The 55,323-nt window shown below is 68.0% G+C and carries 57 protein-coding genes and 1 pseudogene (2 of these 58 cut by a window edge); 19 read left to right on the top strand and 39 right to left on the bottom strand.

The features are described from left to right. On the top strand, nt 1-164 hold the final stretch of the coding sequence (locus AB0E78_RS02820; RefSeq protein ID WP_361828488.1) for a DUF998 domain-containing protein. Its footprint begins 466 nt before the window's first position; the window shows 164 of its 630 coding nt (coding positions 467-630); the start codon falls outside the window, past its left edge; it ends in the stop codon at nt 162-164. Next, nucleotides 161-985, top strand: coding sequence for an alpha/beta hydrolase (locus AB0E78_RS02815; RefSeq protein ID WP_361827332.1), 825 nt, complete (start codon nt 161-163; stop codon nt 983-985). The genes AB0E78_RS02820 and AB0E78_RS02815 overlap by 4 nt, the downstream gene beginning before the upstream one ends. 36 nt (nt 986-1,021) lie before the next feature. Here AB0E78_RS02815 and AB0E78_RS02810 read toward each other — a convergent pair whose 3' ends face one another. The 4 genes from AB0E78_RS02810 to AB0E78_RS02795 all read right to left on the bottom strand — a co-directional run bounded on the left by AB0E78_RS02810 (nt 1,022) and on the right by AB0E78_RS02795 (nt 5,800). Continuing rightward, nucleotides 1,022-2,077 (bottom strand): LacI family DNA-binding transcriptional regulator, encoded by a 1,056-nt coding sequence (locus AB0E78_RS02810; RefSeq protein ID WP_361827329.1) that lies wholly within the window; start codon nt 2,075-2,077, stop codon nt 1,022-1,024. Between the two features lie 160 nt (nt 2,078-2,237). Next, nucleotides 2,238-3,875: an extracellular solute-binding protein gene (locus tag AB0E78_RS02805; RefSeq protein WP_361827326.1), complete on the bottom strand. Its 1,638-nt coding sequence runs from the start codon at nt 3,873-3,875 to the stop codon at nt 2,238-2,240. An 81-nt stretch (nt 3,876-3,956) separates the two neighbouring features. After that, the gene (locus AB0E78_RS02800; RefSeq protein WP_361828486.1) at nt 3,957-4,820 is read right to left on the bottom strand and encodes a carbohydrate ABC transporter permease; all 864 of its coding nucleotides are present in this window, start codon (nt 4,818-4,820) and stop codon (nt 3,957-3,959) included. A 125-nt stretch (nt 4,821-4,945) separates the two neighbouring features. Beyond that, nucleotides 4,946-5,800, bottom strand: a complete 855-nt coding sequence (locus AB0E78_RS02795) for an ABC transporter permease subunit (RefSeq protein WP_190081452.1) — start codon at nt 5,798-5,800, stop codon at nt 4,946-4,948. A gap of 347 nt (nt 5,801-6,147) precedes the next feature. On the opposite strand from AB0E78_RS02795, the gene AB0E78_RS02790 reads away from it, so the two are divergent. Next, complete coding sequence (locus AB0E78_RS02790; protein WP_361828484.1) at nt 6,148-7,119, top strand: hydroxyacid dehydrogenase; 972 nt, start codon at nt 6,148-6,150, stop codon at nt 7,117-7,119. 206 nt (nt 7,120-7,325) lie between these two features. On the opposite strand, the gene AB0E78_RS02785 is transcribed toward AB0E78_RS02790, so the two are convergent. After that, a complete protein-coding gene (locus AB0E78_RS02785) occupies nt 7,326-7,949 on the bottom strand; it encodes a DUF305 domain-containing protein (protein ID WP_361827323.1) in 624 nt (207 codons plus the stop codon). Continuing rightward, nucleotides 7,946-8,608, bottom strand: a complete 663-nt coding sequence (locus tag AB0E78_RS02780) for a DUF3105 domain-containing protein (protein WP_361827321.1) — start codon at nt 8,606-8,608, stop codon at nt 7,946-7,948. The genes AB0E78_RS02785 and AB0E78_RS02780 overlap by 4 nt, the downstream gene beginning before the upstream one ends. A gap of 317 nt (nt 8,609-8,925) precedes the next feature. Between AB0E78_RS02780 and AB0E78_RS02775 the strand changes: the two genes are divergently transcribed. Further along, nucleotides 8,926-10,287: a glutamine synthetase family protein gene (locus AB0E78_RS02775; protein ID WP_160504710.1), complete on the top strand. Its 1,362-nt coding sequence runs from the start codon at nt 8,926-8,928 to the stop codon at nt 10,285-10,287. Between the two features lie 323 nt (nt 10,288-10,610). On the opposite strand, the gene AB0E78_RS02770 is transcribed toward AB0E78_RS02775, so the two are convergent. Next, nucleotides 10,611-10,955, bottom strand: coding sequence for a hypothetical protein (locus AB0E78_RS02770; RefSeq protein WP_361827318.1), 345 nt, complete (start codon nt 10,953-10,955; stop codon nt 10,611-10,613). Nucleotides 10,956-11,159: 204 nt separating this feature from the next. Here AB0E78_RS02770 and AB0E78_RS02765 point away from each other — a divergent pair, with 204 nt between their 5' ends. Further along, nucleotides 11,160-15,056, top strand: coding sequence for a hypothetical protein (locus tag AB0E78_RS02765; protein ID WP_361827315.1), 3,897 nt, complete (start codon nt 11,160-11,162; stop codon nt 15,054-15,056). A 257-nt stretch (nt 15,057-15,313) separates the two neighbouring features. On the opposite strand, the gene AB0E78_RS02760 is transcribed toward AB0E78_RS02765, so the two are convergent. The 23 genes from AB0E78_RS02760 to AB0E78_RS02650 all read right to left on the bottom strand — a co-directional run bounded on the left by AB0E78_RS02760 (nt 15,314) and on the right by AB0E78_RS02650 (nt 33,424). Further along, nucleotides 15,314-16,573 carry a site-specific integrase gene (locus AB0E78_RS02760; protein WP_361827312.1) on the bottom strand — a complete coding sequence of 420 codons (1,260 nt, stop codon included), beginning with the start codon at nt 16,571-16,573 and terminating at the stop codon, nt 15,314-15,316. A gap of 86 nt (nt 16,574-16,659) precedes the next feature. Further along, a complete protein-coding gene (locus AB0E78_RS02755) occupies nt 16,660-16,905 on the bottom strand; it encodes a helix-turn-helix domain-containing protein (RefSeq protein WP_361827309.1) in 246 nt (81 codons plus the stop codon). A gap of 468 nt (nt 16,906-17,373) precedes the next feature. Further along, entirely contained in the window at nt 17,374-18,849 is a 1,476-nt protein-coding gene (locus AB0E78_RS02750) for an ATP-binding protein (RefSeq protein WP_361828482.1), read from the bottom strand. Between the two features lie 2 nt (nt 18,850-18,851). Continuing rightward, nucleotides 18,852-19,724, bottom strand: coding sequence for a DNA primase (locus tag AB0E78_RS02745; RefSeq protein ID WP_361827306.1), 873 nt, complete (start codon nt 19,722-19,724; stop codon nt 18,852-18,854). A gap of 88 nt (nt 19,725-19,812) precedes the next feature. Continuing rightward, entirely contained in the window at nt 19,813-21,543 is a 1,731-nt protein-coding gene (locus AB0E78_RS02740; protein ID WP_361827304.1) for a DNA cytosine methyltransferase, read from the bottom strand. Continuing rightward, a complete protein-coding gene (locus tag AB0E78_RS02735; RefSeq protein ID WP_361827302.1) occupies nt 21,543-21,665 on the bottom strand; it encodes a hypothetical protein in 123 nt (40 codons plus the stop codon). The genes AB0E78_RS02740 and AB0E78_RS02735 overlap by 1 nt, the downstream gene beginning before the upstream one ends. Before the next feature lie 84 nt (nt 21,666-21,749). Next, a complete protein-coding gene (ssb, locus tag AB0E78_RS02730) occupies nt 21,750-22,208 on the bottom strand; it encodes a single-stranded DNA-binding protein (RefSeq protein WP_361827299.1) in 459 nt (152 codons plus the stop codon). Nucleotides 22,209-22,222: 14 nt separating this feature from the next. Then, entirely contained in the window at nt 22,223-22,558 is a 336-nt protein-coding gene (locus AB0E78_RS02725; RefSeq protein ID WP_361827296.1) for a hypothetical protein, read from the bottom strand. Continuing rightward, on the bottom strand, nt 22,555-22,887 hold the full coding sequence (locus AB0E78_RS02720) for a MazG-like family protein (RefSeq protein ID WP_361827293.1): 333 nt from the start codon (nt 22,885-22,887) through the stop codon (nt 22,555-22,557). Before AB0E78_RS02720 ends, AB0E78_RS02725 begins: the two co-directional genes overlap by 4 nt. 24 nt (nt 22,888-22,911) lie before the next feature. Then, nucleotides 22,912-23,139, bottom strand: a complete 228-nt coding sequence (locus AB0E78_RS02715) for a hypothetical protein (RefSeq protein ID WP_361827290.1) — start codon at nt 23,137-23,139, stop codon at nt 22,912-22,914. A gap of 163 nt (nt 23,140-23,302) precedes the next feature. Next, on the bottom strand, nt 23,303-23,449 hold the full coding sequence (locus tag AB0E78_RS02710; RefSeq protein WP_361827287.1) for a hypothetical protein: 147 nt from the start codon (nt 23,447-23,449) through the stop codon (nt 23,303-23,305). Between the two features lie 90 nt (nt 23,450-23,539). Beyond that, complete coding sequence (locus AB0E78_RS02705) at nt 23,540-24,805, bottom strand: hypothetical protein (protein ID WP_361827284.1); 1,266 nt, start codon at nt 24,803-24,805, stop codon at nt 23,540-23,542. Beyond that, nucleotides 24,799-26,142, bottom strand: a complete 1,344-nt coding sequence (locus AB0E78_RS02700) for a hypothetical protein (RefSeq protein ID WP_361827281.1) — start codon at nt 26,140-26,142, stop codon at nt 24,799-24,801. The genes AB0E78_RS02705 and AB0E78_RS02700 overlap by 7 nt, the downstream gene beginning before the upstream one ends. Next, complete coding sequence (locus tag AB0E78_RS02695) at nt 26,066-27,340, bottom strand: hypothetical protein (protein WP_361827278.1); 1,275 nt, start codon at nt 27,338-27,340, stop codon at nt 26,066-26,068. Before AB0E78_RS02695 ends, AB0E78_RS02700 begins: the two co-directional genes overlap by 77 nt. A gap of 3 nt (nt 27,341-27,343) precedes the next feature. Beyond that, on the bottom strand, nt 27,344-27,718 hold the full coding sequence (locus tag AB0E78_RS02690) for a hypothetical protein (RefSeq protein ID WP_361827275.1): 375 nt from the start codon (nt 27,716-27,718) through the stop codon (nt 27,344-27,346). 2 nt (nt 27,719-27,720) lie between these two features. Beyond that, nucleotides 27,721-27,945, bottom strand: coding sequence for a hypothetical protein (locus tag AB0E78_RS02685; protein WP_361827272.1), 225 nt, complete (start codon nt 27,943-27,945; stop codon nt 27,721-27,723). Continuing rightward, on the bottom strand, nt 27,945-28,958 hold the full coding sequence (locus tag AB0E78_RS02680) for a bifunctional lytic transglycosylase/C40 family peptidase (protein WP_361827269.1): 1,014 nt from the start codon (nt 28,956-28,958) through the stop codon (nt 27,945-27,947). Before AB0E78_RS02680 ends, AB0E78_RS02685 begins: the two co-directional genes overlap by 1 nt. A 116-nt stretch (nt 28,959-29,074) precedes the next feature. Next, nucleotides 29,075-30,910, bottom strand: a complete 1,836-nt coding sequence (locus AB0E78_RS02675) for a type IV secretory system conjugative DNA transfer family protein (protein WP_361827266.1) — start codon at nt 30,908-30,910, stop codon at nt 29,075-29,077. Between the two features lie 235 nt (nt 30,911-31,145). Next, nucleotides 31,146-31,388 (bottom strand): hypothetical protein, encoded by a 243-nt coding sequence (locus AB0E78_RS02670; RefSeq protein ID WP_361827263.1) that lies wholly within the window; start codon nt 31,386-31,388, stop codon nt 31,146-31,148. Nucleotides 31,389-31,430: 42 nt separating this feature from the next. Next, nucleotides 31,431-32,552 carry a hypothetical protein gene (locus AB0E78_RS02665; protein WP_361827260.1) on the bottom strand — a complete coding sequence of 374 codons (1,122 nt, stop codon included), beginning with the start codon at nt 32,550-32,552 and terminating at the stop codon, nt 31,431-31,433. Nucleotides 32,553-32,565: 13 nt separating this feature from the next. Next, complete coding sequence (locus tag AB0E78_RS02660; protein WP_361827257.1) at nt 32,566-32,757, bottom strand: hypothetical protein; 192 nt, start codon at nt 32,755-32,757, stop codon at nt 32,566-32,568. Further along, a complete protein-coding gene (locus AB0E78_RS02655; RefSeq protein ID WP_361827254.1) occupies nt 32,757-33,095 on the bottom strand; it encodes a hypothetical protein in 339 nt (112 codons plus the stop codon). The genes AB0E78_RS02660 and AB0E78_RS02655 overlap by 1 nt, the downstream gene beginning before the upstream one ends. Then, entirely contained in the window at nt 33,092-33,424 is a 333-nt protein-coding gene (locus tag AB0E78_RS02650) for a hypothetical protein (protein ID WP_361827252.1), read from the bottom strand. The genes AB0E78_RS02655 and AB0E78_RS02650 overlap by 4 nt, the downstream gene beginning before the upstream one ends. A 975-nt stretch (nt 33,425-34,399) precedes the next feature. Between AB0E78_RS02650 and AB0E78_RS02645 the strand changes: the two genes are divergently transcribed. From AB0E78_RS02645 to AB0E78_RS02635, 3 genes are all read left to right on the top strand, one after another. Further along, nucleotides 34,400-34,774: a winged helix-turn-helix domain-containing protein gene (locus tag AB0E78_RS02645; RefSeq protein WP_361827249.1), complete on the top strand. Its 375-nt coding sequence runs from the start codon at nt 34,400-34,402 to the stop codon at nt 34,772-34,774. Between the two features lie 241 nt (nt 34,775-35,015). Further along, entirely contained in the window at nt 35,016-36,230 is a 1,215-nt protein-coding gene (locus AB0E78_RS02640; protein ID WP_361827246.1) for a helix-turn-helix transcriptional regulator, read from the top strand. A 52-nt stretch (nt 36,231-36,282) separates the two neighbouring features. After that, the gene (locus tag AB0E78_RS02635) at nt 36,283-36,732 is read left to right on the top strand and encodes an NUDIX hydrolase (protein WP_361828480.1); all 450 of its coding nucleotides are present in this window, start codon (nt 36,283-36,285) and stop codon (nt 36,730-36,732) included. A gap of 42 nt (nt 36,733-36,774) precedes the next feature. On the opposite strand, the gene AB0E78_RS02630 is transcribed toward AB0E78_RS02635, so the two are convergent. Both AB0E78_RS02630 and AB0E78_RS02625 read right to left on the bottom strand, forming a co-directional pair. Beyond that, nucleotides 36,775-37,080, bottom strand: coding sequence for a hypothetical protein (locus tag AB0E78_RS02630; RefSeq protein ID WP_361827243.1), 306 nt, complete (start codon nt 37,078-37,080; stop codon nt 36,775-36,777). Further along, nucleotides 37,077-37,280, bottom strand: coding sequence for a toxin-antitoxin system HicB family antitoxin (locus tag AB0E78_RS02625; protein ID WP_361827240.1), 204 nt, complete (start codon nt 37,278-37,280; stop codon nt 37,077-37,079). Before AB0E78_RS02625 ends, AB0E78_RS02630 begins: the two co-directional genes overlap by 4 nt. A gap of 552 nt (nt 37,281-37,832) precedes the next feature. Here AB0E78_RS02625 and AB0E78_RS02620 point away from each other — a divergent pair. From AB0E78_RS02620 to AB0E78_RS02610, 3 genes and pseudogenes are all read left to right on the top strand, one after another. Further along, a complete protein-coding gene (locus tag AB0E78_RS02620) occupies nt 37,833-38,270 on the top strand; it encodes a hypothetical protein (RefSeq protein ID WP_361827237.1) in 438 nt (145 codons plus the stop codon). A 127-nt stretch (nt 38,271-38,397) separates the two neighbouring features. Then, nucleotides 38,398-38,751 carry a DUF6233 domain-containing protein gene (locus AB0E78_RS02615; RefSeq protein ID WP_361827234.1) on the top strand — a complete coding sequence of 118 codons (354 nt, stop codon included), beginning with the start codon at nt 38,398-38,400 and terminating at the stop codon, nt 38,749-38,751. 379 nt (nt 38,752-39,130) lie between these two features. Next, nucleotides 39,131-39,343 (top strand): annotated as a pseudogene (locus AB0E78_RS02610) (hypothetical protein). A gap of 292 nt (nt 39,344-39,635) precedes the next feature. Here AB0E78_RS02610 and AB0E78_RS02605 read toward each other — a convergent pair. Further along, nucleotides 39,636-40,793, bottom strand: coding sequence for a hypothetical protein (locus AB0E78_RS02605; protein WP_361827232.1), 1,158 nt, complete (start codon nt 40,791-40,793; stop codon nt 39,636-39,638). A 197-nt stretch (nt 40,794-40,990) separates the two neighbouring features. Between AB0E78_RS02605 and AB0E78_RS02600 the strand changes: the two genes are divergently transcribed. Then, the gene (locus AB0E78_RS02600; RefSeq protein ID WP_361827229.1) at nt 40,991-41,167 is read left to right on the top strand and encodes a glutamine synthetase; all 177 of its coding nucleotides are present in this window, start codon (nt 40,991-40,993) and stop codon (nt 41,165-41,167) included. A gap of 61 nt (nt 41,168-41,228) precedes the next feature. On the opposite strand, the gene AB0E78_RS02595 is transcribed toward AB0E78_RS02600, so the two are convergent. After that, nucleotides 41,229-41,663, bottom strand: a complete 435-nt coding sequence (locus tag AB0E78_RS02595) for a VOC family protein (RefSeq protein WP_361827226.1) — start codon at nt 41,661-41,663, stop codon at nt 41,229-41,231. A gap of 64 nt (nt 41,664-41,727) precedes the next feature. Next, a complete protein-coding gene (locus AB0E78_RS02590) occupies nt 41,728-42,240 on the bottom strand; it encodes a pyridoxamine 5'-phosphate oxidase family protein (RefSeq protein WP_361827223.1) in 513 nt (170 codons plus the stop codon). A gap of 119 nt (nt 42,241-42,359) precedes the next feature. Between AB0E78_RS02590 and AB0E78_RS02585 the strand changes: the two genes are divergently transcribed. Together AB0E78_RS02585 and AB0E78_RS02580 are read left to right on the top strand one after the other, a co-directional pair. Next, on the top strand, nt 42,360-45,371 hold the full coding sequence (locus AB0E78_RS02585) for a bifunctional [glutamine synthetase] adenylyltransferase/[glutamine synthetase]-adenylyl-L-tyrosine phosphorylase (protein WP_361827221.1): 3,012 nt from the start codon (nt 42,360-42,362) through the stop codon (nt 45,369-45,371). A gap of 87 nt (nt 45,372-45,458) precedes the next feature. Next, nucleotides 45,459-45,674, top strand: a complete 216-nt coding sequence (locus tag AB0E78_RS02580) for a hypothetical protein (protein ID WP_361827218.1) — start codon at nt 45,459-45,461, stop codon at nt 45,672-45,674. A gap of 37 nt (nt 45,675-45,711) precedes the next feature. Here AB0E78_RS02580 and AB0E78_RS02575 read toward each other — a convergent pair whose 3' ends face one another. The 3 genes from AB0E78_RS02575 to AB0E78_RS02565 form a co-directional block, all read right to left on the bottom strand. Continuing rightward, nucleotides 45,712-46,608 (bottom strand): phosphatase PAP2 family protein, encoded by an 897-nt coding sequence (locus AB0E78_RS02575; RefSeq protein WP_361827215.1) that lies wholly within the window; start codon nt 46,606-46,608, stop codon nt 45,712-45,714. Between the two features lie 75 nt (nt 46,609-46,683). Then, nucleotides 46,684-47,718 (bottom strand): LacI family DNA-binding transcriptional regulator, encoded by a 1,035-nt coding sequence (locus AB0E78_RS02570; protein WP_361827212.1) that lies wholly within the window; start codon nt 47,716-47,718, stop codon nt 46,684-46,686. A gap of 25 nt (nt 47,719-47,743) precedes the next feature. Then, nucleotides 47,744-49,393, bottom strand: a complete 1,650-nt coding sequence (locus tag AB0E78_RS02565) for a glycoside hydrolase family 13 protein (protein WP_361828478.1) — start codon at nt 49,391-49,393, stop codon at nt 47,744-47,746. A 269-nt stretch (nt 49,394-49,662) separates the two neighbouring features. Between AB0E78_RS02565 and AB0E78_RS02560 the strand changes: the two genes are divergently transcribed. The 5 genes from AB0E78_RS02560 (at nt 49,663) to AB0E78_RS02540 (ending at nt 54,684) form a co-directional block, all read left to right on the top strand. Beyond that, on the top strand, nt 49,663-51,309 hold the full coding sequence (locus AB0E78_RS02560; protein ID WP_361827209.1) for a fused response regulator/phosphatase: 1,647 nt from the start codon (nt 49,663-49,665) through the stop codon (nt 51,307-51,309). A 90-nt stretch (nt 51,310-51,399) separates the two neighbouring features. Beyond that, nucleotides 51,400-52,326, top strand: coding sequence for a metal-dependent hydrolase (locus AB0E78_RS02555; RefSeq protein WP_361827206.1), 927 nt, complete (start codon nt 51,400-51,402; stop codon nt 52,324-52,326). Nucleotide 52,327: 1 nt separating this feature from the next. Next, a complete protein-coding gene (locus AB0E78_RS02550) occupies nt 52,328-53,398 on the top strand; it encodes a PDR/VanB family oxidoreductase (RefSeq protein WP_361827204.1) in 1,071 nt (356 codons plus the stop codon). A 66-nt stretch (nt 53,399-53,464) separates the two neighbouring features. Then, nucleotides 53,465-54,169, top strand: coding sequence for a TetR/AcrR family transcriptional regulator (locus AB0E78_RS02545; protein ID WP_361827202.1), 705 nt, complete (start codon nt 53,465-53,467; stop codon nt 54,167-54,169). Next, the gene (locus AB0E78_RS02540) at nt 54,166-54,684 is read left to right on the top strand and encodes an N-acetyltransferase (RefSeq protein WP_361827199.1); all 519 of its coding nucleotides are present in this window, start codon (nt 54,166-54,168) and stop codon (nt 54,682-54,684) included. The genes AB0E78_RS02545 and AB0E78_RS02540 overlap by 4 nt, the downstream gene beginning before the upstream one ends. A gap of 4 nt (nt 54,685-54,688) precedes the next feature. Here AB0E78_RS02540 and AB0E78_RS02535 read toward each other — a convergent pair whose 3' ends face one another. Further along, nucleotides 54,689-55,323 carry the 3' portion of a hypothetical protein gene (locus tag AB0E78_RS02535; protein ID WP_361827197.1) on the bottom strand. Its footprint extends 1,273 nt past the window's final position, so the window shows 635 of its 1,908 coding nt (coding positions 1,274-1,908); the start codon falls outside the window, past its right edge — the gene reads right to left on this strand; the stop codon is at nt 54,689-54,691.

The raw sequence follows: 55,323 nt of genomic DNA, 5'->3' as shown, positions 1-55,323 counted from the left end.
TCCTGCTCCTCGAACTGGCCGCCACCGTCTGGACCTTGGCCTCCATCGCTGCCTTCGACGCGGGGTACGGCACGTGGGCGCTGGGGATGGGGCAGCGGCTCCAAGTACTGCTGATCGCGGTCTGGCTGGGGTTCCTCGCGAGGACGGTGGTGCGGCGCGGATGAGTTTCGTACGGATCGGGGGAGTTCCGCACCACGTGCGGGTGACGGGGAGCGGGCCGGTGTGCGTGCTGAGCGCGGGGCTCGGGCTCGCGTGGTTCGACTGGGACGCGGTGGTGGAGATCCTTGCCCCGTCGCGGACCGTCGTCCGCTTCGACCGGCCGGGGTCGGGGCTGAGCGGGCACGCGCGCGTGCCGCCCACGCTTGCGGGCGAGGCCGAGCGGATCCTGCGGATCCTCGACGCGCTCGGCCTCGCGGGACCGGCCACCGTGGTCGGGCACTCCCTCGCGGGCTTCCACTGCGAGGCGTTCGCCCGCCTCCATCCGAAGCGCACGTCGGGCCTGGTCCTCCTCGACTCCAGCGTCGAGGAACAGCCGAAGGTGCGGGTCCCGCGCCGGGTGCGGGTGGGGGCGGCCCGGGTGGGCGGGACGGTACTGGGCGGGGCGGGGCTGCCACGGGCGGTGGGGCCCGCGGTGCGGAGGGCGGCGGTGCGGGGTGACGTGGCGTCGGCGGGGCTGGTGCGGCGGGTCTACGGGGTGAGCCGTGTGTGGCAGGGAGCTCTGCTCGAGTACGCGACGTACGTGGACGCGGCGCGCGAACTCACCGCCCTTCGCCGTGCCTCCCCCCTCCCGCCCCGACTCCGGGCGACGGTCCTCGCGGCGTACGCGGACGGCGCGGGCGGCTGGCTCGCCCGCCAGCGTTCGCTCGCCACCTCCCTCAACGCAACCTTCCACGTGGCAACCCCCTCGGGCCACCTCGTCATGCGGGACGCCCCGGGGGACGTGGCGGATGCGGTACTGACCACGGGGCCCAGCGGCACCCCGTGAACCGCCGCGGGCACGCGGCAGCAACGGCCCAGCCCCCTACGCCCCGCCTCCCCGCAGCCCCCGTACGCTCTCCCGGATCACGATGTGGGTGCCCAGGAGGTGGCGTTCCTGGCCCGCTCGGGGGGAGCCCGCCAGGGCGAGGCGGACCGCCGTGCGGCCCATTTCTTCCGCGGGGATGTGCACGGTCGTGAGGCCGGGGCTGATGTCCGCCGCCACGGGGTCGTCGTTGTAGCCGACCACGGAGACGTCCTCCGGGACCCGCAGCCCGTACTCCCGCAGCGCGATCATCGTGGCCGCCGCCACCCTGTCGTCGCCCGCGAACACCGCCGTGAAGTCCGGCTTTCCGTCCGCCTTCTTAAGAAGGTCCATGATCGCTTCATAACCGTGGTTCTGTCCGAAGCCGATGCCGTGCAGGATCGCCTCCTCGCGCGGCACCCCGTGGTCGGCAAGCGCGCGTAGGTACCCGGCGACCCGGGCGTCGCCCGTGGTGTGGCCGGGCTGGTAGCCGATCAGAGCGATCTTGCGGTGGCCCGCGCCAAGCAGGTGGCTCGTGATCGCGTGCGCCCCCGCCTCGTTGTCGTACTCGACGACCAGCGCGGGGACGTCCGGCGCCGGCGCGGGACGCCCGCACAGGATCAGCCGGGAGCCCGCCGCGGCCAGCGCCTCCGCGTACCGCGCCATCCGCTCGCGGTACTCGTCGTCCTCGATGACCCCGCCCACGAGCACCACCGCCTCGGCGGCCTGCTCGCGCATCATCTGCACCAGGGCCAGCTCGCGGCCCGGATCACTGCCCGTCGACGCGACCAGCGTGAGCCTGCCCCGCTGGGCGGCCTCCATCTCCACGCCCTGCGCGACATGGGCGAAGAAGGAGCTCACCACGTCGAAGGTGAGCACCGCGATCGTCTTGCGGCCCGCGCCCGCCAACGCGCGCGCGTGCGCGTTGGCCACGTAGTCGAGGTCCTTGACGGCCCGCAGCACCTTCGCGCGCGACGCCGTCGACGTCGGGTAGTTGCCCGCGAGGACCCGCGAGACGGTCGCGACCGAGACGCCCGCCCGCGCCGCCACATCGCGGATGGTGACCCGCTCACCCACTGTGTCTCCTCATGTAGCAGTACCCGGTTCATGTAGCAGCACCCGGTCAGGGGCGCGTGCCCGGATCCAGTAGCCGTGCCCGGGTCAAGTAGCAGTATCCGGGGCGGTGTTGCCCCCACGGCAGCCCGCCCCGGACCCATCATCCCGCGCCCGCGCCGGATCAGTGCGCGGCTTCGTACTCCTTCGCGAACTCCTCGCGGGCCTTCTCGCCGCCCTGCGTCTGCCACTTCTTGTAGACGGCGTCCCAGTCGGACAGCTTCTTGCGGCCCGAGACGATCGCCGTGACACCGTCCTCGATGACCTGCTGCATGGACGCGCCCTGCCGGTTGTACGTGTCCGACATCAGGCCCCAGTGGTCGTCACGGACGAGGTTCGGCACGACCGCCTTCTCCCATGTGTGCAGCCGCTTGGTCAGATCGGGGTAGCCCGGGAAGTACAGCGGCTGCGGCGCGTCCATCAGGTAGGCGAAGGGGAGGTTCGTCCGGTTCTCCACCAGGCCGAGCGAGGTGGGGATCGGGTCGCCGTTCTTGTCGTACTCGAAGTGCGTGCCTTCGACCCCGGAGTGCATCAGCTCGTACTCCTTGGAGCCGAACGGCGACGCCAGCCAGTCCAGGACCCGCAGCATCAGCTTGATGCGGTCCTTGGAGGCCTTCTTGATGACGGTGTAGCCGAAACAGCCGCGGTTCTGCTGGTAGACGGGCGTCGCGCCGTCGACCACGTACGGCACGGCCGCGTCCAGCGTGAACTCGTCCTTGATGCCTTGCGCGTTGGAGATGACCGCGCCCCAGCCGTCCGTCATCGAGCGGACCGTGCCGTTGTAGAACTGCGTCTTGAGGTCGACCTGGGAGATCGAGGTGGCGTCGGAGTTGTACGAGCCCGCCTTGCGCATCTTCGCCATGTACTCGAGCGCGGCCTTGAACTCGTCGGTCCCGAACATGTCGGTGACCTTGCCGTTCTTGATCTGCCACTGGTTCGGGGCGCCGTGCCACATCGCGTGGTAGAGGTAGCCGAAGAAGCCGACCGACGAGGCGCCGAGCGCGGACTTCTTGTCCCGCGAGGCCTCCCTGGCCATCGTCTGGAAGTCGGCCGCCGCCATGCCCGGCTTGTAGCCCGCCTTGTCGAAGGCCTCGCGGTTGATGAACATCGCGCCCTGCACCTTGGCGCGCTCGACCGGCAGGCCGTAGATGCCGCCGGAGACGCGGCCCATGCCCTCCCACGCGTACGTGGGGATGTTGGCGAGGTTCGGGTAGTCGTTCACCGCGTCGCCGGACAGGTACTCCGAGAGGTCCGCGCACCGCGACTTCACGAACTGCGACTCGCGCGGCAGGACGTACCCGCCACCGAAGTTGATCATGTCGGGCAGGTCGTCGCCGGACATCAGCGTGGACATCTTGGAGCGGAAGTCCGCGTCCGGCACGACCGAGAACTCGACCTCGACACCGAGCGCCTCGTTCATCGCCTGCCAGTACTTGTTCGATCCGGCCGGCTTCGGCGGGGTGCCGTAGGTGATGGTCATGACCTTGATCTTCTGCTTGCCGTCGCCCGGCTTCTCGGCCGTCGCCGTGACCAGCTTCCCGGGGTACTTGGTGAAGCCGGGCTGTACCCCCGCCGTGGTGGGGGCGAGGTCGGGCTTCGGGCCCTTGGCGGGCGTGTACGTCGGCCACGGTGTGGCCTTCTTGTTGGCGTTGCTGACCGAACCGCCGCCGCTCGAATCCGTGGAGCACGCGGTGAGCAGGGAGGGGGCCGCGACCGCGGCCCCGCCGACGGCTATGGAGCGCAGCAGCGTACGGCGCGACATCGAGGAACCGGACACAGTGACAACCTTTCGAAACCCGGGTTATTGGCTCAGCGGAATGGGCTCAGCACCTGAGGAACTGGCTCAGCTCTTGATGGCGCCCGTGAGCACGCCCTTGGTGAAGTACTTCTGCAGGAAGGGGTAGACGATCAGGATCGGCACGGTGGCGATCACCAGGACGGCCATCTGCATCGTCTGCGGGGCCGACACGTTCGACGCGTCGCTCAGCCCGGTGTCCGCGATCTGCGAGCCGCCCATGACGTACGTACGGAGGACCTGCTGGAGCGGCCAGTGGTCGGACTCCAGATAGATCGAGGCATGGAACCAGGCGTTCCAGTAGCTCACCGCGTAGAAGAGGCCGACGACCGCGAGGGCCGCCTTGGAGAGCGGCAGCACGACCCGCCACAGGATCTGCCAGTCGTTCGCGCCGTCGAGCCGCGCCGCCTCGTACAGCTCTTCGGGAACGCCCTGGAAGAAGCCGCGCAGGACGACCAGGTTGAAGACGTTGATGAGGACGGGGACGATCAGCGCGCTGTAACTCTCGAGCATTCCCATGCCCTTGACCAGCAGGAACGCGGGGATCATGCCGGGTGGGAAGAGGAAGGTGAACAGGACGATCAGCAGGATCGGCTTCCCGCCGTACACCTTGGGGCGGCTCAGCGCGTACGCCAGGAACGTCGTGCACGCCAGTGAGGCGAGCGTGCCGATGATCGTGACGGCGGCGCTCACGCCGAGCGCCTTGGTGACGATGCCGCCCTCGAAGACCTGCTCGTAGGCGCGCAGGGTCGGGTGCGTGGGCCACAGGACCCAGCCGCCGTTGTCGATGACCTCGCGGTTGGAGGCGAACGACGTCGAGACGATGACCAGGAACGGCACGAAGACCATGACCAGGATGGTGACGATCGCCAGGGCCTTGGCCACCTGGGTGACCGGCTTCGGCTTCTCCATCCAGGAGGGGCGTACGGGGCGCATCGGCTTCCCGGGGCGTGTGGGGCGCAAGGATCGCGTGGGGCGTTCGGGGCGTTCGGGGCGTTCGGGGTTCTTGGGCCGTGCCGCGACAGCGGATTTCGTGCTCACTTGTAGACCCCCTGCTCGCCGAGGCGATGGGCGACCTTGTTGGCCGCGAAGACGAGAATCGCGCCGACCACGCCCTTGAACAGGCCCGCCGCCGCGGCGTAACCGGTGTCGCCGCCGACGATGCCCTGCCAGAAGACGAAGGTGTCGAGCACCTCGCCGGCCTCCGGCCCGACCGACTGCCGTTGCAGCAGCATCTGTTCGAAGCCGACGGAGAGGATGTCGCCGAGCCGCATGATCAGCAGCAGGATGACGACCGGCCGGATCGACGGCAGCGTCACGTGCCAGAAGCGGCGCCAGGGGCCCGCCCCGTCGATGGCGGCGGCCTCGTACTGCTGCTCGTCCACCTGCATCAGCGCGGCGAGGAAGATGATCGTGCCCCAGCCGGCGTCCTTCCAGACGACCTGCGCGACGACGAGCGCCGGGTAGGCGTCCGGGTTGCCGATGATGTCGACGGAGTGCAGACCCGCCTGCCCAAGGACGGAGTTGAGGAGGCCGGTGTCGGCGAGCACCTGCTGGAACAGCGCCACGACGATGACCCACGACAGGAAGTGCGGCAGATAGACCACCGACTGCACGAAGCGCCGTGTCAGGTCCGAGGTCAGGCTGTGCAGGAGCAGGGCGAGCCCGAGCGGGACCGGGAAGAAGAAGACCAGCTGGAGCACCGCGAGGAAGAGCGTGTTCCAGGTCGCGTGCCAGAAGTCCGGGTCGCCGAACATTCGGTCGAAGTTCTCGAAGCCGACCCAGGGGCTGGCCCAGAGGCCGTCGAAGGGCACGTATTCCTTGAAGGCGACGGCGTTCCCGATGAACGCGCCGTAGTGGAACACCAGGAAGTACGCGACTCCCGGGACCATGAGCAGCAGCAGGACTCGCGAGGAGTGAAACCGTTTCCATCGCTCATCACGCTTGAGTTTGTTGCCTTTTGGCCGGTTACTGCGCTCGCCGGGCGGCTTCACCGCCTCGGTTTCCGTCCGGTCCTTCGTCACCGCTGGCACGGCAGCCCCTCCGTCGTCGGAACAAGGTGACCGGAATCTAAAGCGGTTACTACCGCCGGTCAACCCCCTTGGCCCCGCGATCTCTTGACCACCGTCCCGACTTCGGCCTAGCCTCCAGGCGCTGTTGGGTAACCGGTTACTACGAGGGATGGTCACGCGTGGCAGACCAGGCAGAGTTGAAGGGTCCACCGATCGCCGCACTCGCGATGAGCGCGGATGTGGCGGACCGGGTGTTCGCCCCCGCCATCCGCGAACGGCTCGCCCGCAGCGTGGACTTGGTGCCCGGTCTGCTCGCCGGGCCGCTCACCGCCCCCGACGCACGGGCCGTGCTCGCCGACACGGAGATCCTGGTCACCGGCTGGAACTGCCCGCCCATCACGGCGGAGGTCCTCGCCCACGCCCCTCGGCTACGGCTCCTCGTGCATGCCGCCGGATCGGTGAAACCCGTGGTGACGGACGCGCTGTGGGACCGGGGCGTGACGGTCTCCTCGGCGGCCGACGCCAACGCGGGGCCCGTCGTGGCCTACACGCTCGCCGCGATCACCTTCGCGGCGAAGGGCGCGCTGTCGGCCGCGGCGGGCTACGCCGCGGGGTGGCCGCCCTTCACCGAGCGGAAGGGCGGTGACGCCCGCACCATCGGCATCATCGGCGCGTCCCGCATCGGCCGCGGGGTCATCGCCGCGCTGCGCGCGTCCGACGTGGGCTGGCGCGTGCTGCTCACCGATCCGTACGTCACGGTGGAGGAGGCGGCCGGGCTCGGCGTGGAGCTGGTCGACCTCTCGGAACTGTGCCGACGCAGCTCGATCGTCAGCGTCCACGCGCCCCAACTCCCCGAGACGCGGGGCATGGTGAGCGAGGAGATGCTGAAACTGATCCCCGACGGGGGCACCGTCATCAACACGGCGCGCGGCTCACTGGTCGACACGGAGGCGCTGGCCAGGGAGTGCGGGGCGGGGCGCCTGGACGCGTTCCTGGACGTGACGGACCCGGAGCCGCTGCCCGCCGGACATCCGCTGCTCGTACTCCCGAACGTACTGGTCACCCCGCATGTCGCGGGGGCACAGGGGAGCGAGGTGCGCCGGCTCGGGGAGTTCGCGGTGGGGGAGGTGGAGAGAGTCCTGGCGGGGGCGCCTTTGCGGGGGAGACTGCTGCGGGAGGAGCTGGCGCGGCTGGCGTAGGGTCCGGTCCGGCCGGAGGCGATCAGTCAGCCCGTCCGGCGTTCGGGGACGAACTCGGCGGAGCCGGTGATGCGCGGTGCCGGAGCCCGGCGGGGCTCTGCGGGGCTCTGCGGGGTCCTGCGGGGTCCTGCGGAGGGGGGCAAGCCCCCGGCCGGGGCGGCAGCAAGCCCAAGCCCAAGCCCCACCCCCGGCCGACTGCCGCAACGTCACGGCTTTGCGCCCCGCGCCTTCAGCAGGTCCGCCATCAGTTCGATCTCCGACTCCTGCGACGCCACCATCCCCCGCGCGAGCCGCACCTCTGCGCCCACCTCGCAGCGGTCCACGCACCCCTCGGCCATGTGGACCCCGCCCTTGTGGTGCTTGGTCATCAGCTGGAGATAGCGCACCTCCGCGGCCCGGCCGCTCAGCTTCTCCAGGCCCTTGAGCTCCGTGTTCGTCGCCATCCCGGGCATCAGGGCGCCGTCCTTGCCCGGCGGCATGTCCCCCATCCCCATCCACTCCATCGGAGCCTGCTCGGGCACCTTCGGCAGCTCCCACAGGTCGAGCCAGCCGAGCAGCATGCCCCGCTGGTTCGCCTGGGTCTGGGCGATGTCGTACGCGAGGCGGCGGATCTCCTCGTCCTTCGTGCGGTCGCGCACGATGTACGACATCTCCACGGCCTGCTGGTGATGCGTCGCCATGTCCCGGGCGAAGCCCGCGTCCGCCGAATCCGTGGAGGGCGACGACGCGCCGGACGAGCCGTCCGACGACGCGACCGCGACCGTGATCCCGCCGCCGGCCACGGCCACCGCCGCGACGGCCCCCACGATCCAGCAGGTGCGCCGCCTCACTGGCCCTTGCCGCCCGTGCAGGCGGCCCCCGGCTCGGGCGTCTGCTTGCCCTGTACGTAGGTGGAGAAGAAGGAGGCGACCTTCGGGTCGGACGCGCCGGTCACCGTGCGCTGGTGGCCCCAGGCCGACAGCATGACCGGATCCTTCTGGTCCTTGACCGGACTCATCAGCGAGTACGGCGTCTGCTTGACCTTCGCCTCGAGCTTCTTCAGGTCCGCGGCCTTCGCCTTGTCGTTGTACGTCACCCAGACGGCGCCGTGCTCCAGGGAGTGCACGGCGTTGCGCTCGGGGAGCTCGTCCTTGTAGACGTCGCCGTTGCAGTTCATCCACACCTGGTCGTGGTCGCCGCCCACCGGCGGGGTCATCGCGTAACTGACGTCCTTGGTGACGTGCGTACGGCCCAGCTTCTTCGCGTCCCAGACCTTCTCGCCGTCCGCGGTCGTCTTGAACGTCGGCGCGGACTTCCCGTCGGCGGCCGTGTCGGAGTCGTCCGCCTTCTGGAAGAGGACGACACCGCCCACGACGAGCCCGGCGACCACCACCGCGCTCAGGGTGATCGTGATGATGCGGCCACGGCGGTCGCGGGCACGCTCTGCCCGGCGCAACTCCTCTATCCGGGCCTTGCGGGACGAGCTGCTCGTGTTCTTGGCGGAACCCATGATGTGTCCTTCGGCGATGCGGCGATACGACGGAAAGGGCGGGACGCGCGTGGCGGAACATGGTGGAGCGGTTCGCTGATCGTAATGGGCGAGCCCGGCGGGCTGTAGGGGCAGTCCGAGCCGCCCGCTGTTACGGCCGCGCCGATCAGCAGGCACTATGGGCACAGGGCGGCACATGGCCCGCAACGTGCCCGAAACGGTGTGGTGGGATGCTCATGTGCCCCGATGCGTCCCCAGCCGCGAGAACAGTGCGCGCACAGCGCGGGAAGAACACGGACGCAGGCGGCCTGACCAGCAATGATGGGTGGAAGTGGAAGATGGACAAGCAGCAGGAATTCGTGCTCCGGACACTCGAGGAGCGCGACATCCGGTTCGTTCGCCTGTGGTTCACGGATGTCCTCGGCTTCCTGAAATCGGTCGCGGTGGCGCCCGCCGAGCTGGAGCAGGCCTTCGACGAGGGCATCGGCTTCGACGGCTCGGCGATCGAGGGATTCGCCCGGGTGTACGAGTCGGACATGATCGCCAAGCCGGATCCGTCGACGTTCCAGGTCCTGCCCTGGCGTGCGGAGGCCCCCGGCACCGCCCGCATGTTCTGCGACATCCTGATGCCTGACGGCTCCCCGTCCTTCGCGGACCCGCGCTACGTCCTGAAGCGCGCCCTGGCGAAGACCTCCGACCTCGGGTTCACCTTCTACACCCACCCCGAGATCGAGTTCTTCCTCCTGAAGGACAAGCCGCTGGACGGCTCGCGGCCCACCCCCGCCGACAACTCCGGCTACTTCGACCACACCCCGCAGAACGTCGGGATGGACTTCCGCCGCCAGGCGATCACGATGCTCGAATCCATGGGCATCTCGGTCGAGTTCAGCCACCACGAGGGTGCGCCGGGCCAGCAGGAGATCGACCTGCGTTACGCGGACGCGCTCTCCACGGCCGACAACATCATGACGTTCCGTCTGGTCATGAAGCAGGTGGCGCTGGAGCAGGGGGTCAACGCGACCTTCATGCCGAAGCCGTTCTCCGAGCACCCCGGCTCGGGCATGCACACGCACCTCTCCCTCTTCGAGGGCGACCGCAACGCCTTCTACGAGTCGGGCTCCGAGTACCAGCTCTCCAAGGTGGGCCGCTCCTTCATCGCGGGCCTCCTGAAGCACGCCGCCGAGATCTCCGCGGTCACCAACCAGTGGGTGAACTCCTACAAGCGCATCTGGGGCGGCTCGGAGCGCACGGCGGGCGCGGGCGGCGAGGCCCCCTCGTACATCTGCTGGGGCCACAACAACCGCAGCGCGCTCATCCGCGTCCCGATGTACAAGCCCGGCAAGACCGGCTCCGCGCGCGTCGAGGTCCGCTCGATCGACTCGGGCGCGAACCCGTACCTGACGTACGCGGTCCTGCTCGCCGCGGGCCTCAAGGGCATCGAGGAGGGCTACGAACTCCCGCCGGGCGCCGACGACGACGTCTGGGCCCTGAGCGACGCGGAACGCCGCGCGATGGGCATCGAGCCGCTCCCGCAGAACCTCGGCGAGGCGATCGCCCTGATGGAGCGCTCGGAACTGGTCGCCGAGACGCTCGGCGAGCACGTCTACGACTTCTTCCTGCGCAACAAGAAGCAGGAGTGGGAGGAGTACCGCAGCGAGGTCACGGCCTTCGAGCTGAGGAAGAACCTGCCGGTGCTGTAAGCGCAGGTCGGAGCGCTTTCCGTTCACTTCCCCGAGGGGGCCCGCAGCCGACGGCTGCGGGCCCCCTCGGCTGTCGGCCTACGGCTGGGCCGTCTGTGGGCCGTCTGACGCTGAACCGAGCCACCAGACGGGACCTCATCGTCACAGGGCTTGGACAGGTGCACGCCTTCCAACTGTGGTGAGGCTTGAGGTTCCGAGCGGGGCCGGTCACCTGCGTTCATGGGCGACCGGCCGTGAGAGTGGCTACCGACTTCCGTCCCCGCCTGGACGGCCGTGAACGACGCTGAATGAGACGGAGACTGAGACGGAAGCCTGCCCGGTCTTCAGGGCCTGAGCTGGATCTGCTGAGGGTCGAAGCAGACCAGCCCCATTGAGTCCGCGAGGGTCGCCGCGTAACCGGAGGCCTCCTCAGCCATGCTCCAGCGCATCGGGAAGTAGACGAGTGGGCCGCGCGCCTCCCCGATCAACGGCCCCGTTGACCAGGGGGAGGTGTCCTCCTCAACCTCGGTCACGTCACACCACCGCTCCAGCAGGGCAGCAACGTAAGCCGCTATGTGTTCGGTCGGCGGATGCTCCGCATCTGTATCGACGTAGCGCTCATAGCGGCCGGTGAACGCCTTGTCGTCCGCAGGACGCTCGTCCTCCCACACAGCCAAGTCGTAGCTCATGCCCGGAGGCTCTCACGCTGAACTGACAGGCGGACCTTGTTGGTGATCTAGGGCTAGTTGAACCAGCGCTGATGAGGCGCGCTCGTGTCCACGGTGCAGAGCCGCTGCCCTCAGCGAGACCGCAGGAAGGCTCTGCCGTCTCTCAGTAGGCGCTGATAAGGCAAAAGCAGGACGGGTGCCACTTCCCACGGGCACAATGGTGAGATGCGCTTCGACCTGAGCCGGCTCGGCAGCCGTGAATTTGAGCACCTGACTCAATCGATTGCAGTTGCTGAGCTCGGGCCTGGCGTCGGAGTATTTGGGTCCGGTGCAGACGGCGGCAGGGAGGCTACCTTTGAGGGCCCCGTCCGTATTGCCACAAACGGGCATTCATGGAGCGGCTATGGCGTCATTCAAGCTAAATATAAGGAGACTCTCGGTAAGCCGAAGGATGATGCAACTTGGTTGATCGGTGAAATAGATGGAGAAATGAAAGGGTGGATCAAGCGAAAGGCGGAAAAGAGGAAAGTCCCCGAATATTTTGTCGTTTCGACTAATGTCAGGCTTTCGCCGCAGGACGACGGGGGAATTGATAGGGTAGATGAGTGCCTAAAGGGATATGCGCAGCGTCTCGGATTTAAAGGATGGCTTGTTTGGCACTCTGACTCTATTTCGACTTTTTTGGCCAATCACAGAGATATTCGCATTTCGTATGCACCTTGGGTCACCCCTGGGGATGTCTTGGCTCGGGTCCTATCTGATCAAAGTGATCTCAGCAATGAAATTTCTGAAGCCCTTAGCTCTTTCACGGCAAAAGAGCTACTCAGGGAGAGATACGTCAACCTTGACCAAGCCGGCGCCACGGATGATGGCAGCGTAGCTCTAGCAGATATCTTCATCGACCTCCCGTACCAGCCGTGGTCCGGTGTGGAGGAATCCGAATCAGCGAATAATCAAAAAGCTCTAGAATCCATCATTCACGCGTCAGACCTGAGTACTGATCAAGCTGGCAATCGGAATCATAGAGTACGGAATGACGCAGATGACAGATTTGTGCTGATCGGGGGCCCAGGGCAAGGCAAGACCACTATTACGCAATTTGCCTGCCAAATGTTCCGATCGACACTAGTAGCCGAAACGGCGGCAGGGCAGTTCGGCAAGGTAGAACTGGCATGCCAAAAAATAAAGACACTGATGGATCAAGAGGGCCTCTCTGCCCCCAATAAACGTCGCTGGCCAGTTAACGTTCAACTGACGAGGCTGGCGGATGACGTAGCGCGCGGGGGATCTACCTCATTGCTCGGCTATTTGGCCAAGATTATTTCTGCTAGGACGACAGTATCCGTTAGCGCGCACGACCTTCGAAAATGGCTGACCATTTATCCATGGTTTGTAGTCCTGGATGGCCTAGATGAGGTTCCAGCTGCCAGCAATCGCGGAGAAATTCTCGCACTGATTGACGACTTCCTCATTGAGGCGGCGTCCGTTAGTGCTGACGTCTTCGTTGTAGCAACTACGCGCCCGCAGGGATATACCGACGAGTTTTCTCCAATCCACTATAGGCATCTACAACTTACTGCTTTGACGCGTGACATCGCGATGAACTACGGAAAGAAGTTGGCCATCGCTCGTCATGGGAGCGAAAGTGATCGCACTGATCGATTGATTGAACGTTTGGAGCGGGCATACGTTGAGCCAGCCACTTCGCGTTTGATGGCCTCGCCTCTTCAGGTAACGATCCTCGCTGTCCTACTGGAGCGCGTAGGACAGGCACCGAAGGACCGGTATAACCTATTTGCCGACTACTACAGAGTTATCTACGACAGGGAGTTGGAAAAAGACAGCCAAGCTAGCGCGCTTTTGCGTGACCATCACTCGGATGTGGACGCTATTCATGCGCATGTGGGCCTGCTGCTTCAAACTCGGAGCGAGCACTCTGGAGAAACGCATTCAACACTAGAGGCTCATGAACTCGGAGAAATAGTACGATCCAGGTTGGAGAAAGAGGGGCACCGGGGTGACTCGCTGTCTTCACTTTGCAGGCAAGTCATCAAGGCGGCCACCGAGAGACTTGTATTTCTTGTTCCCACCAGATCTGGTGAAATTGGATTTGAAATCAGGTCACTCCAAGAATTCTGGGCATCTCAGGGACTAATGAAGAAGCCGGAAGAGCTCATTTCTGGCAGTCTGCGCAGTATCTCTTCCAGTTCACACTGGCGCAACACTCTTCTATTTGCCCTCGGGGACATCTTCTCTAAGCGGGAGCATCTTAGGGACACCGTAATTTCACTGGTTGTTGATCTGAACAGCCATTCCGTCCTGCACGGAGATGTTAAGAAGGGGATCCTCGCTGGCTCTCGACTAGCTACGTCGGTGTTGTCCGACGGGATGGTGAGGTCGCCCGCTTACCTGCAATCGCTCACTGATCAGGCACTGCAGCTTTTCCAGCTTCCGCCAGACCCAGACGTTCGCATGGTTCCATCTGTCATATCAGAAGAAATGATGGACATGGTTACGCAACTAGCTGAGAATCGATTGCATGATCGGGTCAGCGTAGACGACTTGAGCCTGCTTTACGGGTTGAGTGTTCTGAGTAATCGCGCAGACCTCTCTGAGGGTGCACGCTCCGCTATAGGTAACTTCATTACTCCTCTGTACGAGAAGTTGTCGCCTGAGAATAGGCAGGAGCTGATGGTTCTTGCGTACAAAACCGGAAACGGGATACTGCGTAATTTGACGCATATGTGCCTTGTTGAGGCGCCACTGCCCCGGGTAATCGATGTGCTCGGTGGGTCGACTTCGGTTCGACGCGGTCCTAAAAAAAGCAACGGTATGGCGGCTCCGTATTCAGCGGCGCCAGCATGGGTCCGCGCTTTCCGGAATGTGTTGCGCCAGGCATCGTCAGGAAGTGACAGTAAAACTGCTCGAGTGGAAATCTATAATTTTGATGCCAACCTAAACAGCGTGGTTGATATTCCTGCGGTATGGGGGCGCATGCTTAAAACTGCGCCGCCTCGGCCTACGCTTGTTTACGATGCAGCTGAATTCTGCTGTAATCCTGGCGCGCAGTCTCTGGCCTCTTTTCTAGAATCTGCGGCGAGTCAGCCTGAAAGTCTCGAAGCCATTAAGAGTCACCTCCCATGGGTAGTCACGCAAGTGATAGCAGAACAGCCCACTATTCCAGATGCTGTTGCTTCGCTAAGGAATGGAGAATTCGGCGATCTTCAGGAATGGACGGAATTAGAGAAGTCTTGGGTTGGGGAACTTGACTGGCAGATTTCACTCAATGGCATGAAGGATTGCCTTAAGGGTGGTGCGGCCTTTTATCCGCTGGAGGCCGCTAAGGGAGCCTTTATGCTTCCTGGCCATGATTCGGCTGTCTACGGGCAAATTGGTCAGGTCTTTGAGGATTATGCAGAGTGTCGCGGCAGATCTACGGGGATACAGGCGAGCTTTGCTTCGTGGCTACTGATGCAACTATTTGTTGCGGCTCACGGTCGCGAAGGTTTCGTAGATGAGATCGGCCCGGCCAAGGTGAAGGCGGTGTTGGAGGATGCTGCCCAGGGACGTTACTTCAACCTTGGCTGGGTTAGTTATATTGATAAGATAAAATTTCCTCTCTGGTTGGACTGTCTCGATTTTGCTGGACAGCAAGCAAAAAGGCTTCATCCGGCGATTACTCGCGAGCGAATCGACATCTTACTGTCCCTCTGGTTGCAGGACCCTACAAGATGGGGGTTGGCGCGGCTAGCTATCGCGGCGGGACGTGACCTGTCTCCTATGAGAGATGCGAGGTATCGTCAGACTTGGCAACGGGGAGCCATCGTTGACGATCTGCCCAGAATTATGAGCCTGCTGGTTGCGTGCGTGTTTGGGGAGCCATCAGTGCGTCGTGAGGCGCGCTCCCTCAGTGAGGAGTTGCTGACCCTCACGGATTCTGAGCATGCCTGGCTGGCAGTCGAGGCAATGCGAGAAATTTCGCCCGGAAAATCCCAGCTGAGTAGAGTGTTTTGCCTAATGTGTGCTGAGGGGCTGAAAAGTAAGACCGAGCTGCGACAGGCGCTGATTGCACGGCTGGTTGAAGCGTTTGGTGAGGATGCTAGCGGTTTAGGAGAGAGTTAGACTGCGGCTTGGTCTCAATAAGGTGGAACGGGTTTGTGGCCATGATCTTCGAGGTTCGCGCCAAGGTGGCTCGGTAAACCGTGTAGCCGACCGCCCCAGCCACGACGTACCCCTTTGGCATCAAGCGGCTGCATGCTTTGAGCGCGGCACAGGTGTCAGCCGGGCTGGAGCGGGGCGGAAACAGGAGCGCAGGCCCGGCCGGGGTCGGGCCGCGAGCGGGGAGCGGAGCGCACCGCGTTGATGACTCGGGGAAGGTTTTAACGGGACGGATGCTGACCCGAATGCGTATCCGTCATCTCGTACATGCTGTCCACGGCGTTGCGGGTGCGGCTCTCGCTACTCGGCATCAGGTGCGTGTACACCCGGAGCGTGAAGCCGGGGTCCGTGTGCCCAAGGTAGGTGCTCAGGGCCTTGACGCTCTCGCCCGCGTCGAGCAATACCGAGGCATAGAAGTGCCGCAAGGCGTGCATGCCGTGTTCGCGGGCGGCCAGGAAGTCCTCGCCGGGCTTCGGTTTCGGGATGACCCTGGCGTCCGCGAGGGCGGGTTTCCAGAACCGCTGATTGAAGCTCGTGCGCCACATGGCGCCGTCTCCGGCGGGCCCCGTGAACAGTAGGGGCTTCGTGACGCGTGGGCCGTCCGGCCGCAGCCACGGCAGAGTGACCAGCACGGGCGGGTATTCCTCGATGTGGACCTTCAGAGCAGACGCGACCCGGTCTGGCAACGGCACGTCCCGTTCCTTCTCCCGCTTCGGGGGCGCGAACACCTGCTTGCCGCCCGCCATTTTGACTTGGTAGCCGACGTGCAGCCATCCCGTGTCGAACCCCACCTCGTCCAGGGGGAGACCGAAGATTTCTCCCTGCCGGAGTCCGCAGCCGGCGCCCAGGTCGACCATTGCTCGGTAAGGCTCAGGGAGCGCCGACCGTACGGCGAACGTGCGCTCACGCGTCCACGGCTTGATGCGGCCTGGGTTCGGGGCGGGGATACGTACGCTCTGGGCTTTGAAGGGGTTCTGCCTGAGGTATCCGTCGTCAACCGCGGCGGAGAGCACGGTGGAGACGGTGCCGAAGATGACGCGGCGGTAAGACGACGCAGGGATGGCACGTTCCAGTTCAGCCAGCCACTCGCGGATGTGCTCGGGCCGGAATGAGCCGAGGGGACGCGGGCCCAGGTAGGGGATCGCGTGGCGGTGTAGATGCACGCCGACGGGGCTACGCGTTGCCGCGTCGGCAGTGTGGGAGTTGAGCCACTTCTCGGCGTACTGCCGGAACGTGGTCTGACTCGCCTTCGGATCTACGTACCGGTTGGCGTCCATGTCCGCTTCGATCCGGGACAACCACTTCTCGGCGAGGCGCTTCTGGCCGTCGCGGAAGCTCTTGGACTTCTCCGTTCCGTCGGGTCCGACGTAGCGGGCGCGGTAGCGCAGGCCAGAGCCGTGGCGGTCGGACTTGGTGCGGACGGGCTTGCCGTTGTCGTCGGTTTCGGTCTTGAACCAGCGGTCTTGGATGTGGCCGGCCATGTGGTGGCGGTCCCTTCTCGACATAGAAGGGAGGGCCACGGATGGCCCTCCCTGGGGGAGCTGATCAGCCGTGGTGACTGGGGCAGTCAGGCGGCTTCAGCGTCTTCATGGCGGAGCTTGGTGACGTAGGCGTGTACGTCGGCGGGGTCATAGCGCAGGTGTTTGCCGACGCGGAAGCCGGGCGGGCCCGTGCGCTTCTTGCGCCACTGGTAGACGGTCTCCTTGGGCACCTCGAACATCTCGGCGATGTCGTCGGGCGTGAGGTAGCGGTCTGGGAGTCCGGCCCGGAGCGTCGTCTGGGGGTCGGGTTGATCGGAATGGGTTCGGCCCATGGGGTCCTCGGGAGTTGGGTCACGCTGCTGTTGGTTTCGAGGGCTGCTCAGAAGCTCGCGTCTGTCCGAGGTTGGGATTTCTGCGTCATCGCGTCACCTGCGTCAATCAAGCTTCTGACCTGTGGGTTTGGGTGACGCACCACGGTGGGCGCTGTGTCACCTGTGACACGGGCTCTCGTCTCGGGGTGACGCGGGTGACGCGGGGTGACGCAGGATTCGCGGTCTGCGTCACTGTTGTCTGTGCTGGTCAGGGGCCGTCTGTCGGGCTGTGGTGACGCGGTGACGCAGATCTTCCCTACTTAGGAAAAAGAAGGGGGTGGTTCTGTGGTCGTGCGTCGCCGCTCAGAGCTTGAAGAGCGGGCCGCTTCGCGGCGCGACCCCTTGCAGGGCGGCTGGCGCCGCCGAACAGCAAGAGGAGCACACCAAGGCAGGGGTGTGCTCCTCTTGCTTGTCTGCCTGTGCGGGCGGTCAGAACGCGTTCTGCTGTTGGTGCGGCGATGGCGGGGTCTGACGGCTGAGCTCGATGTAGCGGGCGGCGCTGGTGCGGCCCCACTCGACCAGGACGCCCCGGGCGGCCAGGGTGGGCTGGATGCGCCGGAGCCGGTCGGAGAGCACCTTGCCGGTGGTGGGCCAGCCCTTGGGCAGGGGGCGGCATTCCTCGCCGCTGTAGAGGGTGGTGAGGCAGTGCAGCCACTCGGCGGACGTCATCCGTACTTCTTCGCCGGGGGCGAGGCCAGCGGCGTGCTGAAGGACGGTCTGCGCCAGCAGGTCGCCTTCGATGACGTCGTCGTTCAGGTCGTCCAGGCTGGCCCGGTAGGCGGCCAGGGTCCCGAAGCTCATCGCTGCGTCGAGCTGTGCGCACAAGTGGGCGAAGTCGGCCATGCGCAGGTCGGTGGGGGTTTCCGCTTCGGCCGCGCGGACCTTGACGGTGAGATCCAGGAGCGAACCGAGGACGGCGGGCAGGATCTCGGCGTACTCCGCCCACAGTTCCGCCTCGGTGCGCCGCACTCGGGGGCGTTCCAGGCGCAGGGTGAGGAGGCGTTCGGCGAGGTCGGGGCGGATGATGCCGACGTCGATGCCGGTGAGCAGCACCGGGCGGCGATAGCGGGAGCGGACGACGTCGCCGTCGGTGAACAGGGCGCGCTTGATGCTCTCGGCTCCGGTGATGACGCAGCACATGAGGTCGGACAGATCCGGGGCCAGGTGCGAGAGGTTGTCCAGGGCGGTGATCCATCCGGCGGCCACGGCCGTGATCATGTTCTCTTCGTCCTTCGGGGGTCGCCGCAGGTCGCTGCTCATCCCCTCGATGATGCGGATGAGCATCCGCCCGGCGGTCGACTTTCCCGCGCCCTGCGGGCCGGTCAGGAACGGTGCCGGGACGGGCACGGACGGCTCCAGGCAGCCGATGAGCCAGGCGATGGCCAGGCATTCGGTCTGGGCATCGGCGAAGTTGCACAGCCGCAGCAACAGATCCAGGCCCTTGCCGTTCGTGTCCTTGGCGGGGAGGGGGAGTTCGCCGGTGAGCTGGGTGCGCCGCCAGCAGACCTCTTCCGGCGCGGGGACGCGGATGTCCCATCCGGTGGGGTGGATGCGCACCGACTGTCCGTCGTCGCGGCCCAGGTCGAGCCAGGTGGCGCCGTCGAAGCCGGGGGCGACACGGATGTGGGTGGGCTGTACCTGCTCGGTCAGTGCGAGTGCTTCGATCAAGTCCAACGCCTCCTTGAGGGCGGTTCCGTTGAAGACGCCGACCCCGTCGCGGAAGAGGCCGACCATGAGTTCTTGGCGGTGGCTCCCGGTCGTGCCCTGGGAGCGGATGGGGCGGGCCACGGGGTGGCCGGTGCGCTGGGCGTACACGGTGCCCTCGACCGTGCGGAAGTACCGGAAGTGGGACTGCGCGTAGTCGGTGATGACCTTGCGGGCCGGGTCCTTCTCGTCGTCGGACACACTCACAGTCCCAACTGGGCGCGGGCGTTGGTCCACGCATCCGTGCAGTGCCGGGGCCTTTCGCCCTTGGTCTGCGCGGCGGCGAACAGCCGGGCGATGTGGGCGTCGGTGAGGCAGCCGCACCGGCCGTGCGTGGAGAGCACGGCCAGGAAGGTGCGGTAGACGGTGGCGTGCACGCCGCTGGTGGCCTCGGTGATGCGTTCCTCTGCCATGGCGAGGCCGCGGGCCAGGTAGGCCGGGGTGCGGTGCGGGCAGGTCCCGCCTCCGTCCGGGGCGGGCGCGGCGGTGATCTCGGGCGCGGGCCGGGCTGGGGTGGGCTTCACGGCGAGCGCGCGGACCTCGTCCGGCAGGGCGGTGAGGCGGCCGGTGCCGGGGCCGAGCCACCGGGCGTAGGCCATGCGGGACTTGATGTCGACGCCGGGGCGTACGCCGTTGGAGGAGGGCATGGTGCCCTGGTAGATCCAGTGCTGGCCGCGTGTGGTGGGCACGGTGCGGGTGGGTGGCAGGTGAGCCTGAGCCCAGGTGATGGCGTCGGCGTGGTCGAGGTCGACGACGGTGAGGCGGACGCCGGCGGGGTGGTAGGCCACTGCGGTGGCCTGCCGCCAGGCGCTCGCCCACGCCGCGGACCGGAGAGTCTCGGGGTTGCTGGTGGCGGCGGCCCAGGCGTGGCAGGGGCGCGGGCAGGTGCAGGGCCCGGCCTGCTTCATGTTCGGGCGACCGCCGCACGCGTTCTTGGCGCAGGTCGCGCAGTTGTTGAAGGGGGCCTTGCCCACGCGCAGCGGCAGCACGGGCACGCCCCGGGACGCGAGCGCGAGCGCGGTGGCCAGCGGCCCGGTCGCTGTATCGAGCAGTGCGGGGGCGGGTGGATGAGTCATGCTGGAGTTCTCCTGTTGTCTCGAAGGGACGGGGAGAGCCGGGGCGGTCGCGATTCTTTGGCGAGAGGCGACCGCCCCGGGCGTGTGTTCAGGCTGCGATCGCAACCTGGAGTTCCTCGGTGTGCCGGTCGATGGCCTCGCCGGTGATGGCCTCGACGAGCGCGCAGACGATGACTTCGGCGCAGTTGGGGGTGACGGCGTTGCCGTACTGGCGAACGCGTTCGCGCTTGTTGCCGATGACGATGTAGGCATCGGCGAAGCTCATGGCGCGGCCGATCTCGTGGGGTTCGAGCATCCGGAAGAGGACGTCGTTGATGTCGACGTCGCCGGTGACGAGGGCGTACCGGTCGCGGGTGGAGAGGGTCCCGACGGGCTCGCGCACGGTTTTCGCGGTGCCGTTGCCGTAGTACGGAACTAGCAGGTGCTCCCAGGCCACGAGTGACTGGTGGCCCATCGTGGTGAGAGTGCGCATCGGTTCGATTGCGGTGGTGCAGTGTTCGCCGCCGTCGCCCTTGCTGCCGTTGTTCCGCATCAGGAACGCGGGCGGCATGACGAGGCCGTGGTGGTTGCCGTTGGCGGACACGGTGCCGACGGGCTCACCGATCGACCGGCCGCGGAGCTGGTCGCCGCCTCCGCGCATGGTGACCATGAACGGGAGCCAGGCGAGACCGGTCTCGTTGCGGGCGGTCTGGGTGCGCAGCGGCGCGTGGGCAGAAGCGGGCTCTTTGCCGTCCCGACCCTCGACGGGGATGAGGAGGGGCGGAATCGCCAGTCCGTCGTTCTCGCGGGTGGTGCGGGTCGGCATGGGGGCGTCGACGGGGACGGCATCGTTGCGCCATGTGCCGCCTGCGGGGACGACCATGGGGCGGGCGAACTTGTCGAGGCCAGCCTGGACTCGGGCCAGAGTCTTCGGCGCGAGCGGGTGGAAGCCGAGGGACTTCGTCTTGGCCTTGTCCTCGAAGAACTCCTTGAGCGGCTTGTCGCCGATCCGCTGGCCGGGCAAGGACCAGTCGATGGCGACAGCGGCGGGCAGAGTTTCGGGTTCGACGATCTGGCTGCGGCACGTCGTGTTGGGGCAGCGGTAGACGTACTGCTGGCGGTAGCGGCCCATGTCGCGTCCGGGCTGCTTGAACCGCTGTATGGCCTGCACCCACGTCTCGCAGCCGGGGCACCAAGCGCGCGGACGCAGCCACTTGTCCCAGTCGGGGGTGCGGCCGAGCGAGTGGTGCCAGTAGGCGACATACAGGCGGTCGCGGGACTGCGGGGCCTTGTGAACGGTGCGCGGGTCGGCGTGCATCGAGTTCAGCGCGATGACGCGGGTCTCGTAGCCGAGTTTCCTGATCTCGCCGATCCAGCGGTCCCACTGGTCCCAGGCGCGGACATCGACGACGTTCTCCACGACGCCCGCCTTGACCAGGCCGCCGCGCTGCTGGACACCATGCAGGTACTGGGGGACTTCTTCCATGAGGGCGCGGGAGCGTTCCTCTTCCTCGGTGGGGCCGAAGCCGTCGAAGAGGTCGCCCTGCATGGAGGCGTCGAAGTCGCGCTTCTTGCCGCGGGCGTTGGACCACTGGGGGCATTCCGGGGAGGCCCAGAAGATGTCGGTGACGGGCCAGGACTCGACGGGGGCTTCGCGGATGTCGCCGCGGTAGTGGTCGACGGTAGGGAAGTTCGCGGCGTGCGATTCGATCGCTCGTTCCCAGTGGTTCGCCGCTCGCTCCATGCGCACACCGGGGATGGAGTGCATGCCCTGCGAGGAGCCGCCCGCGCCGCAGAACCAGTCCATGACGGTCAAGGCGTCGTTGTCGTTGCGGTACATCAGGCCGCGCTCCTCTCGGCGCCGCCGCCAGCGGCGGCCATCCGCGCATTCGCGTCGGGCACGGTGATGGCGCCGGCGGGCAAGCTTCCGGCGCCGCAGAACAGATCGGTCAAGGTCAGCACTGCTGTGCTCCTGTTGTCTCGAAGGGACGGGCAGAGCCGGGGCGGCCGAGATTCCGTGGCGAGAGTCGGCCGCCCCGGGCAGCTCTAGAACGGGGGCTGGTCGCTGTACTTCGAGTCGCCCGACGCGCCATCGGTGTTCCACGCGGCATCGCCCGATGCCGCAGCGGCCTGTGTGGGGCGCTTGGCCTCGATAGCCACGTTGGTGAACTTCAGAGAGGCGCCGATCTCGTCGATTTCCAGCGCGAGCATCGAGCGGTTCTCGCCCTCGGGGGTCTCCCAGTTGTGCTGGCGGATACGGCCGAACGCCACCACCCGAGAGCCCTTGGCCAGGGACTCTGCGACGTGTTCGGCCAGGGAGCGCCAGACGGCGCAGCGGAAGAACGTCGCGGTGCCGTCCTTCCACTGGTTGCTGTCGCGGTCGTAGACGCGCGGGGTGGAAGCAATGGTGAACTTCGCCAGCGCGGCGCCGGAGGGGGTGAACTTCACCTCGGGGTCGGCGGTGAGGTTGCCGATCACGGTGATGGGGGTCTCTCCTGCGGACACGGTGTGGTCCTCCTTCAGTTGGTGGTTACGGGCACCAGGGCGGCGCCGTCGGTGAACTCGAACTCCGCTGCGGACAGGCAGATCAGCAGCTCGTAGAGCTGTGCGGCTCGCTCGTGGTCGCTCTCGGTCGCCAGCGCGGCGTTCACGCGGGCCACAGCGGCTCCCAGGGGGCTGTCGGAGAGGGGGATGGGGATGGCTTTGTGTTCGTCGTCGGGGTGAGCGTCGTGGGCCCACTGGCCGCCGGTCGCGCGGTCGTTCCACTGGATGTCGGTGCGGCAGATCAGGCAGCGCGCCCGGTGGGTCACCGGGCGGTCCGCCTCGGGCGGTTGGTGCCGTGCGAGGTGCTTCATGTGCGATCTCCCTTCGGCGGCAGTGCCAGGCGTCGGGCGGCGGCGTGCAGCTTGCCGTCCAGTACCGCTGGGGCTTGGTCGGTGATGGAGTGCAGGGCGACGGCGGCGGCGATGATGACGTCGGCCAGCTCCTGGGCGACGTCGTGGTGGGTGTGGGTGATGCCCTGGCGGGGGTTTTGGCCGGTGGCGCCGATGTAGGCCGCGGCCACTTCCCCGGCTTCCTCGTTGACCTTGAGCAGACGCATCGCGACTTCGTGTTCGTCGCGGGCGTTGGCCGCATCCAGAGCGGCGGTGATGCGGGCCACGACGGGCCACAGGGCAGCGCTCATGTGCTGGCCTCCTATGAAGGTGGTCTAGGGGAGGTGGATCGTGGTGGGGTGAAGCGTCTGCGGGGCGGGCGCGGTGTGCGCCGGCCGGGGCCGGTCAGGCTTGGGGGCTGCGTTGCTGTCGTTGTCGTGGGTGGCGAGGTGGAAGCCGACGATGAGGCCAAGGACCAGCAGGACCTGATGCCGGTGGGCCCTCCACCAGGAGGGCGGGGCTGTCGTGGTCAGGACACCGATGACGGTGGGTGGTTTCGCCAAGACGTCTGCTCCTTGTCGGTGGTCCGCGAGAGGTGGCGGAAGGGGTGGGCTGGGTGTGTGCCGGTCGGGCTGTCCCGTCCTCGTCCCCAGCGGGGCGGGCGAGGACCGGGCAGGGCGACCAGAGAGATTCCCTAGCGCTGGGTGTGGCCGTGGGCGGTGATGGCTACTCGCAGGTGCAGTCGGGGCGCTCGCTGCTGCCATCGGCTCCGCATCCGCAGCAGTGGGGATGCGGGTAGGGCTCGCCGCCGTCGGTGGGGTCACACAGCTCGCAGTCGATGAAGTCGTCGTCCTCGTACACGGGAGTCCTCACAGGTAGTTGGCGGTGCCGTCGTCGGCGTCGGGGCCAACGACAACGCCCCGTCCGGGAGGGCGGGGCGTGGTGTTGCAGGTGCTGTAGAGATCAGGCGGCGTGGTCGATGACGTTCGGCGGCATCTCCCAGCCCCATTCACGACTTGCGGCGGGGGCGAGTGGGGGCGTCTTGCCCTGGGCTGCGTCGCGGCGCTTGGAGGTGAAGCAGAGCCGCCGTTCGTATTCGGTGACGAGGGTCTGGACGAGGTTGACGTGCCGTCCGGTCTGCCAGATGGCCTGTCCCCGGCCCAGCAGCGGGATCTGTCGTACGGCCCAGTCGGGCAGGGAGAACAGGCCGCGGCACTGTTCGGCTTCGTCCTCGTCCATCTGGTGCAGGATGCGGGTGGAGGCCAGCCGCAGGAGATCTTTGGCCTCTTCGGACTTGGCGTCCTTGGCGCTGTGCGCGACCGAGGTGACCGAGAGGCCTTCGCGGCGCGAGTACTTCATCATCCGCTGCAACAGTGCTGCCGTGGCGGGGTGTTTGAGGATCTGCCAGGCCTCTTCGACGATGAGCGTGGAGTGGATGCCGTGATCGGCCCCGCCTTGGCCGAGCCACACTGATTCCAGGAACACCCCCACCACCGACATCAGCGCGGGCAGGGCCATCGAGGTGCGGTCGATGCCGGAGAAGTCGAACACGGTCAGCTTCTCGTCCAGCGATACCGACGTTTCTCCGTCGAGCATGCCGCGGGTGGCCGAGCGGATGAACGGCGAGAGCGCTTGGACCACTTCTTGCCCGAAGGCGAGCAGCTGGCGCTGGTCGAACCGCCCGGGGATCGCGTCGGCCTGAAGGGAGGTGACCGCGCCCATCAGCCCCGACAGGGTGTGGGCGGCGGGCGACGACTCCATCGCCGCATCCAGCGCCATCCGCGCTCCGGGGGACAGCGGCCGGTGTCCGCCGAGTTCGGCGAGCACGGCCACCAGCTGCACGCGGTGCAGCGGGGGAATCCGCGCATCGAGGGGGTTCATGCACACCCCTTCGCCAAAGCGGACCGGCGCGATGCCCAGGGCTGCGGCCACCGCATCCCACTCGCCCACGCCGTCCTCGCCCTTGGCGTCCAGGACCGCGTACCGGCGCCCCGCTCGGGCCATGTCGCGCAGCGCCATGACCTTGGTGTTGGTGGACTTGCCGTTGCCCAGCGTGCCCAACAAGGCCATGCCGGTCGACGGCAAGACCTCCTGGTCACAGTCGACGGGGGTCAGGCGGAAGGGCGAGCCGTCCAGCAGTGAGGCGCCGATCAGGGCGCCGTCGGTGATGGGCTTGCAGGCGTAACCGGGGAAGAGGCCTGCGGCCTGGCGGGTGGTGGTGGTCAGCATGTGATCTCTCCTCCCGGAAGCGGCAGCGCCGAGTGCCAACCGGTTTCGTGTTCCTTGTCCATCCACGTCAGATGGGCGCCGGCCGATACCGCGTTCTGCTCCAGGTCCCGGCGAAACTCCTTGAGTTCCGCCTGATCGCGGGCCTGGATCATGATGCGGGCGGCGACCTTCACGTAGGCGGCGCCATCGGAGATGTCCTCCTCGTGGAGTTCGGCGGCCCGCTTGCCGGTGCGGGTGGAGGTCTTCTCCCGCCGCACGTCCTTCTCGTCGCGGGCGGTCGCGGTACGCAGCATTTCCCCGGTCTCCAGCCGCTTCTCGGCCTTGCGCCGATCCAGCGGCAGGTACTCCACCACCGTCGTGCGGGTGACGCGGGGCAGCGTGGTGATCATCGGGCGCCAGAAGTCAGCGGCCCGCTCCCCCCGTCGGAAGTCGGCGACTTCGGCGGTCGCGGTGACGTAGTCACCGGACCTGAAATGATCGTCGTGGATCTCGTACAGTTCACGGCCGCTGATCGTCTTCAGCGCGATATCCCATGCGGAGCGGGGCCACAGATGGCCGGTGTCGATCCCGCACACCTGCGCCTGTTCGTAGGCGGCCTGAGCCCAGGCCGTCTCCTCTTCGACGTCGGGGCCGTGGGCGGGCACGGACAGCAGGATGACGGTGGAGTGCACGTCGCACGCCGCATTCACCATCTCCATCAACTGCCGGTAGGAGTCGGCCAAGTCGCCTTCCGGCTGGGCCCGGACGTCGCGTTCCCCCACATAGGGGGTGACCGCGTGCACGATGCGCACACAGGATCCGTGGCCGGTGGCCGCGACCCACTCCAGGAATGCGGCCAGCGCATCGTGGGCGCGGTCGCGGTGGGCGCCGTCCTTCAGTGCGGCGCCGTCGGTGACCCACTCGAACGCCGCGAGCAGCCTGCCCCTGACCTGCGGGAAGCCGTATCCCTCACGTTCGTGCCAGACAACGTCATTGATCTTGGTGAAGACGTCGTGGTGGGGCAGGGCCCCCTCCGCATCGGATGTGGAGGGGGCCCTGTCGCTCTCGTACTCCCGAACGGCCTTGTCCAGAGCGCGTTTCCTGAGCGCGTGCCCGCTGTGGCGGGCCACGCGTTCGACGACGGTCGACCCGCCCGCCTTGACCAAGGCCAGCGCCCCCGCCAGGGCGGCGGGGACGATGCAGGTCAAGGTGCCCAGGATGCCGGGGACGGCGACGCCGTGGGTGACGCTGAGCGCGACCCCGGCCCCGATGACCGCGAGATCAGTACGGGAAGGGGGGAGCTTGAGCGTCTCGGTCTCGTACAGCGGATCGAGCAGATACGTCCGGGACGCGGACATGACCAATCCTCTCCTGTCGTTGGGGGGACTTGCGGGCCGTGCGGGTTTCGGCGGGCTGCGATGTCTGCGCCGCGTGTGCGGGCGCCTGCAGCGCGGACCGAACTCCCTTGCCGCTGCCGGGGTAGGGGCGCCGACGGGCAGGGTCGTGGACGCCGGTCGCCTGCCCAGGTGCCTTCCTCTTGCTGCCGCGCACGGCCTGGGCGCGGGCCAGCCGCTTGGCGTGGGCCTGGCGCTCGGCGTCGGCAGGCAGCTTGGTGACCGCCGTGCGCCCCTCGCTGAGTGTCTTGAGCTTGGGGGCGCGGGTGACGGCGGCGGCGACGTTCTTGGCCATCTCCGGAAGGCTCAGCAGGATGTACAGGCACACGAGCGTGGTGCTCGCGGTGAGCAGCAGATCGGTCAGGGCGCTCTTGGGCAGCACCCGGCGGAACATCAGCACGATGGAGATGGGCACCCGTGCCAGGAACACCGCCGCGACCAGGTGCAGCAGCGTCTTGCCGCTGCGCGAGCGCATCCAGCCCTTGCCCACCCCCAGCGCGGCCGACAGCGGCAGGAAGACCACTGCCGCGAGGACGGCGACGGGGGAGATGACGCACAGCAGCCACAGCGGGCCGACCGAGAGCAGCACCACGAAGGCCTGCGCGAGACGGCCATACGGGCTGCCGCTGGAGCTCAGCAGCGACTTCTCCATGCCCTTGAAGGGGTGATCGGCCAGGTCGGCGTACATGAGCGCGGAGAACTGACCGAACGCGAACGCGATCAGCCCCACCGCCATCGGGATCACGGTGACCAGGAGGAGCAGCCCGAAGAACCGCCCTCCGGCCGAGCCCGCCTTCTTGAAGGCGGGCCCCGAGGGGCGGGCGATCCAGAAGATCAGCCCGCTCACCAGAACGACCGCACCGATCAGCACGGCGATGCCCGCCACCGGGTTGTACACCTTGGCCAGCGCGCCGCCGCTGATGCCGCCGAGCGGATCGGCCGCCGCCATCATCGACTTGTCCATCAGCCGGTAGAGGGCAGCGGCCTGGTCAGAGAGCCAGTCGGCGGCGGAGCCGAGCGGGTCCATCGATCCGGGCATCTCCGGCGTCAGATCGTCCGGGCCCGCTCCATCGCCGCCGCCCTCGCCGCCACCGCCGTCCTGGCCCTTCTCGCAGTACTTGTGGGCGGGGCCCTTGATGCGGTCGCAGGGATCACCGGCCACGGCTCAGCCTCCCAGCGCCGTGGCGATGGACGGGCCGATCGCCAGCACCCCGAGCAGCAGGACGATCAGACCGCCCACGGTGATCGCGGTCTTCTTCAGCGCCGAGCCGTCCTTCTTGAACCCGGCCTGGATGCCGCCGCGGCCGGCCGAGATGACCGCCCCGGCCGCAATCGCCAGGATGACCGAGCCGATCAGGACACCCATGATCACGCCGTACAGCGGCAGGAACCCGGAGACGGGCGCCAGGTCCGGGCCGGTGTCGTTGACCGTCTTGACGACCTGCTTGGCGCCCTCGGAGCAGTCCTTCTTGCCGTCGGACTTGGTGATGCAGCCATCATCAGGGCCCGCGACGACGATCGTTCCGGTGAACTTGGCCATGATCAGAACTCCTTCTCAGAGGTGGTGAGGGGGAAGGTGTCGTGCTGGGTGATGGGGCGCTGGGCCCTGGAGTGCAGCCGGTAGGCGACGATCGCCATCGCGACGCACATCAGGACCAGGAAGACGGTCAGCCCCGTCAAAACGGCGACCGTCGTTTCCAGGCTTTCGGCGGATGCGGCCACGGAATACATGGCCTGAGTGGTGGCGATGCACTGTCCGTTCGCCATCACACCTCCTTGGTTTTCGTGGACTTGGGATAGACCCGGCCCGCACCCATGTAGGTGTCCCACCAGATCTTTTCGATGCGGACTTTCGCCCCGGTGCGCGGCGCGTTCAGAAAATGGCCCCGTCCGATGTAGATGCCGACGTGGTCGATGTCGCCGGGAGTGGCCTTGCCGGTCTGCTTCTTCTTGCTGAAGAAGACGAGGTCCCCGATCCTCAGATCGCCTTTCTCGACGAGTGATCCGTCATTGTCGAGGTGCGTGTATTGGGCGCTGGCGACTCGGGGGAGCGTGACACCGGCCTGGGCGTAAGCGGCCTTGGTGAGGCCGGAGCAGTCGAAGCCGCCGTCCGCATCGCCGTTGCCGCCCCACACGTAGTCCTTGCCGATCTGAGCGGACGCGTAATTGACCGCCTCGATGGCGACGTTGGACTGTCCGCCGACGGCTTGGCCCATCTTCGCGGCGGACGCCATAATGGTGGAGACGTAGTTTTCTGTCTCCTTGTAAGGCGGTATGCCTCGGTATTTTTGCACCGCTCTGGGTCCGGCGTTATACCCGGCCAGCGCGAGACGCGTCTTGTCTCCGGGTACATCCTTCACGTCCCGGGAGACCGAGCACATGTACTTGGCGGCGGACGGGATTGCGTCTTCCGGATCCCACACGTCCTTCTTGCCGTCCTTGTTGCCGTCGAATCCGGAGTTCTTCCAGGTTCCGGGCATGAACTGCGCTATCCCCATCGCCCCGACCGGCGATTTAGCCTGCGGGTTGAAGCCGGATTCCTGTTTGAGCTGTGCGGCCAGAATGCTGGGGGTGATGGCGTCACACTCATTGCCCCAGGCGTTGAAGAGTCGCTCGTAGCGTGCGGGCACCGATCCAGGCGCCGTGCGGTTGGCCACCGAGGTGGCCTTGCCGCTGACGGCCGGATTGCCGGTCAGGCTCGTGGCGGTCACCGCCAACAACCCCGATCCGACCACCACCAGGCCGATCGCGGACCCTTTCATGAACTCCAGCTCCTTCACTGTGTTTTCGCAGGTGAGGCCCCGTGCCACGGGCCGTGACAAGGCTGTGCCGCCCCCTGTGACGGCACGGCACTGGAACGGGGGCGGCACGGGGGTGGCACAAGGTGCGGCACGGGTCAGCGGCGGAGGATCTCCGCCAGCTCGCGGCCTCTGACGCGCTGGCCTTCGATCCGCTTCTGCGCCTGCGGCACATCGCGGCCGAAGTGCCCATAAAGCCATTCGCCGACGGCTGTTCCGGTTTTTCCCGCGTCCTCTCCACCGGCGATGTTCACTCCCATCTCACGCAGCCGGGAGGCGAATTCGACGGTGGAAAGGAACGCGGCACCGGCGTACGCCTCGCGAACGAGACGCACGTGTTCGGGCTCAGTCTCGTGGAATTCCTCTGCTCGGGCATCGATGGCTGCGTTGAGTTCCTCGTCCGTGACAAGGAATCCGCGCATCTCGCAGTTCTTGTCCTTGACCTGGAGAATTGCTGCACCGTCGATGCCGGGGAGCTTGGAGGCGTCATGCCCGGCCCGCGCTGTTCCGCCTCCGAGGATGACGTCTGACTGTCCGGTCTCCGCGCAGCCGAAAGCCAGGCGCACGCGATGATTCGAACGAATCGACGTGTTGATGACTTCCGATTTCGGATTCTGCGTCGACAGGACGACGAGGATCTTCGAGGAGCAGAACTTGCGGGAGGCGGTCTTCATTTTCGCCTCGAATGCGGTCGCCTCCTTCTTCGAATCGGCTTCATCGGTGTAGGTGCTGACCTCGTCGATGATGAACAGCAGCGGCCGGTGTCTCGCCTTTCCGTTTCCGGCTCGCACCGATGCACTGTTCTCCGAAGAGCGCTGCTCGTGCTTACCCTCCACGAACGCGATGATTTCCATCATCCGTTCGTGGTCGGGCACCTCTTCGTAGATCAGGCATGCCTTTTCCGCGTACGCGAGGTCGCCGTCACCCTTGGCGTCGACCAGGACGATGTCCCAGCCATTGACCAGGGCGAAATAGACGAGCCACTTGATCTCTTCGGTCTTTCCGCCACCGGACGATCCAGCGATCAGCATGTGCGTATCACCGACCGGGGACTTGATTTCCACCAGGTGGCCGTACATGTCGTAGCCGACCGGAATGACACCCCGGCACGTTGCTCCCACCGGATCGGGGAGGGTGGGGATGCGGCTGTAGATCGGCTCATCGAGGACGGTGATGACGACCTGCCGGGAGGTGGCCCCCGGGCGCATCGTCACCTTCGTGGCGTCCACGTCGACCCACGAGATCACCCGTTCCCGCTTACCGGCCACATCCCCGTACACGCCACCGGGCGGCAGCTCAATGACCCACTCCTCGCCCAGCTCGACGCGCCCCCGGCTGAGCGTGCGGGCCTTACCCGCCGCGTAGTCGAGCTTCAGCGCAGCCGCCAGCTTGGGGGCCTCATCACTCTGGAGCGACGCGGCCACCTCTCCCGGCATGGCCGGGGGTGCCCCCCACGCAGTCCCATGCGGGGCGGCAATGCCCTCGTCAGGAACCTCAGCGGAGCCCAAGGAGCCTTGCGGTTCGGGGCCTTGAAGCTCTTCTGAGGCGACCGCGTCAGGAACCTGGCAGGCGCCAGGAACCTCACGGGCCCCCAAGGGGGCGTGCGGTGGCACGTCGTGCAGCCCTTCGGAGGCGAAGGCGGACACGACCTGCGTCCTCTTGCGCTGACGCGGCCCCCGGGCGCGCCGGTAGGCCCTGGTCATGGCCAGCACACACGATCCGATCAGCAGCACGGCGATGCCGAGCAGCCAGATGCGGTTGTCGTAGACCCAGGATTCGATCTCGTCCCGGTAGACCAGCCCGGAGGCGGGCCCCGTGACAGCGAGCCCGCCGATCAGCCATCTCGCCTCTTCGGACAGTGGCTTCTTCGCCACAGGCCTTGCCGGTTTCGGCGTCTCTTTGGCTTCCTTCTCTTCGACCGCTTTGGCGGCCATACATCCTCATTTCTCGCTAGGGCGGGCAGGGATGAACTCCCCGTGGCCGCTTGCGGATCTGCTCGGCGGACCTGCGGGACCTGCGGACGCATGTCCGCCAGCCCGCCAGCCGCCGGCCAACCGATGGCCAGGGGATGCGGTGCATTCGACTGTCTTCCGGCAGTCGTGACGAAGGCCGTCCCCAACTCGACTGGGGGACGGCCTTCATCAGTGGTGCCGGAGAGTTGCGTCGAGGTCAGAGCTGATTAGGTTCGAGAGCGAAGAACGTGACGTTGGCGCGGGCCAGGTCCGGGTTGTCCCGCGCAAGCTCGTCCCTGATGGCTGCGAAAGCATCCCGGCGGGTCCAGCCCTGTGGCGGGGTGAAGGTGCTGGACTGTGTGCTGGTCAGCCGCCCGGGGATCTCCAGCGTCATGACCCAGTGGTGGCTTCCCTGGGGCTGGATAGCGGTTTCGGTGGGCTGCTCGGTCCGTGCAGACATGGTCTGTCTCTCCTGTTGGCTGGTCGGGATGTGTGTGTCGGACTACGCGGGCTGCTCGGCGAACTCCGCCTGGAGCTGCTCGTAGGTCTTGGCCATGCGCTCGTAACTGGCCTTGGCGCCTTGGGCCTTCATGGCCTTGATGAACCCGTTGAGCGACTTCGGTGGCGCCAGCTCGGTGAAGATCCGACGCCCGGTGAGGTAGAGCTCCTCATCGCTCAGGCCCGGCTTGCGGCCCGGACCCTCGGAAAGATCCGAGGCCCCCTCGGAATCACCGTCGGCCACCTGCGACGCCCCGGCATCGACGGGGTGTTCGTGCAGCTCAGCGGTTTCCGAGGATTCCGAGGACCCCGTCATTCGCGAGGCGGGCGTCGGTTCGCTCAGACTCGACCCCGAAGCGAGCTGCGAGCCCTCCTCGGAACCACGGGGCGAAGCCGTGTCGATTCCGAGGGGGGTTTCCGAGGGGGCGGTCAGGACGTGCAGCGAGCGGGCCGCGAAAGCCTGCGCCGCCTGGCCGTGCTTGGTCTCGGAATCCTTCAGCTTCTTCTCGGCCTCCGCTCGGGCCTTGTTGATCTTCTTTTGCATGCCGGTCATGGCCTTGGCCTTCACCGCCTGGCGGTGGGCCTCCGCGAGCGTCTCGGCCGTCTCGATGACGACCTCGTTCTCAGCCCGCGCCTTCAAGTGCCGGGCATTGGCGTAGGTGAGGGCCAGGGTGTTGCGGGCAGATGCGGACTGCTCTTCGATGACGCGGGAGGTCGCATCATCCGCGAGCATGTGGTCCGCGAAGATCCTCAGCCCCATGAACACGGCGGCGGCCACCGGGACCAGAGCAAAGACGCGGGCATGCCCCATCAGCAGCAAGATCGCGACCGAACCGGCCATCGAAAGGGCGGCCACTGACAGCATCACAGCCATCCCAACGGCGCTGCGCTGCCGGATGGCCTGCTCGCTCATCTTCAGTGCGCCGATCCACAACGCGTCAAAGACGAGGGCGATGAACCAGGCCGCGGCGGTTCCAAGGCGTCCGTCCAGGCCGAGAATCGGGGCGAGCTGGCTGCCCACGGTGACCGCTACGACGGCCAGGGCCGCCAGCGTCAGCAGCTTCTCGACGACGGCAAACGGGTTGAAGCCCCCGATCCTTCCGGGGGCGGTGGATGTGCGAGTCACAGTCACTCCTGGGTCAGGGGCGCTTCTGATTGGACTGGCGTGCGTTGTAGGTGTCTTGGAGCCGGGCGAAGCGCTCGTGAAGCGGCGCTCCCTCGGGACAGTCCTGGCTGGCCTGGCAGGCCGCACAGCCATCGGTGTGCCGGGCGGACTCCTTGAACGCGCGCATGTAGCGGACGTAGAGGTCATCCGTTGGCGGCTTGGCCATCAGCGGCCGGCCTTCGCGACGCTCGGCCGCTCGGGTACGCGGGCGTCGCCGAAAGCGTTGAGCCGCACCGTGGCGCCCGTGACGTCGACGTACGCCTCCAGCACCCACGTCTCGCCATCACCCTGGGAGTGGAAGTCCACGGCATCACGCGCGATGTGCAGAGCCAGGCGCCAGGGCTCAAAGGCCCCCAAGTCGTCGTGCAGGGACAGCTGCAGCCGCTCCGGGTAGATCGGGGAGATGTGCACGGTCGGGGCGGGCAGATCGGGAAAGTCCAGGGCCAGCACGCGCAGGGCCCGCAGAGGAACCGCCAGGCCCTCCATCGCCAGATCTGTCTTCATGCCGCCACCGCCAGGCCCTGCGCGCCGCACACGGCCGAGCGCCGCGCCGGAGCCTTGCGGGCCCGTCGGGGCCGCGGTGCCGGCGTGGGCAGGTCGGTCGCCTTCAGCAGCTCCCGGGCGTAGGCCGCGGCCACCGGGTCGACCTCCCGCAATTCCCTGAGCACGTCGCGGGCCACCGACAGCCGCGCGGTCCGGTCCTTCTCGGACTCCTCGGCGGTGCCGGTGAACAGCTCCGTGTCGAACCCAGCCGCACGCTCGGCGAAGCCCAACGCGAGCTCCGCGAACTCCCTTGCCGTAACAGCGGCATGACCAGCAACGATGCACTTCATGGGTCGTGACTCCTCTGAAATCAGGTGGGATGGGCACGGCCCGAACAGCGCCCCCCGGAGTAGCCGCTCCGGGGGGCGCAGGCCGTACGAGGGGAAAGCCGTTCCCCAGGCCGGATGCGAACTACTTGTTCTGCTCGAACTCCGGCTCCCCTCGGCCTCGCCCGTACGGCGCGCTCCGAAGAACGACCGGACGGGCGAAGGAGGCAACCGGCGCAGCGCTAGCCGCCGCGATTCGGTGAAAGGTGACCGGTTGTCTGCGGCGTACTGCTCTGCCCGCAGGCTGTGGTTGAAACGGCGTCGCCGTGCCGGTCGATCACGGCGACGCCGGGGTATGTCGTCGGTTCACACCGACCCCCTTACAAGTGGAGGGACACGGCTTCACCGGTACGTCCGCTGTCGCGGAGCGCCGATCCCGAGCCGGGAGAATCGGGTGCGTCAACATCACTGCGCTGACGCCAGCAGGGCGGCCACACCGGACGGCGCCCCCACGTTCAGGGGCGTTGTTGGTGTGTTTGGCGTGCCGCCGACGACATCACCCGGTCGTCGCGGGGGCGGTCTCACTCTTGCCGCCACGTGCGTTGGGGCCCCGCTGTACCTCCCCACACCCGAATCCGGGTGGCGCCTGCCAGGCGCGTAGGGGGAGAGCCACGTTCATCGCGGTGGTTTGCCCCCGGACCCTCGCCCTAGGCACCTGCCACGACCGCCGCTCTCGCGTCAGCCCCGCACGATCACTCTTCAGGTTTCAAACAACGTCGCTACGAATCCGACAGGCGCGGTAGCCCCTCAATCAGGGCTCTCGATTGCTCGGGACCTGTCGGCGCGCTCGTTTAAGCAGGTCAAGCACTTGCAACCGCAGCTCGTGAAGCCCTTCCGGGATTCGTCAGCGGCGCAGGTTCAGATTGGCCTAGGTCAGTTTTTCGCGCAAGGGGTTCCACGGAGAAAGTTGGATTGACCTAGATCGGTTAAGCTCTAGGGATGGACTGGATGGAGTGGGGCGGCGGCAGCGCACCGACGGCGAAGGACATCGCGGCGTACTACCGATCCCGGATCGCGGCCGGTGAATTGGAGCCATTGGCTCCGCTCCCGCCCGGCCGGAAGCTCGCCAAGCACCTGAAGGTTGCTCTCGCGACCGTCCAGAGTGCCTACGACGTACTGAAGAGCGAAGGTCTGGCGGACTCCCGTCCCGGCAGCGGCACCTACGTTGCCGAAACCACCAATGGCGGCAGCGCGCAGGATCGAGCCCAAGGGTTTCGCGAGATGCAGGGCCAGTTGAGTGCTGTCACCTCTCAACTCGCCGAGCTTTCCGAGCGTGTGGCGAAGCTCGAAGGAGACCGGACCGACTCCGCGTAGGGTCCGGGCGGTGGTCCTGCCTTCGCTGCGTTGGCGGGGCACTTTCGCGGGGAACCCCTTGGAAGCCATCATCAAGTGGTGCTGCTCATCTGCAGGCAGAGGCATAGCCGTACCCCTTCGTGGTCGTTTCGGATGTCTGGCTCCCGACAACCACGACGCTATGGGCCGCTCATGACCCGACCCCGGAAAATCCTTCCGGGGTCTATCTGCGAACCGAGGCGAGGCTGAAGTCATGCGAGGAATGACGCAGCAACTGACGATCGGCGAGCGGGTTGCGTGGTACCGCCACCGCCGCGGCATGTCCCAAGAGGTGGTGGCCGGACTGGTCGGCCGCACCGCGGACTGGCTCGGCAAGGCGGAGAACAACCGCATCGAGCTGGACCGACTCTCTGTAATCCGTGCACTGGCTCACGCGCTGGACGTCTCCATCGGAGACCTCATCGGCGAGCCGACTCTCTTGGAGTGGTCGACAGACAGCGGGCGACGTACGGTCCCTGCGCTGCGCGAAGCGCTGATGGACTACCGGCAGTTGACCCCGCTCCTTGGGGCGCCGACGGATGGCGAACCCCCGGCTCTGTCCGCTTTACGGTCCGACGTGAGTGAGGTGTGGGATGCCTACCAGGGGTCTCAGTACGGGTTCGCGACCCGGCAGCTGCCCTTGATCCTCTCGGATGCCCTGCTCGCAGTGCGTGCGTACGCGGGGGAGGAGAGAGAGGAGGCGAACGCGCTGCTGGCGTTGACGTACCAGGGGGCAGCGATGGTGCTCGGCAAGCTGGGTGAGAACGAGCTGGCTTGGATGGCGGCGGATCGCGGACTTGCTGCCGCACAGCAGAGCGGGAACAACGTCATCGTCGGATCGCTCTTCCGGTCGGTGACGCACTGCCTCCTGTCCACCGGACGCTACGAGACTGCGGTGCAGCTCGTGAGTGATGCGGCCGGCTTCCTTGAGTCTGGACTGGGGGAGGCGACCCCCGCATACCTGTCCGTCTACGGAACCCTCTTCCTGACGGGCTCGATGGCCGCGGCTCGTGCAGAGGACCGTGCGACGACGCAGGCCTTCCTGCGTGAGGCGGATGCGATGGCGTCACGGCTTGGGACTGACGGAAACCACATGTGGACGGCCTTCGGGCCCACCAACGTGGCGATTCACAAGGTGGCCACCGCTGGTGAGCTCGGCGACTTCCAGGTCGCGGCGGAACTGGGGCCGCAGGTCGATACAAGCGGGCTTCCTGTCGAGCGCAGGGTGCGGCACAACCTCGAAGTGGCGCGGGCGCTCAGCGCTTGGAATCGCACTGATGACGCGCTCAGCATGGTTCTCGACGCAGAGGAAATGGCGCCGGAGCAGGTCCGGCACCACTACATGAGCCGAGAGATCGTGCTCGGCTGGGTCCGTGGAACGCGCGGACGGCCAACTCGCCCGGTAGCCGACCTGGCCGAGAGGCTTCGAGTGGTGTGAGCTGGTTAGGCTCGGTCTCGTGAGCGAGACCGAGAACGAACACGAAGCGAAAATGGCGCGCCCGCGGATGGCCTCGGGCGCGCTGTTCTTTGATGCCCAGGGCCGCGTCATGCTCCTTGAGCCGACGTACAAGGACTACAGGGACATCCCAGGCGGGTACATCGATGCGGGCGAGTCGCCGCGACAGGCGTGCGTCCGCGAGGTGCAAGAGGAACTCGGTATTGCGCCTGAGATTGGGCGCCTGCTCGTCGTCGACTGGGCACCCAGCCCTTCCGAGGGTGACAAGGTGCTGTACCTATTCGACGGTGGCACTCTCTCTGACGAGGTAGAGGCACAGATCAGGTTGCAGGCGTCAGAGATCAAGGCGTACGAGTTCCATCCCGTCGCGGCGGTGGCCAGCCTCACCATCCCCCGCCTCGCACGCCGCATCCGAGCAGCTGCGGTTGCGCGCGATGAAGGCGCCGTGGCGTATCTTGAGCACGGCCTCCAACCTGAGCGATGAGCGTTCGAGATGAGGTGCTGGCGACCGGCACCCACAGAGTCCTTACAGCCCCAGAACGGAGCGCACGGCCTGCTCGATGCGAGCCATGGTCTCTTGGCCCACTTCACCCAGCAGCTTGGCGTTCTCGAAGCGCCGAGCCGCGTACTGGGTGACGTTTACCGGGACCGCGACCGCTCGCACGGGGTCTGCGATCGGCACGGATACGAGGGTGTCGGGGTAGGCGCCGGCCGGGTGCAGGAGCAAGCAGACGGCGGCCTGGAACTTCGTGTTCACCTCGTCGATGGAGAGCACGACTGCGGTACGCGTGCTGTCGCCAACCGGGATCTCCCAGACTGTGCCGCGCTTCAACGGATGTCCCCCGCCGGGTCGGCGTCGCCGGTGTCGACAAGGAGAACGCCCTCGCTGTCCACAGCGGCCAGCGCTTCGCGCAGGGTCTGATCTCGTAGCGTTCGGACCATGTAGGCGTTCAGCGACAGCCCGGCGTCGGCCGCTGCCTTCCGAACCTCTGCGTCCAGATCATCTGGTATGCGCACGGTGAATACACTCATGCCACCACTGTAGTAGTGGCCCTCCGCGCCGGGAAGGGGCTATCGCTGGCGTAGTCGGGTGCCGGTCGGCGCGAGCAAGACCTCTTCCTGCGGCCGCGCCGGAATGTCACCCCGCATGGCTAGTGCGGATGAGACACCGAGCGAATGACCGAACGAGATTGCCGCAACTCAGAGACGTAGACTCCCGCTCCGCTTACCCGCCTCGACCCGCTGCGCTTCCTGGAGCGGGATCTCGCGCGCACCCGGGCGCGAAGAAGGCTGTCCGGTCCACGCAGGAGTACCCGGTGGAGTAGCCAGCCGTGCATATGCGCATCCAGCCTCGCGACGTAGCAAAGATGCGCGGTAATTCACTCATTCGAGGACGAGTGGCGGAGGAGGGTGGAGGTAGGGCGCACCGCCCGCGATGAGCTCCCCTCCACGGCCGGTGCAGCCCGACTGCGGGCGCCGGCGTTGCGGGTGTCCTGTGTCATCGAACTCTGAGCGTGTGCCATCGAAGGTTGAGCGCTGACGCCCCCCAGCGCCCCCTAGGCAACGCGTCGACATTGGCTTGGAATGGCTTCCATGCTGAACTCGTGGCTCGACTTGATCGTCCTGTCCGCCATCTGCATAGCCATCTACTGGCTAGTTTCGTGGGGGCGCATGGGCAGCAGGATCTCCTACGAGACGGTACTGGTTGCGGCCACGATCAGCCCGTTCGTGGCGGCGTTCGCTTCCAAACTCGGGGAGCGTCTCGGGACTCGGGTGAGGATCAAACGGCTCTCGTGGAGGCAGCGTCGACGGCACGGAGAGGAACTCGTTGTAGCCCAATCGTTCCGCCAACGCGCCATCACGATTGAAGTGACAGCGGAGCTCAGCGATGAGGCTCGTCTTGCGCTGATCGACTTGGATGTTGGACAGGAAGTGCTGTGGGGGCATCTCCTCCGCTGGGACGACGAAGCCAAGGCGTGGCTTCCCGTTCCTAACGTCTCCAACGGCGACGACGCCGATTGAAGCCTTGATCGCCAGTAAGGGGTTTCGTGCCGCTCAACCTTCGATGGCACACGCTCAAGGTTCGGCGACCCAGGACAGCGGGAATGCGTCGGCGCCCGCAGGATGCCGAGGATCTAGACTCGAACATGTGAACGATCTCGCTCCGCTTACCCGCCTCGACCAGCTGCGCTTCGCCCGCCGCGTCGTCGAGCAGCAGGCCACACGCGCCCTCGCGGAGATCGACCGATGGATCGCCGACGAGGAACGCAGGGAGGCTGAGCAGGCGCGACGCGAGGAAGCCCGCCCACCCGCGCCGGACTGGATCGTCGAGCGAGGCATCGGGGACGGCGGCCCGCCGGTCGAGGTGCACCGCGGAGACTGCGGCGCGGCAGGGAAACGGCGCACACCGGTCACCCGGGATGAGGCGCGGTGGGAGCTGGCCCGCGGCGTCCGCGCCTGCATCCACTGCCGGCCGGACACCGAGCTCGGTGTGCTGGATTGACCGCACCCCCACATGCTCCAGGCGGAGCGCCGGGGTGAGGTCTAAGGTCAGTGTCTAAGCCTTGGGGGGCCCATGATCCTGATTCCGATCGGCTATCTCGTGCTGTTCCTTGTGTGGACGGTGCTGCCCATCGTGCTCCCGAGGGATCGACTCGGAACGTGGCTCACAGCGGCGCACCTGACGTTCTCAGTAACCGCCCTCCTGCTGGCCTGGCTTACTGACCTCCGCTTGGCGCCACTCGCCGCGATCCTGGGCGCACTGGGCGGGTTGATCGCCGCCGGGCGACTACTTACGCAGCGGGCATTCGCAGACAGCCGGAGGTGAGGCCGGACACCGAGCTCGGCGCGCTGGAGTGAGCGAGGCGGCGCACGCTGGAGACATGAGCAGCGCGCCGATAGTCGTCCACCCGCCGCAGGGTAGCGGCGGCCGGCGGGTGACGCTGCGCGGGCAGATCCTTGGCCTCGCGCACTCCGACGGGACATCATCGAGTTCCTCCGCTGTGCCGGTCTACCGGACGCAGAGGGGCTGCTCGATGACCCGGTGTGGGTGAAGTGGGCGGGGCGGGCGCGCGCACCACTACGAAGCCGCGTGATGCCTCCGCGTGCCTAATGCCTACCAGCGTCTATGCGTGGGGCTGCTGTGGGTGCATTCTCCCTATATGTGCCCGATCTCGATTCACTACCAACCCCGGAGAGTCCCTTACGGCTGCCGTATGGGGCGGCTGGAGCTCAACCGCCCCACGCGGCTGGTGCCTGACGGGGTTCCCAATGGCGATGTTGAGGTTGAGACGAACGCCGGAGGGGTTCGCCTGCGCGCTCAGTCACTTGAGGAACTTGTCGCTTGTGAGTAGGGCAGGACAGCCGCCATTGCGTCGCAGGTAAGGGTTAGCTAATAGGTATTGCCGGGAAGGGGCCCCAGTCGGTTACAGCCGCGGCACGCACACGCACATTTGGGAACTGAACATCGCCCCCGGACAGCGTGGCGTTGGTGAAGGTGATGGTACCGCGGGAGAACGTTGAGTCGGTGAAGAAGACCGTCCCGCCGGAGAACGCCGCATTGGCGAAGGAGACTCTGCTGCCAGAGAACGGCGAGCCGGTGAAGAATACCTTGCCACCGGAAAACTTCGACTCAACGAAGAATACCGAGCCACCGGTAAATCTCGTGTAGGACAATACTACCTTGGCGCCGGAGAACGTCGCATTCGCAAAGGATATCGTGCCGTCGGAGAGTGTCGACCTGGTGAAGTAGACCGAGCCGCCGGAAAATGTCGAGTTGAGGAAGGCGAGGGTGCCGCCAGTGAAATTCGAGTCGGTGAAGGAGGTGGTGCCGCCCACGAACTTCGACCCGGTGAAGAAGACCGTCCCGCCGGAGAACGTCGCGTGGGCGAAGGAAACTGTGCCGCCGGAGAAAAAGGAGCCGGTGAAGTCACCGCCGTCAAAGACGGCTCCGGTGAAGTTTAAATCGTATCCGCACCAGGTGGCGGATTTGGTGGGATCCTGAAGGTGAGCGCTAATAATTCGAATAATTGTAAGGCGGACTTCCCGTTCGCCTTTTCTGAAGCCCTCTTCGGCGCCGTCGGGCGCGTAGGGCATCCGTAGGTAGGCGCACAGCACGTCAATGCATACCTGGCGCTGTTCGGGCCAGTCATCGGCTAAGCGCGCCATCGCGTATACCCCGGCGAGGCGTACTGCGGGCTGGTCGTGGCCCAGTTGTTCGGCCGCTGCGGTGTACCGCTCTGCGAGCTGGGTCGCGTCCGCGCGATGGGAGGCTCCTTCGTCGAGGAGCTGCTTACGGTAGGCGTACAGGCCGGCCAGGACGGCCCCAGTCAAGGTGAGGACCGTGACGGTTGTCTTGATGACATCCTGAACCTTGACCGGCTTCTTACCAGTATTCGCGCTGGTGAGAAGTGCGTCAGCGCCCTGATAGAGGCCGTAAGCGAACGTCGCGACGAGCACTAGGGCGAGCGGGGCGACGAGCCACACCGGCCACAGATTCGGGGTGTGACTGCCCAGCTGTCTTGGACGGCGCTTGTAGAAGGACACAGAACCGATGGTGGCGCGCACAACTGGGGCTGAGCGACACGTTTGCCCACTCTGTGACCAGGGCGCGCCAACCACGGCATACATCTCGTGCTGGAGGCCCGGAGGGTCACCTGTGGTCGCTGCCCGCCTCTAGGCGGGCCCACGGGGCAGCGAGGTAACCGCCGGGCCGTCTGTGGGCCGTCGGAGGGTGGCCCACAGTGGCCGACAACGACCAACGACGACTCTTAAATCCCTGGTCGGCGGGGCGCCCACTTGCATCGCCCGAAGTCGTGGTGTGGGTGCGCCAGTTCCTGCGCAACAAGAAGCAGGAGTGGGAGGAGTACCGCAGCGAGGTCACCGCCTTCGAGCTGAGGAAGAACCTGCCGGTGCTGTAGGGCCCCGGCAGGGGGAACTGCGCGCTCAGTCGCGCGCTGAGCGCGCCGTTCCCCGCGCCCCCTAAGGGGCGTTGACGATCGCCTCACGCAGAGGTGTGGTCGCCCGTACGCGGTACTCCTGGATCGCCCAGCCGTTGCCGTCCGGGTCCTTGAAGTACATGAACGTGCCGCCGTCCTGCGGTGCGTGGGCCACCGGCTCCGTGATCTCCAGGCCGCGGGCGGTCAGCTCGTCGTGGGCCGCCTTCGCGTCGGCGACGCACAGCTGGAGGCCCTGGTAGGAGCCGGGGGCGGGGGTCGGGCCGTCCATCGTGTCCCAGAGGGTGTCGGCCAGCGCGATGGAACAGCCGGAGCCCGGCGGGGTCAGCTGGACGATGCGCATGCCCGGCATGACCTCCGCGTCGATGTCCACGTGGAAGCCGAGCTTGTCGCGGTAGAACTCCTTGGCCCGGTCGACGTCACTGACGGGGAGCGGGATCACCTCGAGTGTGTAGTCCATGGGCCGAGTACATCAGGGAGCCCACGGCTTGTCAGCGCGAATGGCGGCGTCCGCCCGCGCCCCCTCACCCGAAGCGCCACCGCGTCTGGCTGAACGGTTCTCCCTTGCCGAAGCCGAACGCGGTGCGGGGGGCCACCTCGAAGACGTACGCGTGGCCCGGACCGTGGTGGAAGCAGCCGTCCCGCACCTCGTAGTGCCAGAAGCTGCCGTACTTCTCCTCCCAGGCCGCCGCGAGGCGCCGCAGCCTGGCCTCGTCGGTGATCCGGACCGCTGAGCCCTCGACGACCAGGTCGTATCCCTTGTCCCAGAGGTTGATGCCCGTGGTCAGCACCGTCTCGGGGTTGCCCGCCAGGTTCCGGGCCTTGCGCTCCTCGGGGCCCGTGCAGAAGTGCAGCGCCCCGTCCAGCCAGACCGCGGGCAGCGGTGTCACGTGCGGGCGCCCGTCGGGGCGTACGGTCGAGATCCAGAACAGCTCGGCCGCCTTGAGCTGCCGCACGGCGTCGGACCACGGCGTCGCCGCGGCCCCCGGACTGCTGTACCGGGCATCCAGCTCCGTACGGGGTTCCTCGCTCGGCATGATCCGCCTCCTGACGCCGACACCCAATGCTCCCGTCCAAGTACGGACCGCGCACGCGGGCAGAACTCATCGGTCAGGCCGTAGGCTCGGGCCAGGGATGATCGAACGGAGGCGCGGGGATGACGGTGCCGCAAGGGCGCAGAAGCAGTACGTTCACGCGGCTGCTGCGGCATGGCTTCACCGATCCGTCCACGGCCGAGAGACTGCTGGGCGCCCCCGAGCTGTCCGCCGTGCGGACCGACCCGGTGCTCCTTGACGCCCTCGGCGCCGCCGCCGACCCGGACCTGGCGCTCCTGGGCCTCGTACGCCTGGTCGAGGGGCAGCCCGACGACACCAGCCGCCAGGAGCTGCTCGACACCCTGGTCAGCGCCAAGCCGCTGCGTGACCGGCTGCTGGGCGTGCTCGGCGCGTCCGAGGCCCTCGCCGACCACCTGGCCAGGCACCCCAGCGACTGGCAGGCCCTGGTCACGTACGAGCTGGCCGACCTGCACCCCGGCGTCGAGGAGTTCGAGCGCGGTCTCGCCGACGCCACCGACCCGGTCTCGCTCCGCGTCTCCTACCGCCGCTGCCTCCTCGCCATAGCGGCCCGTGACGTCTGCGGCACGACGGACCTGCCCGAGGCCGCCGCCGAGCTCGCGGACCTGGCGACGGCGACCCTGCGCGCCGCGCTCAGCATGGCCGAGCAGGCGGCCCCCGCGGACGCCGCGCAGTGCAGGCTCGCCGTCATCGCGATGGGCAAGTGCGGTGGCCACGAGCTGAATTACGTGTCTGATGTGGACGTCATCTTCGTGGGCGAGGCCGCAGAGGGCCCAGGCGGCACGGACGGCGCCGATGAGGGCAAGGCGATCCAGGCCGCCACCCGGCTCGCCTCGCACATGATGCGGATCTGCTCGGAGACCACGGTCGAGGGCACGATCTGGCCGGTCGACGCCAACCTCCGCCCGGAGGGCCGCAACGGCCCCCTGGTGCGCACCCTCAGCAGCCACCTCGCCTACTACCAGCGCTGGGCCAAGACCTGGGAGTTCCAGGCGCTGCTCAAGGCACGCCCGGTGGCCGGGGACCTGGACCTGGGCGAGGAGTACGTCGCCACCCTCGCACCCCTCGTCTGGCACGCGGCCGAGCGCGACAACTTCGTGCCCGACGTGCAGAAGATGCGCCGCCGGGTCGTGGAGAACATCCCGGCGGGCGAGGTCGACCGCGAGCTGAAGCTGGGTCCCGGTGGTCTGCGGGACGTCGAATTCGCCGTACAGCTCCTGCAGTTGGTGCACGGCCGCGGTGACACCTCGATCCGCAGCGGCTCGACCCTGGTGGCCCTGGAGGCGCTCGCGGCCGGCGGCTATGTGGGGCGCGTGGACGCCGTCCAGCTCGACGACGCCTACCGCTTCCTGCGCTCCCTGGAGCACCGCATCCAGCTCTTCAAGATGCGGCGCACCCACCTGATCCCCGAGGACGACGCGGACCTGCGGCGCATCGGCCGCTCCCTGGGCATGCGCACGGAACCGATCACCGAGCTGAACCGCGCGTGGAAGCGGCACACGTCGGTCGTGCGCCGGCTGCACGAGAAGCTCTTCTACCGTCCGCTCCTGGACGCGGTGGCCCAACTCGCCCCCGTGGAGACCCGGTTGAGCACGGAGGCGGCTCGCGCGCGTCTCGTCGCGCTCGGCTACCACGACCCCGCGGCGGCCCTGCGCCACCTGGAGGCGCTCGCCTCCGGCGTCACCCGCAAGGCGGCCATCCAGCGCACCCTGCTCCCCGTGCTCCTCGGCTGGTTCGCGGACTCGGCGGACCCCGACGCGGGCCTCCTGAACTTCCGCAAGGTGTCCGACGCGCTGGGCAAGACGCCCTGGTATCTGCGGCTCCTGCGCGACGAGGGCGCGGCGGCCGAGAACCTGGCCCGTGTCCTGTCCGCGGGCCGCCTGGCCCCCGACCTCCTCCTGCGCGCCCCCGAAGCGGTGGCCCTGCTCGGCGACCAGCGCGGCCTCGAACCGCGTGACCACGCCCATCTGGAGCAGGAGGTCCTGGCCGCGGTGGGCCGCGCGGACGGCGCCGAACAGGCGGTCACGGCGGCCCGCGGCGTCCGCCGCCGGGAGCTGTTCCGCACGACGGCGGCGGACATCATCGGCTCGTACGGCACGGAGGAGAGCCCCGCGGCGGCGGACCCCGGCGCCCTCCTCGACCGGGTGGGCGACGCGGTCTCCGACCTCACGGCGGCCACGATCGCGGGGACCCTGCGCGCGGTGGTCCGCGAAGGCTGGGGCGACACGCTGCCGGTGCGGTTCTCGGTGATCGGCATGGGCCGCTTCGGCGGCCACGAACTGAGCTACGGCTCGGACGCGGACGTCCTCTTCGTCCACGAGCCGCGCGAGGGCGTCAGCGACCACGAGGCGGCGAAGGCGGCCTCCCGGGTGGTCTCCGAGATGCGCAGGCTCCTCCAGCTCCCCAGCTCCGACCCGCCGTTGCTGATCGACGCGGACCTGCGCCCGGAGGGCAAGAGCGGCCCGCTGGTGCGGACCCTCGCCTCGTACGAGGCCTACTACCGCCGCTGGTCACTGGTCTGGGAGTCCCAGGCGCTGCTGAGGGCCGAACCGGTCGCGGGCGACGTCGAGTTGGGCCGCGCCTTCATCGAGCTCGTCGACCCGCTGCGCTATCCGGCGGAGGGCCTCGGCGACGACGCCGTCCGCGAGATCCGCCGCCTGAAGGCCCGCATGGAGGCGGAACGCATGCCGCGCGGCGCCGACCCCACCTTGCACACCAAGCTGGGCCGCGGCGGTCTCTCGGACGTCGAATGGACCGTCCAGCTCATGCAGTTGACCCACGGCTGGGTCGAGCCGGGGCTGCGCACGACCCGGACCCGGGAGGCTCTCGCCGCGGCCTGCGCCGCCGATCTGATCCCGACCGAGGAGGCGGCGATCCTGGACGAGGCGTGGGTCCTGGCCGCCCGGGTGCGCAACGCGGTGATGCTGGTGCGCGGCCGGGCCGGGGACACGTTCCCGTCGGACGGGCGCGAACTGGCCGCGGTGGGACGCTACCTGGGCTACGACCCCGGGCACGTGGGGGACATGCTGGACGACTACCGGCGGACCACGCGCAGGGCGCGGGCCGTGATGGAGGAGCGCTTCTACGGGGCGTAGCCACCCGGGGGCTACGGCTCCTGCCGCAGGGCCCCCGCAAGGACCGGCGTCCGGCGGCTGAGCCACCCGGAGGGTGTGCTGCGGACCGTGGCCGCCCCCTGGTGCATGCCCATCGACAAGGAGGGCCTCGACGCACCGCCCTGGCTGGAGCACGCGGCCGGGGTGCGCACGGCCACCCACACCATCGGAGACGCCGCCGTACGGCACGTGCTCGACCCTGTGGAGGCGCCCGCCGGCGAAGTGGCGCAGGCCCCGATCCGCCTGACCGTGTCCGGCGGACACGACACCCAGCGTCACCTGTGACAGCAGAGGGAGCGGGACTCCGCTCAGGCCATGAAGCTCAGGCCTTGAACCGGGCCCAGAGCTTGGCGGGCAGCAGCGGAGTCCGGCCCTCGCCCTCACGCAGCGCCACCTCACGCGGCAGCCGGTGCGGCATCGTCCCGTACCAGGCCCAGGCCACCGCGAAGCCGAACGCCAGGCAGAGCATGCCGCCCACCGCGTCCAGCCAGAAGTGGTTGGCGGTGGCCACGATCACGACCAGGGTCGCCGTGGGGTAGAGCAGGCCGAGCACCTTGGCCCACGGCGTCGAGGCCAGCGCGAAGATCGTCAGGCCGCACCACAGGGACCAGCCGATGTGCATCGAGGGCATGGCCGCGTACTGGTTCGACATGTGCTTGAGGTCGCCGGAGGCCATGGAGCCCCAGGTCTGATGGACCAGGACCGTGTCGATGAAGTCATGGCCGTTCATCAGGCGCGGGGGCGCCAGGGGGTACAGGTAGTAGCCGAGGAGGGCCACCGCCGTCGTCGCGAAAAGCACCATGCGCGTGGCCGCGTACCGTCCCGGATGGCTGCGGAACAGCCAGACCAGGACACCGAGCGTCACCACGAAGTGCAGCGTCGCGTAGTAGTAGTTCATGCCGACGATGAGCCATGTCGCCGAGTCCACCGCGTGGTTGACGCTCTGCTCCACGGCGATCCCGAGATGCTGCTCCGCCCGCCAGATCCAGTCGGCGTTCCGCAGGGCCTGGGACTTCTGCTCCGGCACCGCGTTGCGGACCAGGGAGTACGTCCAGTAACTCACCGCGATGAGCAGGATCTCGAACCAGAGCCGAGGGCGCCGGGGCGTGCGGAGGCGACGCAGGAATGCCCGCCCATTGCGGTCTTCTCGCTCGCCCGCGATGGGTGATGTGGTGGGCCGCTGCTGGCCTTCCAGTGTCGTCACAGTCATCTCACCCATAGGCACAGAGTCTGCCAGATACCGACCCTCCGACCGATCATCCCAAGGTCTGGTTCAGGCCGCATTCTCTACGCCCTACGGACGAGTGCGTCCCCGAGGGGAAGAAGCGGTTGAACCTCGAACGACCAGTTCCGGCATGAACACGAATTCGCTGTGCGGGGCGGGAGTGCCGCCGATCTCCTCGAGGAGTGTACGCACCGCTGCCTGCCCCATGGCGGGAACGGGCTTACGCACCGTGGTCAGCGGCGGATCGGTGAACGCGATCAGCGGGGAGTCGTCGAATCCGACCACCGAGATGTCGTCCGGGACCTCGAATCCGCGCTGCCGCGCCGTCCGTATCGCCCCCAGGGCCATCATGTCGCTCGCGCACACGACGGCCGTGCAGCCGCGGTCGAGCAGTGCGGACGCGGCGGCCTGACCGCCCTCCAGCGTGTACAGCGAGTGCTGGACCAACTCCGACTCGATCTCCTCGGGAGGCAGTGCCAGCTGGTCCCGCACCGTGCGTACGAAGCCCTCGATCTTCCGCTGTACGGGCACGAACCGCTTGGGGCCCAGGGCGAGTCCGATGCGTGTATGACCCAGGGAGACGAGGTGGGTGACCGCGAGGCGCATCGCCGCCCGGTCGTCCGGCGAGATGAAGGGCGCCTGCACCTTGGGGGAGAAGCCGTCGACCAGCACGAATGGCACACCCTGCGCGCGCAGCTGTTCGTAGCGCTGCATGTCGGCCGAGGTGTCCGCGTGCAGGCCCGAGACGAAGATGATGCCGGAGACCCCCCGGTCCACGAGCATCTCCGTCAGCTCGTCCTCCGTGGAACCGCCCGGCGTCTGGGTGGCGAGGACCGGCGTATACCCCTGCCGGGTCAGGGCCTGCCCGATGACCTGGGCGAGCGCGGGGAATATCGGGTTCTCCAGCTCCGGCGTGATCAGCCCGATCAGACCCGCGCTGCGCCGGCGCAGCCGCACCGGACGCTCGTAGCCGAGCACGTCGAGTGCGGCAAGCACTGACTGACGGGTGGCACCGGCGACGCCGGGCTTGCCGTTGAGCACCCGGCTGACCGTCGCCTCGCTGACCCCCGCCTGCGCTGCGATGTCGGCCAGTCGCGCGGTCACAGGATTGGACTGTACCGGTCACATCTCAGGCTGCCCACCAGACCGTTGAATCCGCGGGCAGGATCGTCCCGTCGGCGCCGGACGCCGTCTCGGCGCTCGCCACGAGCACGGTGCCGGGGGAGGGGACCGTGACCGGACCTGCGGTGAGATTCACCGTGCAGACCACCGAACCCCGCGGGGTCGTACGGCGGAAGGACAGCACACCATCGGGGGCGTCGAGCCACTCCACGCCGCGGCCCGCGCCCAGCGCCGGGTGCTCGCGGCGCACGGCCAGCGCGCGGCGGTAGAACTCCAGGGTCGACGCGGGGTCGCCCTCCTGCGCCCGCACCGAGAGGTCCCGCCACTCCTCGGGCTGCGGCAGCCAGCTCGGTCCGCCCTCGACGGGACCGAAGCCGAACGGCGCCCGCTCCCCGGACCACGGCAGCGGCACCCGGCACCCGTCCCGCGTCCCGTCCTGCCCCGTGCTGCGGAAGAACGCCGGGTCCTGGCGCACCTCGTCCGGCAGTTCGGTCACCTCGGGCAGACCGAGCTCCTCGCCCTGGTAGATGTACGCCGATCCCGGCAGCGCCAGCATCAGCAGCGTGGCGGCCTTCGCCCGGCGCAGGCCGCGCGCCGCGTCCCCGTCGGCGAAGCGGGTGGAGTGGCGCACGACGTCGTGGTTGGAGAGCACCCAGGTGGCGGGTGCCCCCACGGCGTTCATCGCGGCGAGGGAACGGTCGACGACGGCACGCAGCGCCGCCGCGTCCCAACCGGTCGTCAGATACTCGAAGTTGAAGGCCTGGTGCAGCTCGCCCGCGCGCAGGTACCGCGCGCTGCGCTCCACCGTCGGCGTCCACGCCTCGGCCACGGCGATCCGGTCGCCCGCGTACTCGTCGAGGATCCGCCGCCAGCCGCGGTAGATCTCGTGCACGCCGTCCTGGTCGAAGTAGGGGACGGCCTGCTTGCCGAGCAGCTTCACCTGCTCCTCGTGGCCGATGTCGGGCAGGCCCGCCGCCTTGACCAGGCCGTGCGCCACGTCGATGCGGAAACCGTCGATGCCGAGGTCGAGCCAGTAGCGCAGGATGGAGCGGAACTCGTCGTGCACCGCCGGATGTTCCCAGTTGAAGTCGGGCTGCTCGGGCGCGAAGAGATGGAGGTACCACTCGCCGTCCGCGACCCTCGTCCAGGCGGGCCCGCCGAAGACGGACTCCCAGTCGTTGGGCGGCAGCCGGCCCTCGTCGCCCTTGCCGGGCCGGAAGTGGAAGCGCTCGCGCAGCGGCGACCCCGGGCCCTCGCGCAGCGCCCGCTGGAACCACTCGTGCTGGTCCGAGCAGTGGTTGGGCACCACGTCGACGAGCACGCGCAGGCCGAGCGCGTGCGCCTCCCGTACGAGATCGTCGGCGTCCGGCAGCGTGCCGAACATGGGGTCCACCGCGCGGTAGTCGGCCACGTCGTACCCGGCGTCGGCCTGCGGGGACGCGTAGAAGGGGGACAGCCAGACGGCGTCCACGCCGAGCCGTTGCAGGTGGGGCAGGCGGGCCGTGATGCCCGGCAGATCGCCCATGCCGTCGCCGTTCCCGTCGGCGAAGCTGCGCGGATACACCTGGTAGATGACGGCATCACGCCACCACTCGTGGCGCCCGGAGCCGTCGTCCGGGGCGTCTGCGGGAAGGGCGGCGGTGACGTGCTGGGTCATGAGGTCCCTCAGGAGTACGGGGGTGGGCGGCACTCCGTTGAACGCCCCGTGGGAGGCGAAGGTCACGACGATGGCCCCGCCGCGCTCCCCGTCCGGGCCGAAGCCGGAAATTCTACTGGCAGGCAGCCGGCACGTGCGGCGAGTTCGATGACCTCCACCATTCCGGGTCGTACTGCCGCTGTCCGCCCCCGGGGTGCCCGGCAGCGCGCTAACTTGAGGGTGCAGGCACGAGCAGGCCTGCGCCGTTCCGCGCCGAGGGGCTGTCCCGCGTGAGCGTCAAGGGCAAGGCAGTGAGCACGGTCAGCACGGTCCTGGTGGTCGACGACGTGCCCGCGAGCAGGTACGCGCTCAGCGCCGTCCTGCGCAGGGACGGCCATCGCGTCCTGCTCGCCGCGAGCGCGAGCGAGGCCCTCATCGAGCTCGACGTGCGGATGCGGGCCGGGGACCTGCCGGACGTGGCGCTCGTCGACGTCGGTCTCCCGGACATGAGCGGCTATGAACTCTGCCGCCGCATCAAGCAGCTGCCGCCCATCGCCGGCCTGCCCGTCGTCCACTTCTCGGCGGCGTCCCGTCCGCCCGCCGACCGGTGCCGGGGGCTCGACGCGGGCGGCGAGTCCTATCTGACGGTGCCCGCCGAACCCGAGGAGATCCAGGCGGTCGTACGGGCCGCGGCGCGCGGGGCACGCACCCGCAGTGACGCCCAGCTGCGGGCCGGACGCCTCGCGTTGCTCGCCGGGGCGATCCTGGCCGTGCAGTCCGCGCGCTGCCTCGGCGAGCTGGCGGACGCGGCGGCCACCGGCGCGGAGCGGCTGACCGCATGCCCCGCGACGGTGTTCGTGCTCGGCGGGGACGGCGACATCCACCGGGGGCTCTCCCGGCGCAGAGCCGCCGCTTCGCTGCCGGACCCCGGTGCGCACGAGGCGGCGGCCCGGCTGATGCGGCGCGTCATGTCGGGGCGTTCGGGCGTACGCCACACGGTCGTGCCCGCCCCGCTGTGGCCGGCGGGGTTCTTCCACTCGGTGGGCGTCAACGGGCAGGGGGGCGACGGGACGCCGGAGGAGGCCGACCTCGTCCTGGCCCGGCTGCGCGAAGGGCGCACGCTCGTGTGCCTCGCCACGCCCGCGTACCGGGAGGGCCTCCCCGACGAGACGGGGCACCTCGTCGAGCGGCTCGCCCACGCCACCGCGCTGGCCGCGGAGCCGCTGCTGATGTACGAGGAGGAGCGCCACGTCGCGCTGACCCTGCAACGCAGCTTCCTGCCGTCGAAGTTGCCGGAGCTGCCCGGCACGGACGTCGTCGTCCGTTACGAACCCGCTTCGCGCCAGGCGGAGATCGGCGGAGACTTCTACGCAGCGCTGCCGACGCCCGACGGCGTCCTGACCGGCATCGGTGATGTCGTCGGGCACTCCCTGGAGGCGGCCACCGTGATGGTCGAGATCCGGCACGCGCTGCGCGCGTACTGCGTCGAGGACCCCGACCCCGGCGCGCTCGCCGGACGCCTGGACCGGATGCTGCAGCAGTACCACCCGGGCGCGACGGCCACGATGTGCCTGAGCCTGGTCGATCCGGCCACCGGACGCACCTGGATCGCCAACGCGGGGCACATCCCGCCGCTCGTGGTGCGCGACGAGGGCACGGCCGCGTACGTCGACGTGCGGGGGCCGCTGCTCGGCCTCGGTCTCGAGAGGCCGCGGCCGAGCGAGATCCGCCTGAGGCGGAACGAACGCCTGCTGATGGTCACGGACGGGCTCATCGAGACGCGGGGCACGGACCTGGCGGTGTCGATGGAGCAGCTGCGGATCGCCGCGGCGGGCGCGCCACGAGGCACCGCCGACCTGTGCGACACGCTCCTCGCGTGCTTCGGGCACGAACGCGAGGACGACATCGCACTCCTCGCGCTGCGCAGGACGAACTGACTCCGCACCGCGCGACACCGTGCGGCACACCGTCAAAAAACCGCCGCAGAGACCTGTACCCACACGCCTACCCGTCAGTACATTGACGCCATGTCTAATACGCAGAGCCGGGAGCCGAAGCCCCTCGCCTCCGAGCACATACCGCTCAAGGCGCGCAAAGTCTCCTTCTCCTGGGAGGACACCCCGCTGCACTGGGTGCCGGGCGACCCCTTCGCCACGCACACGATCAACGTGCTGCATCTGCTGCTCCCCGCGGGCGAACGCTGGTTCGTCCACGTGTACAAGCAGGTCCTGCCGTACATCCGGGACGACCGGCTCCGCGAGGACGTGATCGGCTTCATCGGCCAGGAGGCCATGCACGCGCAGGCCCACGACGAGGTCCTGCCGCACCTCAAGGAGCAGGGCCTGGACCCCACGCCCTACACCGCCCAGGTCGACTGGCTCTTCGAGAAGATGCTCGGCGACCGGACGCTGCCGCCCGGCAAGGCCCGCAAGTGGTGGCTGATGGAGCGCGTCGCGATGATCGCGGCCATCGAGCACTACACCGCCTTCCTCGGCAACTGGGTCCTGAACGCGACCGAGCTGGACCGCAGGGGCGCCGACCCGACGATGCTGGATCTGCTGCGCTGGCACGGCGCGGAAGAGGTCGAGCACCGCTCCGTCGCCTTCGACCTCTTCATGCACGTCGACGGCAGCTACCGGCGCCGCGCACGCACCTGGGCCACGGCCTTCACCGCCCTGGTCTTCCTCTGGCAGCGCGGCGCACGCTTCTTCATGGAGAACGACCCGACGCTCATCGGCGGCAAGGCGTCGTTCAAGGACTTCTACCAGGGCGGCAAGCAGGGCACGCTGCCCACGACGCCGGACATGATCCGCTCCATCCCCCGCTACCTGAGCCGTGCCTACCACCCCTCCCACGAGGGCAGCACCGCCCAGGCCGTCGCCTACCTCGCCTCGTCCCCGGCGGCCACCGCCGCCGAGACCGCGACGGAATCGCTGCCGAAGGGAGCGCACTGACATGCCCCGCATCCGCACCGTCCTGCTCGTCACGGGCGCCGCCCTGCTCGCCAAGCGGGCCATGCGGCGCCGCATCGACGCCTCACCGCTGTGGCCGCTGCCCGCCCTGGAGGAGCCGGTGTCGGGCCGCCCGCGCTCACGTGCGCTGCGCCTCCTGATCACCCGGCACGAGACGGTCGCCGACGGCGTCGTCCAACTGCGCCTGGAAGGCGGCCGGTTGCCCGCCTGGAAGCCGGGCGCCCATCTGGACCTGGTCCTTCCCTCGGGGCTCGTCCGCCAGTACTCGCTGTGCGGGGACCCGGAGGACACCTCCTCGTACACCGTCGCCACCCGCCTCATCGGCCCGGAGCAGGGCGGGCGCGGCGGCTCGCGCGAGGTGCACGAGCAGCTCCAGGAGGGCACGGAGGTCGAGGTGCGAGGCCCGCGCAACCGCTTCCCGCTGGCCGAGGCCGACGCGTACGTCTTCGTGGCGGGCGGCATCGGCATCACCCCGATCCTCCCCATGCTGCGGGAGGTCGAGGCGGCGGGCCGCGAGTGGCGGCTGCTGTACGGGGGCCGCTCCCGGGCCTCGATGCCCTTCCTGGAGGAAGTGGAGAAACTGGCGGGCACGAGGGCGGGCCGGGTCACGGTCGTCGTGGAGGACGAGGGCGGACGCCCGGACCTCGCCGCCTTCCTCGCGGATACGGCGCCCTCCGCAGCGGTCCATGTCTGCGGCCCCGAGGGCCTGATGGAGGCGGTCGCGGCGACGCTGCCCGAAGGCGTCGAACCGCACCTGGAGCGCTTCACGCCGCACACCTCCACGGAGGGCAACGGCACCTTCGAGGTCGAACTGCGCCGCAGCGGACGGACCCTCTCCGTGGCCGCCGACACCACGGTCCTCTCCGCGGTGCGCGCGGAGCTGCCCAACACCGCGTACTCCTGCGAGCAGGGATTCTGCGGAACCTGCCAACAGCGCGTCCTGGAAGGGGAGATCGACCACCGGGACGAACTGCTCACGGACGCCGAGCGCGCGGACTCGATGCTCATCTGTGTGTCGAGGGCGGGCGGTGACCGAATCGTCCTGGACATGTGAGACATGTGAACGGTTGGTGCGCACCGGCCCCCTTGGACGGCTGGATCTGCTCGGTAAGGTGTTCGTATGACTACCGGGGTGCGCCGCAGAATGGGTGTCGAGGAGCGGCGGCAGCAATTGATCGGGGTCGCGCTCGACCTGTTCAGCCACCGCTCGCCCGACGACGTGTCCATCGACGAGATAGCAGCGGCCGCGGGCATCTCGCGACCGCTGGTCTACCACTACTTCCCGGGCAAACTCAGCCTGTACGAAGCGGCGTTGCAGCGGGCCGCCGACGACCTCGCCGACCGCTTCGTGGAACCGATGCAAGGCCCGCTGGGGGCGCGCCTGCTGCGGGTGATGGGCCGGTTCCTGGACTTCGTGGACGGCCACGGCCCCGGCTTCTCCGCGCTGATGCGCGGCGGGCCCGCCGTCGGCTCGTCCACCACCAACGCGCTGATCGACTCGGTGCGGCAGGCGGCGTACGTCCAGATCCTCGCGCACCTCGGCGTCAGCGACCCGCCCGCCAGGCTCGAACTGGTGGTGCGCTCCTGGATCTCGCTCGCCGAGTCCACGGCGCTCATCTGGCTCGACGGACGCCGCATCCCGCGCGCCGAGCTCGAGCTGCAGCTGGTGCACGACTTCGCGGCGCTCGCCGCCGTGAGCGCCGCCTACGACGAGGAGATGGCCGCGATCCTGCGCCGCATCCTCGTCGAGGAGCCGCCGGAGGGACCGTTCGCCGAGCTCATCACCCGCCTGATCGCACTGGTACCGCAGGAGCAGAGCAGTTGACCCACCGCCTGGCCGACGAGAAGGACATCCCCACCCTCGTCGCCCTCTACGACGGTGCCGCGCACTGGATGCGGGCCCGGGGGATCGACCAGTGGAAGCCGGGCGAGAAGGGCGCGGAGCACTTCCGCGGGCGGATCGCCTCCGACGAGGTCTGGCTCGCGTACGACGGCGAGATGGTCGCAGGGGCGTACGAGGTGTGGTGGGCGGACGAGCCCGCCTGGGGCGAACAGCCGCCCGTCGCGGGCTATGTGCACCGCCTGATGACACGGCGCGGCGCCCCGGCGGGAACGGGCCGCGCGATGCTGGCGCGCGCGGAGCGGCGGATCGCGGAGGCGGGCCGTGAGCGCTGCCGCCTGGACTGCGTGTCGTCCAACCCGCGGCTTCGGGAGTACTACGAGGCCGCGGGCTACGAGGTCGTGGGGGAGCTGCCGGGGAAGGTGGCGGCGGACGGGAGCACGTACGGCGTGATGCTTCTGGAGAAGGACCTGCGGGACCTGGACCCGTCCGGCGCCTGACGGGTCACCGCAGCGTCGACACCTTCGAGCCGTCCGCGAGCCGCCCGGTCAGCCCGGCGCGTGCGCCCCGCCGCAGGGGTGCGGCCACGGTGTTGCCGGGGGTCTGCGACCCGCCGGACGCCCGGACCGAGACGACGTCCTTGCTGCCGCCTCCCAGCAGGTACCAGTTCCCGCCGCGGGACTTCCACCGCACTCCCGCGAGCACCGACGGCTCCCGCGCCCCGCACGCGGCGGAGTCCTCGGCCTTCGCCGCGACCGCTGCCGCGCCCGCCGCCTGGAACTGTGCGAGGGCCCGGCCTCCGTCGCCCCGCCAGGTGTCGGCGCGGGTGCAGAGCCAGACCGCGGGGCCGTTCGCCTCGGGCAGCGCCTGACGGGCGTACTGCCAGGAGTTCACGGAGCGCACGCCGTTCGAGCGCGCGTCGGTGAGCGAGCAGGCGGCCGACGACCAGTTCGCGGCCGTGGCCTCGCGCGGAGCCCGCGGGCGGCCGGCGGTGAGATGGGCGGGGACGAGCTCGCCGAGGTCGGTGGAGAGTCGATTCGCCCCGGAGTCGTCCCGCAGCTGCAGGGCGTTCCAGGAGGTGCACGCGCGGGCCTGCGCCGGACTGGCGAACGGCTGCGTGACCCCGTCGCCGTCCCGCT

This window comes from Streptomyces sp. NPDC032198 (assembly GCF_040636975.1).
Lineage (GTDB): Bacteria > Actinomycetota > Actinomycetes > Streptomycetales > Streptomycetaceae > Streptomyces.
Note: the sequence above shows the minus strand (reverse complement) of the source record. Positions and strands in the feature narration are given on the sequence as shown.

What these genes read in the sequence shown, in the direction of transcription:
- AB0E78_RS02595 (WP_361827226.1), bottom strand. Translation starts at nt 41,663, where the DNA reads ATGGACTACACACTCGAGGTGATCCCGCTCCCCGTCAGTGACGTCGAC.
- AB0E78_RS02635 (WP_361828480.1), top strand. Translation starts at nt 36,283, where the DNA reads ATGGCGCGCCCGCGGATGGCCTCGGGCGCGCTGTTCTTTGATGCCCAG.
- AB0E78_RS02565 (WP_361828478.1), bottom strand. Translation starts at nt 49,393, where the DNA reads ATGACCCAGCACGTCACCGCCGCCCTTCCCGCAGACGCCCCGGACGAC.
- AB0E78_RS02760 (WP_361827312.1), bottom strand. Translation starts at nt 16,573, where the DNA reads ATGGCCGGCCACATCCAAGACCGCTGGTTCAAGACCGAAACCGACGAC.
- AB0E78_RS02815 (WP_361827332.1), top strand. Translation starts at nt 161, where the DNA reads ATGAGTTTCGTACGGATCGGGGGAGTTCCGCACCACGTGCGGGTGACG.
- AB0E78_RS02805 (WP_361827326.1), bottom strand. Translation starts at nt 3,875, where the DNA reads ATGTCGCGCCGTACGCTGCTGCGCTCCATAGCCGTCGGCGGGGCCGCG.
- AB0E78_RS02690 (WP_361827275.1), bottom strand. Translation starts at nt 27,718, where the DNA reads ATGGCCAAGTTCACCGGAACGATCGTCGTCGCGGGCCCTGATGATGGC.
- AB0E78_RS02745 (WP_361827306.1), bottom strand. Translation starts at nt 19,724, where the DNA reads ATGACTCATCCACCCGCCCCCGCACTGCTCGATACAGCGACCGGGCCG.
- AB0E78_RS02780 (WP_361827321.1), bottom strand. Translation starts at nt 8,608, where the DNA reads ATGGGTTCCGCCAAGAACACGAGCAGCTCGTCCCGCAAGGCCCGGATA.
- AB0E78_RS02555 (WP_361827206.1), top strand. Translation starts at nt 51,400, where the DNA reads ATGTCTAATACGCAGAGCCGGGAGCCGAAGCCCCTCGCCTCCGAGCAC.
- AB0E78_RS02640 (WP_361827246.1), top strand. Translation starts at nt 35,016, where the DNA reads ATGACGCAGCAACTGACGATCGGCGAGCGGGTTGCGTGGTACCGCCAC.
- AB0E78_RS02790 (WP_361828484.1), top strand. Translation starts at nt 6,148, where the DNA reads ATGAGCGCGGATGTGGCGGACCGGGTGTTCGCCCCCGCCATCCGCGAA.
- AB0E78_RS02655 (WP_361827254.1), bottom strand. Translation starts at nt 33,095, where the DNA reads ATGAAGACAGATCTGGCGATGGAGGGCCTGGCGGTTCCTCTGCGGGCC.
- AB0E78_RS02550 (WP_361827204.1), top strand. Translation starts at nt 52,328, where the DNA reads ATGCCCCGCATCCGCACCGTCCTGCTCGTCACGGGCGCCGCCCTGCTC.
- AB0E78_RS02645 (WP_361827249.1), top strand. Translation starts at nt 34,400, where the DNA reads ATGGACTGGATGGAGTGGGGCGGCGGCAGCGCACCGACGGCGAAGGAC.
- AB0E78_RS02650 (WP_361827252.1), bottom strand. Translation starts at nt 33,424, where the DNA reads ATGAAGTGCATCGTTGCTGGTCATGCCGCTGTTACGGCAAGGGAGTTC.
- AB0E78_RS02740 (WP_361827304.1), bottom strand. Translation starts at nt 21,543, where the DNA reads ATGTACCGCAACGACAACGACGCCTTGACCGTCATGGACTGGTTCTGC.
- AB0E78_RS02670 (WP_361827263.1), bottom strand. Translation starts at nt 31,388, where the DNA reads ATGTCTGCACGGACCGAGCAGCCCACCGAAACCGCTATCCAGCCCCAG.
- AB0E78_RS02770 (WP_361827318.1), bottom strand. Translation starts at nt 10,955, where the DNA reads ATGAGCTACGACTTGGCTGTGTGGGAGGACGAGCGTCCTGCGGACGAC.
- AB0E78_RS02705 (WP_361827284.1), bottom strand. Translation starts at nt 24,805, where the DNA reads ATGCTGACCACCACCACCCGCCAGGCCGCAGGCCTCTTCCCCGGTTAC.
- AB0E78_RS02675 (WP_361827266.1), bottom strand. Translation starts at nt 30,910, where the DNA reads ATGGCCGCCAAAGCGGTCGAAGAGAAGGAAGCCAAAGAGACGCCGAAA.
- AB0E78_RS02720 (WP_361827293.1), bottom strand. Translation starts at nt 22,887, where the DNA reads ATGAGCGCTGCCCTGTGGCCCGTCGTGGCCCGCATCACCGCCGCTCTG.
- AB0E78_RS02775 (WP_160504710.1), top strand. Translation starts at nt 8,926, where the DNA reads ATGGACAAGCAGCAGGAATTCGTGCTCCGGACACTCGAGGAGCGCGAC.
- AB0E78_RS02625 (WP_361827240.1), bottom strand. Translation starts at nt 37,280, where the DNA reads ATGAGTGTATTCACCGTGCGCATACCAGATGATCTGGACGCAGAGGTT.
- AB0E78_RS02575 (WP_361827215.1), bottom strand. Translation starts at nt 46,608, where the DNA reads ATGGGTGAGATGACTGTGACGACACTGGAAGGCCAGCAGCGGCCCACC.
- AB0E78_RS02725 (WP_361827296.1), bottom strand. Translation starts at nt 22,558, where the DNA reads ATGAAGCACCTCGCACGGCACCAACCGCCCGAGGCGGACCGCCCGGTG.
- AB0E78_RS02755 (WP_361827309.1), bottom strand. Translation starts at nt 16,905, where the DNA reads ATGGGCCGAACCCATTCCGATCAACCCGACCCCCAGACGACGCTCCGG.
- AB0E78_RS02800 (WP_361828486.1), bottom strand. Translation starts at nt 4,820, where the DNA reads ATGGAGAAGCCGAAGCCGGTCACCCAGGTGGCCAAGGCCCTGGCGATC.
- AB0E78_RS02685 (WP_361827272.1), bottom strand. Translation starts at nt 27,945, where the DNA reads ATGGCGAACGGACAGTGCATCGCCACCACTCAGGCCATGTATTCCGTG.
- AB0E78_RS02545 (WP_361827202.1), top strand. Translation starts at nt 53,465, where the DNA reads ATGACTACCGGGGTGCGCCGCAGAATGGGTGTCGAGGAGCGGCGGCAG.
- AB0E78_RS02585 (WP_361827221.1), top strand. Translation starts at nt 42,360, where the DNA reads ATGACGGTGCCGCAAGGGCGCAGAAGCAGTACGTTCACGCGGCTGCTG.
- AB0E78_RS02620 (WP_361827237.1), top strand. Translation starts at nt 37,833, where the DNA reads ATGGCTTCCATGCTGAACTCGTGGCTCGACTTGATCGTCCTGTCCGCC.
- AB0E78_RS02590 (WP_361827223.1), bottom strand. Translation starts at nt 42,240, where the DNA reads ATGCCGAGCGAGGAACCCCGTACGGAGCTGGATGCCCGGTACAGCAGT.
- AB0E78_RS02660 (WP_361827257.1), bottom strand. Translation starts at nt 32,757, where the DNA reads ATGGCCAAGCCGCCAACGGATGACCTCTACGTCCGCTACATGCGCGCG.
- AB0E78_RS02765 (WP_361827315.1), top strand. Translation starts at nt 11,160, where the DNA reads ATGCGCTTCGACCTGAGCCGGCTCGGCAGCCGTGAATTTGAGCACCTG.
- AB0E78_RS02795 (WP_190081452.1), bottom strand. Translation starts at nt 5,800, where the DNA reads ATGGTCCCGGGAGTCGCGTACTTCCTGGTGTTCCACTACGGCGCGTTC.
- AB0E78_RS02700 (WP_361827281.1), bottom strand. Translation starts at nt 26,142, where the DNA reads ATGTCCGCGTCCCGGACGTATCTGCTCGATCCGCTGTACGAGACCGAG.